The sequence below is a fragment of the Brevibacillus laterosporus genome (assembly GCA_007833815.1).
In the GTDB taxonomy this organism is placed as follows: Bacteria; Bacillota; Bacilli; order Brevibacillales; family Brevibacillaceae; genus Brevibacillus_B; species Brevibacillus_B laterosporus_D.
In genome coordinates this window covers 2,038,186-2,095,856 of record CP033464.1, presented here as the reverse complement: position 1 = coordinate 2,095,856, position 57,671 = coordinate 2,038,186, and the positions used below count along the sequence as shown (strand labels likewise).

General features: G+C 39.1%; 29 protein-coding genes, 1 tRNA gene and 1 pseudogene (1 of these 31 running past the window's edge). 10 read left to right on the top strand and 21 right to left on the bottom strand.

Annotation, left to right across the window (positions count from 1 at the left end; all coding sequences use genetic code 11):
• Window positions 1–32 precede the first annotated feature (32 nt).
• From EEL30_11305 to EEL30_11275, 7 genes are all read right to left on the bottom strand, one after another.
• Window positions 33–629: a hypothetical protein gene (locus tag EEL30_11305; GenBank protein ID QDX92838.1), complete on the bottom strand. Its 597-nt coding sequence runs from the start codon at window positions 627–629 to the stop codon at window positions 33–35.
• Window positions 630–1,098: 469 nt separating this feature from the next.
• Window positions 1,099–1,338, bottom strand: coding sequence for a hypothetical protein (locus tag EEL30_11300; GenBank protein ID QDX92837.1), 240 nt, complete (start codon window positions 1,336–1,338; stop codon window positions 1,099–1,101).
• 552 nt (window positions 1,339–1,890) lie between these two features.
• Window positions 1,891–3,174: an XRE family transcriptional regulator gene (locus tag EEL30_11295; protein QDX92836.1), complete on the bottom strand. Its 1,284-nt coding sequence runs from the start codon at window positions 3,172–3,174 to the stop codon at window positions 1,891–1,893.
• A gap of 306 nt (window positions 3,175–3,480) precedes the next feature.
• Window positions 3,481–4,614 carry a hypothetical protein gene (locus EEL30_11290; protein QDX92835.1) on the bottom strand — a complete coding sequence of 378 codons (1,134 nt, stop codon included), beginning with the start codon at window positions 4,612–4,614 and terminating at the stop codon, window positions 3,481–3,483.
• Window positions 4,615–4,972: 358 nt separating this feature from the next.
• Complete coding sequence (locus EEL30_11285) at window positions 4,973–6,004, bottom strand: acyltransferase (GenBank protein QDX92834.1); 1,032 nt, start codon at window positions 6,002–6,004, stop codon at window positions 4,973–4,975.
• Window positions 6,005–6,170: 166 nt separating this feature from the next.
• On the bottom strand, window positions 6,171–7,400 hold the full coding sequence (locus EEL30_11280) for a cation:proton antiporter (GenBank protein QDX92833.1): 1,230 nt from the start codon (window positions 7,398–7,400) through the stop codon (window positions 6,171–6,173).
• Between the two features lie 7 nt (window positions 7,401–7,407).
• Window positions 7,408–7,905 (bottom strand): potassium:proton antiporter, encoded by a 498-nt coding sequence (locus EEL30_11275; GenBank protein ID QDX92832.1) that lies wholly within the window; start codon window positions 7,903–7,905, stop codon window positions 7,408–7,410.
• 370 nt (window positions 7,906–8,275) lie between these two features.
• Between EEL30_11275 and EEL30_11270 the strand changes: the two genes are divergently transcribed.
• A complete protein-coding gene (locus tag EEL30_11270; protein QDX95745.1) occupies window positions 8,276–10,240 on the top strand; it encodes a methyl-accepting chemotaxis protein in 1,965 nt (654 codons plus the stop codon).
• 210 nt (window positions 10,241–10,450) lie between these two features.
• Window positions 10,451–10,789, top strand: a complete 339-nt coding sequence (locus EEL30_11265) for a TM2 domain-containing protein (GenBank protein ID QDX92831.1) — start codon at window positions 10,451–10,453, stop codon at window positions 10,787–10,789.
• Window positions 10,790–10,966: 177 nt separating this feature from the next.
• Here EEL30_11265 and EEL30_11260 read toward each other — a convergent pair whose 3' ends face one another.
• The gene (locus EEL30_11260) at window positions 10,967–12,316 is read right to left on the bottom strand and encodes a chemotaxis protein (protein ID QDX92830.1); all 1,350 of its coding nucleotides are present in this window, start codon (window positions 12,314–12,316) and stop codon (window positions 10,967–10,969) included.
• Window positions 12,317–12,597: 281 nt separating this feature from the next.
• Between EEL30_11260 and EEL30_11255 the strand changes: the two genes are divergently transcribed.
• From EEL30_11255 to EEL30_11245, 3 genes are all read left to right on the top strand, one after another.
• Window positions 12,598–12,673, top strand: a tRNA-Ala gene (locus EEL30_11255).
• Window positions 12,674–13,150: 477 nt separating this feature from the next.
• Window positions 13,151–15,922 (top strand): DUF2726 domain-containing protein, encoded by a 2,772-nt coding sequence (locus EEL30_11250; GenBank protein ID QDX92829.1) that lies wholly within the window; start codon window positions 13,151–13,153, stop codon window positions 15,920–15,922.
• Between the two features lie 720 nt (window positions 15,923–16,642).
• On the top strand, window positions 16,643–17,359 hold the full coding sequence (locus EEL30_11245) for a copper amine oxidase N-terminal domain-containing protein (protein ID QDX92828.1): 717 nt from the start codon (window positions 16,643–16,645) through the stop codon (window positions 17,357–17,359).
• 180 nt (window positions 17,360–17,539) lie between these two features.
• Here the strand turns inward: EEL30_11245 and EEL30_11240 are convergent, their stop codons facing one another.
• On the bottom strand, window positions 17,540–18,091 hold the full coding sequence (locus EEL30_11240) for an N-acetyltransferase (protein ID QDX92827.1): 552 nt from the start codon (window positions 18,089–18,091) through the stop codon (window positions 17,540–17,542).
• 316 nt (window positions 18,092–18,407) lie between these two features.
• A complete protein-coding gene (locus EEL30_11235; protein QDX95744.1) occupies window positions 18,408–20,429 on the bottom strand; it encodes a hypothetical protein in 2,022 nt (673 codons plus the stop codon).
• A gap of 336 nt (window positions 20,430–20,765) precedes the next feature.
• Between EEL30_11235 and EEL30_11230 the strand changes: the two genes are divergently transcribed.
• Window positions 20,766–21,005, top strand: coding sequence for a hypothetical protein (locus EEL30_11230; GenBank protein QDX92826.1), 240 nt, complete (start codon window positions 20,766–20,768; stop codon window positions 21,003–21,005).
• Window positions 21,006–21,126: 121 nt separating this feature from the next.
• Complete coding sequence (locus EEL30_11225) at window positions 21,127–21,366, top strand: hypothetical protein (protein ID QDX92825.1); 240 nt, start codon at window positions 21,127–21,129, stop codon at window positions 21,364–21,366.
• A 71-nt stretch (window positions 21,367–21,437) separates the two neighbouring features.
• Here EEL30_11225 and EEL30_11220 read toward each other — a convergent pair whose 3' ends face one another.
• The 5 genes and pseudogenes from EEL30_11220 to EEL30_11200 all read right to left on the bottom strand — a co-directional run bounded on the left by EEL30_11220 (window position 21,438) and on the right by EEL30_11200 (window position 26,277).
• Complete coding sequence (locus tag EEL30_11220; protein ID QDX92824.1) at window positions 21,438–22,883, bottom strand: phosphoesterase; 1,446 nt, start codon at window positions 22,881–22,883, stop codon at window positions 21,438–21,440.
• Between the two features lie 184 nt (window positions 22,884–23,067).
• A pseudogene (locus tag EEL30_11215) lies at window positions 23,068–23,409 on the bottom strand (hypothetical protein).
• Between the two features lie 118 nt (window positions 23,410–23,527).
• Entirely contained in the window at window positions 23,528–24,565 is a 1,038-nt protein-coding gene (locus EEL30_11210) for a methyltransferase (protein ID QDX92823.1), read from the bottom strand.
• A 165-nt stretch (window positions 24,566–24,730) separates the two neighbouring features.
• Entirely contained in the window at window positions 24,731–25,306 is a 576-nt protein-coding gene (locus EEL30_11205) for a hypothetical protein (GenBank protein ID QDX92822.1), read from the bottom strand.
• 89 nt (window positions 25,307–25,395) lie between these two features.
• Window positions 25,396–26,277: a DUF4111 domain-containing protein gene (locus EEL30_11200; GenBank protein QDX95743.1), complete on the bottom strand. Its 882-nt coding sequence runs from the start codon at window positions 26,275–26,277 to the stop codon at window positions 25,396–25,398.
• A gap of 60 nt (window positions 26,278–26,337) precedes the next feature.
• On the opposite strand from EEL30_11200, the gene EEL30_11195 reads away from it, so the two are divergent.
• The 3 genes from EEL30_11195 (at window position 26,338) to EEL30_11185 (ending at window position 30,335) form a co-directional block, all read left to right on the top strand.
• A complete protein-coding gene (locus EEL30_11195) occupies window positions 26,338–26,940 on the top strand; it encodes a YdcF family protein (protein ID QDX95742.1) in 603 nt (200 codons plus the stop codon).
• Window positions 26,941–27,557: 617 nt separating this feature from the next.
• Window positions 27,558–29,282, top strand: coding sequence for a methyl-accepting chemotaxis protein (locus EEL30_11190; GenBank protein ID QDX92821.1), 1,725 nt, complete (start codon window positions 27,558–27,560; stop codon window positions 29,280–29,282).
• 333 nt (window positions 29,283–29,615) lie between these two features.
• Entirely contained in the window at window positions 29,616–30,335 is a 720-nt protein-coding gene (locus EEL30_11185) for a thioesterase (protein ID QDX92820.1), read from the top strand.
• A gap of 112 nt (window positions 30,336–30,447) precedes the next feature.
• Here the strand turns inward: EEL30_11185 and EEL30_11180 are convergent, their stop codons facing one another.
• The 6 genes from EEL30_11180 to EEL30_11155 all read right to left on the bottom strand — a co-directional run.
• Complete coding sequence (locus tag EEL30_11180; GenBank protein ID QDX92819.1) at window positions 30,448–35,691, bottom strand: SDR family NAD(P)-dependent oxidoreductase; 5,244 nt, start codon at window positions 35,689–35,691, stop codon at window positions 30,448–30,450.
• An 88-nt stretch (window positions 35,692–35,779) separates the two neighbouring features.
• The gene (locus tag EEL30_11175; protein QDX92818.1) at window positions 35,780–36,793 is read right to left on the bottom strand and encodes an aldo/keto reductase; all 1,014 of its coding nucleotides are present in this window, start codon (window positions 36,791–36,793) and stop codon (window positions 35,780–35,782) included.
• A 136-nt stretch (window positions 36,794–36,929) separates the two neighbouring features.
• A complete protein-coding gene (locus tag EEL30_11170; protein ID QDX92817.1) occupies window positions 36,930–38,411 on the bottom strand; it encodes a hypothetical protein in 1,482 nt (493 codons plus the stop codon).
• 19 nt (window positions 38,412–38,430) lie between these two features.
• Complete coding sequence (locus EEL30_11165; protein QDX92816.1) at window positions 38,431–39,153, bottom strand: ABC transporter ATP-binding protein; 723 nt, start codon at window positions 39,151–39,153, stop codon at window positions 38,431–38,433.
• Between the two features lie 62 nt (window positions 39,154–39,215).
• On the bottom strand, window positions 39,216–46,691 hold the full coding sequence (locus EEL30_11160; protein ID QDX92815.1) for an amino acid adenylation domain-containing protein: 7,476 nt from the start codon (window positions 46,689–46,691) through the stop codon (window positions 39,216–39,218).
• A 27-nt stretch (window positions 46,692–46,718) separates the two neighbouring features.
• Window positions 46,719–57,671 carry the 3' portion of an amino acid adenylation domain-containing protein gene (locus tag EEL30_11155; GenBank protein ID QDX95741.1) on the bottom strand. It continues 2,778 nt past the right edge of the window, so 10,953 of the gene's 13,731 nt are visible here — the last part of the coding sequence; the start codon falls outside the window, past its right edge; the stop codon is at window positions 46,719–46,721.

Below are 57,671 nucleotides of genomic sequence, written 5' to 3'. Positions count from 1 at the left end.
TTCGATGTGTTATTTTTCTTTAATCGGATCTGTTATTTAGACACTAGATCGGTCAATTGTTTTGTTTCAGTTAGAAGAATAGGCTTGTCCGTATAGGTTTTACCATCTTCACTATAGTACATTCTGTTACTATCATTACCAGAGAAGATAAAGACATCGCTCTTGGTAGTGATTTTAACGGTAGTATTTACTTTCTTATCGCCTTGCTTTTCTTTCGCCACAATCTCATGTTCTACCGGCTGATCATATACGTATTCAATCGCTAGACCTAATTTAGTTGCTTTCTCAATGCTCAACTCTGTTTCATTAGTAGGGACTATTTCTCCCACGATACCTAAACGTTTGTTGGTCAGTTCAACAATCTTTTTAAATTCCGCATCCGTGGATTTTAATGTCTTCTTGCTTCCGTATTTATATACGTTAATCTGATTAGGTGCTGGTAAGCCTTTACTATCCTTTACTGGTTCACCTTTGAAATCATTGTTAGCATTCGTTTCAGCTGTGGCTGCTGGTGCTGGTGCTCCTTCTGGGTTCACTTTAGGTTGGGCTTGTTCTCCTGTGTTATTGGAGCAAGCCGTCAACATAGCACAAGCTAGTAGGACAAATAGAGTCCCTTTCATTTTTTTCATCTTCCTCATCACCTTTCTTTGGACTGCAACTTCTACAAGAAAGCTGCTGAATGAAACATGCCTTTTATTTTACCATTATAATCATGCAATGTGTAACCATCCAAAAACTGCCTTCAACATTATATAATAAAAAGTCCTCTCCCTTTCTAACTTGTTTATCGCATTTGTTCTATTTACCACAGCAATAATCCATCTGAATCAAAAAAAGGCTTGTTCTACAAAGTGCCAATGAGGTAGAAGCGATTGATATTACCTAGGTGTCTGACCTATGGATCGCAAAAAGGCCGCTTGTAGGCGGCCCGCTACTCTCTCTATTTAATTGTTTCTGTTCCCGTTGCCGTTTCACAAACCGACCTGTGCCGCTTTTTCCTTCATACTTCCTCTTATTATTCTTGCCTGTATCCATGTTTTGTTATTACCTTTCCATGCTTGTCTATCTATGTTGTTTAGCGATGACAATTTGATCCAGTTAAAAGTATACCCAAGTATTACCTACGGCACTTTTCCCTTTTTTAGGGAAATTTTTATTCCCCTGTTGCTTTTGTGCTTTTCTGTCCCTTACACTAAGATAAGAGATTGTTTTTTGCTTAAAACGAAGAGATGCTCCTTGGCTTTGGACGGCGGAAGGGACGTCTCTTTTTTCTTGTTCTTTTGGTTTCTGGAAGATTTCTTTCCGATCTGTAGGTTCATCTGCCCAAACGAGTGCCATGATAAATTCCTCCATTCGTCTTGTAAGCTTCGTATTCCATAATTTTTCATTTACAGCTAGTCATTACTTCCCTGTGATAAATGAATATGCTTTTACCTTTTTATTCTAATGAGTGTTCCGCTAAGAATATGGCAAATGAAAATGTTGAAACGTATTACAAAATGTGCCATTTTTCGACATTAAGCTATCTAACAAGCGATTAGCACTCTTGTATGAGAGCTTTTTTGCGCATAAGCCAGAATGAAACACAAAAGAGCTTCTTCTCCATTTACTACCAAGTCTACCTTGTACAACTCTCTTTCTAGGTTTCGTTTACGGAAGATGTCTCGTTATGCAATGATTCTTGCAAATAAAAAAAGCGCTACAATGTAATAGCGCTTTCAAAGAAAAAATACCTTAATTAATGGCCTGGATCAACTACAGTTGGATAAATTTTCAGAGCAGTAATGTTAGTGCTTGCTGTTTTGTTTAAAGGAACCAAATTCATAGTTACAAGTAAAGATAAGGATAATAGCGTTGCAGCAGCAGCCTTTTTCACTCCACATTCCACCTTTAATTACATTTTTTTCTCACAGCACCATTATACACCTCATTTAATCTTTTTACATACTCAATATCTACTGACATTAAATTTTTTGAGAAATATTCAAAAATATTTTTCATACACTCTGTTATTTCTTGATAAGCATTAATCCTTCTATAAATACGTAAGCTTTGTAAATAGCTTTCCTTTCCCTGATCAGGGATACCTGTTTCCATCATAAAATTCCCTTTGTGTCGGTAAAACGTTCCAATAGATATATGCTGGTAAGGTGTTTGAGGATTAATAATCATACATTCGTCTTCTAAGGTTAGCAATTCTGCAATTGAGTCCATGTCCATTGTTTGAAAAAATACATCAAGTAATTCATTTGCCACATGTATTTTAAGGTCCTTACTAACCACCTTTAAGCACTCTCTTAACATTGGAATTGCCAAAACGAAATCCTTCTTTTTAGCTTTTACAATGGCACGAGTTATGTTGGTTGCGTCCAAAACAAAACGATATTCGTACTCTTCAAAAATATCTAAATGATGTTCTACTTCATCATATCTTTCTAAAAATAAAAGTGAGTTAATCATTGCTAAGTAAGCTCTAGCCTTTAATTCGGTTTTTGTAGTATCTTCTGTAAGACCCATTTTACATAGCTCAATGCACTCTGAATATTTTTTAATGTTATGAGCGTGTAAGGTCATTCTAAAATAGAAAATGATTTTCTCTTCATCAGATAGAAAATCAATATAGTGCAAAGATTCTTCTCCTACTTTAAACGATTCTTCCAAACGTTTCAAATCTTCTCTCTCGATGAGGTATTTTTGATATAACCCTTTAGCTATATACATTGGTACTCCATGAACTCTGGCGTACGAAATAATGATATTGTAAAATGTTAGCCTGATTTCTTTATTTGTGTTAGTGTTCGCAAGTTTATATAAATGTTCTAATAATGTATATGTATCCTCGTGAGGAGATTCGAGGAGTTTTTTCGCCACTTTAGTAATTAAGGAAAGATTAGAAATTTCGATTGATTCTGATAAAAGAACGTCCAAAATACCAATGCGTTGTTCCATCTCAATATAGCGTTCAATGATATCTTCGTAAGGGATGTCTAAAAAATCTGCCATTGGTTTTAAAGTCCTTAACTCTGGACGCTTGGTCTCGCCACTTTCTATTTTGGAAATAACCCCCTTACTAACCCCAGTCACTCTGGATACTTCTGATAAACTGATGCCTAATTCTGTTCTTTTAGCTCTTATCAGTTCCCCGATTGTTTGGGAAGTTAAACTTTCAATCATATGAATCCCCTTCCTATATTTATAAAACGTAGCATTTTTTATTAATTTTAACCCTGATGTATATTTCTGTAAATAACAATAAAATTTAATGGATTGATTTATAATGTTTTACTCTCTACTTATGACACGGCAAAAGGCTATCGACCCGCTCGACAGCCTTTCATTCATCAATGTTTCCTCTTGTTGCTTTTGAATAAGGGCAAACCTGATGTGCCGCTTCCACAAGGGAAAAACGTTATTGCCCATGGGGGACAGGCTTCTGGTTTTTGGTTTTATTTTATATAGCTTATCTCCAAGCCCTCCCGACTATCGCTTTAACTCTGGCAACAGCTTATACAAATGGAACAATATTTCCGTTCTTGCCTTCACCAGTTCAGAATAAGCATACAGCGACTTCATTTTAGCAAATTTCTGCTGACTCTCTGACGTCGTTTCATTTTGACTAAAATCATATAGCGTAAACATGGTAAACGTCTCGGCCCAGTCTTCTACCACATTGGTTATTGCATATTCGGATACAAACTCTTGGTTATATTTATCGTAAAAAGCTAGTTTTTCCTCTTCATCCGTCTCTACTTTCTTCTGCTCCCACTCTTCCTCATACATTGGCCAGAATTGTTTATGAAACTTATTTAGATACGAATCCTTACTTGTGCATCCTTCATCCAAGAATAGACTTTCGCACTCCTTTTTAAACTCTTGCTGACTCTCTTCATTAATGGGAATCTGATCTTCTCCTAGTGAGATCAGATGGGCAGTTTCATGAATCAATGTTTTGATTAAATCTGGGTCGTCTGTACTAGCATCTAGCACATCCACCTCTAGCTTCCAGTGTTCATCAGTATTCTCTGATTGTACAACATTAGCCAGTATATTTTGTTTACCATCTGTCATGATAGTAAATTCTTTAAGTTGTTTGCGTTGTTCTTTAGGAATTAACGCTCTATAGAAATTCCACACCTCTTGATGTAGCACGGTATCTTTCTGCATTTTTTCAATCTCTTCTCGTTTTATACCTGTTTCTGTATAGAATGTACCCCATTTCTTAGAATCCAGCTTTTGCATTTGTGGCTCCACTAGTTCATCTTTATCGTTAATCTTGTAGCTCATCAGTACATTTGCTTCAATCTCATTTTGCTTCTTTGCTTCGTCGGACAAGCTCTTCTCTTTCGCTTCCGATTGTGCGCTGTCCCCCTCCACATACTCTTCCATTGAAGAAAACTCAGGGATTATTGCATTAATTTCCTGAACCAACCTATTACCTACCTCTACGCAATCTTGCTCATTAGCACATATATTTTGCAAGTCAGTTTTGCTTAAAGATTCTAGCTGTTTTGGCTCTGAGTATGCCTGTTGTACATTTTGTTCGACAGCCTGACAGCCCATTAATAATAGAAGCAAGAACGCGGACAGACAAGCTGCCACATCTTTTTTATTCATGAAAACCTCCATGTATTTGACTATGTTTTTGTCTAAGATGACGACCCTATATTGTAATAGGCAGGAAGTGTTGAGATGAAATTCTGCCAGTACAAGAGAGAAACAAAAATCACTTATCTATTATAAACGTTACTAGTGAAACAAAAAAATGTCAAAGAAAGTATGGAATCATGAGCAACTACCACCAGAATGCATCGGTAACCAGCCGGTCAGCAAATCGCTCATCAGAATCACCTATTATCCTGACGAAGATGTTTACTGTCTACGTAAACGGGGTCTTGTCTTTCAAGGAAAAAAAGCAAAATATTTGCATATAAAAACGGTTGATGCAGTATTATCACATGCATCAACCGTTTTATTACAAAGGGCCCTCTATTTTCCTATTCATCCGCCGCTTACTTGCTTCCATTAGATTCATCATTTTAGACAATAGCATGGAAATTCCAAAAGTAATGCTATAAATAATGACTAAATAAATCAGTGTGTACCACGTACTCTGAAAGATCCAAGCAATGTCACCTAGATAACCAATCAATGTCTTATTTACTAAGATAGTGACAGCCGAGTGTGTAAGGTATATAAAGAAGGTCAATCCTTTGTGGAAAGTCACTGGAATATATTCGGCCCAATCGACCAGAAATAGTAAGCTTGTCAAAAGCGTAACAAGCGTTGCTAATACAAATCGCATATGAACCGCTACATAGGTTGTTTCAGATAAAACAAACAGTATTGCGCTAAACAAGGAAATCGCAGCAAAGCTTACAACAATAAGTTGGTTATTTTTCAAAAACAGAATGATTTTCTCTCGGTACCAATAAATGAGATGCCCCAGGTAAAATGTAAAAATCCATGTAGGCAGAAAATGGCGCGTCGTCAAACCAAGCCATGGATAATGTAAGTAATTAATATACACATATTGGACAGCCATAAACACCCATATCAGCACAAGTAGATTCTTCTTGTTAATAACATTTCGGAACAAGTAAGCAAATACATAATATTGGCACAACATGAAAATAAAGTAGAGCTGCCCACCTGTCTTACCAAGCATAATATTGAGAAAATCAATCCTTTGAGAAGGGAGTTCTTTCGTCAATAAATAGTGGTACAGAACACCAAATAGAAGGAATGGGATAACGATATAAGTAATTTTTCCTGAGAAAAAGCTCCACCCTCTACCTGTTATTCGTTCAAGTGATCTTGCAGTAAAAAAACCAGTGATAATTGCCAACAAGACAGTTCCATAGCGGCTAATTTGATTTAAAGCTACGATCCAAAAAGGATCGTTATAGTTGAGAACTAATGCGGTGTAATGTCCAGCAAACACTAAAAACGACGAGAGCAGTTGTAGGATAAACAACGATTTTACTATTCTCGAATCCATGTACATATATTCGTCTCCAATTTCTTTTCGTCTTAGTCTTTATTATTCTAACAAATAAACGTGGAAATGCTGTGGAAAATGAAAGAAAAAAGAACTTAGTCCAATATTTACTGAACTAAGCCCCACTATTTTTACTTCTATATGTCATAAGCCAAAGCTTACATTCTCTTCATTATGTCTGATCTGTCTTCTTCTCTGCCTTCTTTTCTGCTTTTGTATTCCAGCCAAAGATTTTGTTCATGAACTGGTAGACGTGTTTAGATTCCTTGGTGAGCAAAGGTCCTAGTATAGCAAGAATCAACACGTATAAGGCAGAAAATGGCTTTAAAATAGGCATAAGCCCACCTGCAATACCAAGATTCGCTACGATAATGGTAAACTCACCGCGAGCCATGATTGTTAATCCAATGTTACTGGATGCTTTATGAGACAGTCCAGAACGTCTGCCTGCAATCATACCAGCAACGTAGTTACTCACTACGGTTAAGATAACAACACCTAACGCAAGCCAAACTGCACCGCCTAGCGTTAATGGATCGATACTGAGCCCAAAACTAAAGAAAAACATGGCTCCAAAGAAATCACGGAATGGAATAACAAGCTTTTCAATTCGTTTGTTTTGTTCCGTTTCTGACAAGGCTAATCCGAATAATAAGGCACCAATTGCTTCTGCCACGTGGATCGTTTCAGAAAAACCAGCAACGAAAAACAAAGCTGCAAATACCACAATAATAAAGATTTCATCAGACGCGATATTTAGTAGTTTATTTAATACAGGAGTTCCTTTACGTGCAATTACAAAAAACAGTAACATATATCCGATTGCGATCAGCACAGATAGAATGCTTCCTCCAATCGATGTTGATCCACCTAATAACAGTCCTGACATTATAGAAAGGAATACTGCAAGGAAAATATCGTCAAAGAGAATAATTCCTAGGATAAGTTCCGTCTCTGAATTTCCTGTTCGCCTCAAATCAACCAAGACTTTGGCTACAATGGCACTAGAAGACACTGACACAAACCCAGCAATAATAAGGGTTTCTAACAACGGGAATCCCGTAAGAAAACCGTAGATAAGCCCCAATACAAAGTTAATAGCTACATATACGGTCCCGCTAAAGGCGATAGACCTTCCCGATTTAATGAGTTTACCGACCGAGAATTCCAGTCCCAGATAGAACAGTAAGAACAAAACACCGATCCTACCCATAAAATCAATAATCTCTTGGGATTCAATAAATTTGAAATCAAAAATTCCAATCGTAGGGGCATGTGGGCCTACCATCATACCCAGAACAATTAAAAAAGGAATAATCGAGAATTTCAACCTTCCAGCAAGTAATGCTGCAATCGCAACCAACAAAAGTGCCGTCCCAACCTCAAATACCAAATGATCCATCTATATATTACTCCCCCCCGTTAGATAATAGTTCACGAATCGCCGCCTTTAAATGTGCTCTTTCCCCACTCAACACTAACGTATCTCCCGCTTCAATGACCTCTTCTGGTCCTGGATTTGGAATTTTTTTCAAATTTTTCTTTAAAATCGCAATCACAGTCACACTGTATTTATTGCGAATATCCACCTCTAAGATCGTCCGATTAACAGCCACAGCATTTGGTGATACCTTGAACCACTCAATCACTAAATCATGAAAAGCCATTTCAACTGTCTCAAGTGCTTTTGGCTTATAGACGACTCCCCCTAGAATTTCAGCCACTTTTCTAGCTTCGACATCGTTAAAAATAACACTAGATATGCTCTCATCGTGATCATCTTCATCAAATTGATAGATCTCTCTTCGACCATCATCGTGAATAACGATAACCACCTTTTCATTATTTCTTGTAATCATTTCGAATTTCCGCCCAATCCCTGGTAGTTCAATTTCGCGAATATCCATTGCTGTAACATCCTCCTCACTATATATAACCCAAATTGCATATGTAATCAGTTTACCCGATTTATTTACGGACATCACTACTTTTAGCAAATATACTGATCACTTTTTTTGTTTACGTATCTAGCACGAAAAAGTTTCATAATTCCTATCGGTTTACTTAATTTATAATACATAAAACTTAATGTAATAGGCGTATAATTTTATCTTTCCCTTTTTTGCACATCCGTAACAAATTGTACATAAATTTTTATATGTTAAAGTACGACAATGTAAAGACATGCTTGTTTTAACAAGTGGTAAAAATGGAGGGATTATTTTGAAATTGAAAGAAATCTTTCAGTTTAAATCGATTAAAGGGCAACTACTATTCATGATTTGTGCCTTGCTTACTATCACTTGTTTAGGACTTACAAGCCTTGCTTTTTTTGAAGCACAAAAGCAAATGATTACAAGCGCAGAGGAAATGCTTTCTCCTCTTGCCCAACAAGCAGCTGGGCATTATCAAGCCCAAATGGCAGATGAAATAACATTTGTAGAAAGTTTGGCAGCTCGAGAAGCAGTAAAAAAATATCAAACGGAATCAGAGTTCGTGGAAAAAAATCTTAGTTCCCTGATCAAGGAGCATGGTGCTATAAACTGGGGCATTGCAGATACTACAGGTAAAGCTGTGATTGGTAGTAATGTAGGCGAAGATATCAGTAAGACAGCCTACTTTCAAAAAGCATTGACTGGAACTCCAAATACATCAGATGTATTCATATCCAGTAAGACCAAAGAACCTATTATTGTGTATGCTGCACCTATCCGCACGGAAAATCAGAATATTGGTGTGGTATATATAGTCCAATCTGCCAATGAATTGGTAAAGTTCCTGTCAAACATTAGCTTTAGCCAAACAGGACAAGCATATGTTTTAGATAAAACGGGAACGATTGTCGTCACTGAGGATATCGACAGAATAAAAAAACAAGAAAACTTGATAGTGATGTCACAAACCGACACCGGCTTAAAACAGCTAGCTGACATTTTTTCGAAGTTGATTTCTGGAAATAGTGGTTCTGGTTCCTATCAGTATCAAGGAATAAAAAAATATATTGGATATGCCCCGCTTTCCCTAACAGGTGGTGGTATTGTTATCTATATTAATGCTGATGATCTACTTGGCGGCGTTGATAGCATGCGTAATTATTTAATGATAATCTCTGGTTTCTTCTTGTTAGCATCTATTGGTATTGCTTATTGGTATTCTCATTCGCTAAGCCGTGTTTTGCACACTTTTAAACGTATTTTTGGAATCATGGCAGGTGGAGAACTAGCAACACCAATCGACGACAAATTACTCCAACGCAGGGATGAATTCGGTGAGTTATCCCATATATTACAAAATATGAAAGGCTCATTTAGTAATTTAATCGGCATCGTGCAAACGCAATCTACAGAAATCGATCATGCTTCTCAAAGTCTAAGTAACATTTCTCAGGAGATGAGTAGCGCTACAGAAAGTGTATCTATCTCCATTCAAGATGTAGCATCAGGAGTTACATCTCAAACAGAAGAATTGATTCAGATCAGTGATACACTCACCTCATATGGTACACAATTAGATGACATGGTATGTGCGATTGAAGAGGTAAATGCTAATGGTAAAAACATCCATACATTGGCAAACGAAAGTAACCAAAATTTGAATAAGCTCATCACATCTGTAGATGAAGTAAATCAGGTATTCCAAGATTTCATCGGGAATATTGTCACAGCCAACGATAATTTAAAAAATGTTCATCATATCACTACTGTCATTAATCAGATTGCTGAACAAACGAATCTGTTGGCCTTAAACGCAGCCATTGAAGCAGCACGAGCAGGAGAATCAGGCAGGGGCTTCGCTGTCGTCGCTGATGAGGTACGTAAATTAGCAGAGCAATCCCGACAATCTTCTCAAATGATCGCAGACATGATTACCTCTGTGTCCACAGATTCAGATCAAATGTTAATGAATGCACAATCAATGAAAGAAGCTATCACTGGGCAAAAATCAGAAATGGATATAGCTACTGACTCTTTCCGTAACATCATGCGAGAAATTGAATGCGTTAATCCAAAAGTAGAGCAACTTAGCTTCTCTGCACAGAACATGCAAAAACAAAAAGAAGATATCTTAACCAAAGTGGAATCCAGCTCTAGCATTTCACAAGAAGTAGCTGCTTCCTCAGAAGAAATCGCCGCAACATCTGAGCAAGCCTCCGCTTCGGCTCAGGAGGTACACGGGACCGCAAGCTCGTTAGCTAACATGACGAAGCAGATGCAAGAAGAATTGAAGCGATTTAAAGTGTAGGCTCAAGTAAAGCACTACTTCTCATGTTTTAGTGGGATTCATTTTGAGATTTAGAATATTTTTAGACGTAAGCAACAAACAAGCAAATTTGGTAAGACTCCAACATACAATAAATGCATATGCCCAAAGGACTTGACTGCCACCAGCTGTCAATTCTTTTTCATGTTACAAAAGCTTTGGGTATGTGCTCATTTTGTTGGGAGGAATGTCATGGATAATTTGACCGCAAGACAAAATTTAACTACTGATCAACAACTCATGGTAAATGCAGAATTTGACAAACGAAAAAGATCAAAAGGAATAGCCTATCTTCTGTGGATTTTTTTAGGTACCATAGGAGGTCACCGTTTTTATAGCGGGGACACCGGGATTGCCATTGGTATGATTGCCGTCTGGTTCATCAGTTGGTTCCTCTTGTTTGTTCCCATTGCCATTTGGATCATTATCGACGTATTCTTAATTGGGAAACGCATCGATAAGCTTAATGAACAGTTGGAGATAACTATTATTCAAAAGGTAAAAATGATCAACATGATAACAACTACATAAATAAAAGGTTGTGTAGATAAAATGTGAATTGATAGGTATACGATGCTAGATGAAGGTAGATAAGTTACTAAAATATGAAGTAATAGGTGAAAAACTCTCTGGACGTTATTCGTGTCTAGAGAGTTTTTTATATGATAATAAGAATTTACTATATTGAGCAAAACTTCGCTTTTATTGCTACATCATTTTTTCAATAAATTGCACAACTTCATGGGAAGCACGTTCCAGTTCCTGTTGGTAAGTCTTAGCCCTATTTTTATCCCCTTTTTGAAGAGCGACAGCAATCTCTTTTGCTAAACGATGAACATTCTGATGTGCTTTCTCAAAACCAGGCTTCAATGCTTCTGATACACGATCTTGTTCAATCTTATACCAATGCCCTAATCGACATGCCGTGTGATCTTTGACATCATGGGGATTTAATACCTCAAAACCATAAATGGCATTATACACCTTCCATACCCACCAGAGATGATCTTGAATCATGATCCGTTTTAGCAACTCTGGGCGATCATACCATTCATGTTGCTGGCCATACTCTTCAATGTTATGTAATCTATTCTTGTTTATCTTTTTCGAAAGCGCATTCACTTCTGTTCCCATAATACGTAAGGATTCACTAGATTCTGAAACCTGTTCCACGATAGTATGTATATACTCATCAATTTCCCGAGTAGCGGCAGCTTGTTCCTCTGTAATCGCTGCAATATTGCTGGTCTGTGTCTTTATACTGCGAATTTCATCAATCATATGCCGCAAAGAAACTTCCGCTTCCGTAGCCTGATACGCTCCTACTGCGACCTGCTGTTGCGTTACCTGCACCTGCTCACGCATCGTCAGAGATGTTTTCATTACTCCTTCCATATGAGTAGAAATATCCGCAAGAGCACGTTTGGTATCTTCTGCGAGCTTTCTCACTTCCTGCGCAACGACAGCAAATCCTCTGCCATGCTCGCCTGACCTTGCCGCCTCTATGGAAGCATTCAACGCCAGTAAATGTGTCTGATCTGAGATACTCCGAATGGTGTCCACAATTCTATGCGTTGAGGTAATACCTTGTTGTAAGCTATCAAAGGTCTGATTCATAGAAGAAACTGAATTTTCTACTTCGCGGAAAACAGACAGGGATTCACTTATACTCTTTCCACTCTTGTACGCCTTACCTGTTGTCTCCTCTGTAAACTGCGCCATTTTGCTCGTACTCTCTGCCACGTCCACTACCGAACAAGCTAATTCTTCCGAAGATTTACTCACATGTATGGCCCACTTAGTCGTCTCTTGTAGTTCGTCCAAGAGCTTGCCGCTTTGGCTTAGTTTCATGTTTTGTTCGTAGAGATCAATACTAGTGAGCAGATGGTGATGTGCGTAATTTTGCAGAAGCGATTGAGTGTTGGAATCAGAATCTATGTATGTAAATGCTTTAGCTGGTGAATCGATTGAAGGACTAGGACCTACTGTCTGCTTTTTATCTACTATTAATGCTTTAGGTGCCGGTGATTTGTTTTTTTTATGCCAGATTGTAAACAAGATGACTCCTCCTTAGACTTAGGGATGATCGTTATGCGATTGTAACACGTTTATTTTACCATAGAATGGAAAGTTGGAATTTTAAGGACAGCGGTAACCATCAGGTTCTCATTGAGATGGGTTTCCGTTCCTTTCCAGTTATCATCATTGTTATCGGAATATTTTGGTCTTATATTTATAATATGTCCATGAGATCATGATAAATGGCAAAATTTTAAGTTTTCATAGTTGCATATATGGGAACCGCTATGCTATACTTTTTCCATAACTTCACAAAATATGGGGCATTAGCTCAGCTGGGAGAGCGCTTCGCTGGCAGCGAAGAGGTCATCGGTTCGATCCCGTTATGCTCCACCATAAAAAATACCACATAACATCGGGGTTTCCCGGTGTTTTTTGTTTTTAATTTTGGATTATATTTAGTACGTGTTTCTGACTGAGCGGATATTTAATATAGAAGCGTAACAGAGGCTGCAGTATGGTAATTGTCAATCCTGCAAAGAGATGTGATAAAATACGTTCAAATAGTCCATCATTCTTCTATAGATGATACTTCGGAAGAAGAAAAGATAAAACTACCAGTCTACCTTGTAAATTTTTTAGAATGAATATACAAAAGGCTTTAGATTTCAACATATTAAACAGCTAACATTAACAGTTATAAGTACTTGGATCTCGCATGGTTAGCTTTATAAAGGACGCCGATTTCTGATCAAAACGTCCGTTTTGTTCTTATTTTCACTCACCACCAAGTTATCCGTAAAGTTACAAGGTTTACCAGCTGATGTATAATTGTTGGCTTCAAACTCAATATATACAAAGGAACTGAAATCAATGGATGAACGCAGTATTTTAATCCTAACTGATAAAGGGGATCAGACAACTGACATTGCTGATTATAACTTTATTGAAAATCAGGTACATATTCAATTTAAAAATAATACTAAGATCTATAAGTATTCTTTAAAAAAAGTAACCATTAAACAAAATCCAAAAGTTCTAGATATAAGTAATCAGAATGTGTGTTATCAAAATATGCCCCTTCGCAAAGTCCAAGAAATTCTAGATTTTGAGGGCACTTTCAAAGTTTTCTTCCAGAATGGAAAAACCAATATTTACGATTCTTCTTCAATCCGCATAGAGAGCAAAGAAAGTAGCCAGGGAAGGGTACTGAATGTATTGAATTATTGGGCTGATATTGCACATTATACAAAGATAGAAGATAAGGCTGAAGCTTTCCTGAAAAAAGAGTTTGACAAGATCCATCCTATACACCCTGATAGCGTACTCAAAGCTTACATAAATCAGGCACCTTTAACTCAAGTAGCTTCGAGCACTATTCCTGTTATATTTCCTTTTCGATTTAATCTGAGTCAAAAGCAGGCACTTGAACAGGCTCTCACTAGTCAGATCTCGATTATCGAAGGTCCTCCTGGTACAGGGAAAACACAAACCATTCTAAATATCATTGCAAACTTGGCAATTATGAGGAATAAATCAGTAGCAGTAGTATCAAGCAATAATGCGGCAGTACAAAATGTAAAGGATAAGCTACAAAAGAGTGGTTATGATTTCATTGCTGCTTCCTTAGGCAATATGAAGAACAGGAGATCATTTTTTCAGAAATTGCCTGAATATAATGTAGCTGAATGGAAAAGCGAGATTCAAGAAGAGAAAATTATAGAATCAATCTCGAATATAACCAAGAGACTTAATCATTTGTTGGAGTTGGCTAATAATAAGGCAAAAATCGATCAAGAGCTAGCTGCCTATCATCTGGAACAAAGACATTTTCAGGTTCATTACAATAAACATAATATAGAAGAAATGGAGAGGTTATTTTTATGTCGACAAACACCCGAAAGGATTATTTCCTTTTTGGCAGATGAGTATTTTGTCGGTGAACGGGCTGATCATTTTTTACATAAAGCCAAATTACTATTCAAGTATGGATTCATTGACTTTAAAAAGTTGAAGGATAACCGTTTAGAATTAATCTCTGGTTTGCAAATGAAGTACTACGATTCGAAAATAGCTGAACTAGAGCGGAAGAAGGATGAGATTCAATTAGAATTGGATCAGGAATCGTTTGAGGAACTGTTGGATCAGCACGAAGCGTATTCCTCGGCCTTGTTTAAACACAAGCTTCATTACAAATATCACGATAAGGAGCCCTTTGCTGGACACGAAAAAAATTATAAAGAGATGTTCGACGTATTTATCGATCATTTTCCAGTACTGTTAAGCACAACTCATTCTTTACGCTCTTGTGTTCGTGACAACTATTTATTTGATTATGTGATCGTTGACGAATCTTCCCAGGTCGATTTGCTTACAGGAGTACTGGCTTTATCTTGCTGTAAGCAGGCTATAATTGTAGGCGATACCAAGCAATTACCACAGATAGTTGATAATAACATTAAAAGTAAACTGAATACTGATAATATAGATGATGTGTATAACTATTTTAAACATAGTATACTTTCTTCCTTGCTGTCTGTTTATGGTGATAGCATTCCCAAAGTGATTTTAAAGGAACATTATCGGTGCCATCCGAAGATTATTGGGTTTTGTAACAACCAGTATTATGACGACAAATTAATTCCCTTTACCTTGGAAAAAGATAACGATATCCCCTTACGGCTGCATTATACTGCTCCAGGCAACCATATGAGAAAAGTAACCTTAAAAGGTAAAGAAGGTAGCTATAATCATAGGGAAATTGATGCCTTTAATGAGGAGATATTAAAAGAACTGCAGTTGGGTGAGATATCAAATGAAGAAATTGGGTTTACGACACCTTATCGCTTACAAGTAGAAGAAGCAGGTAGGATGTCGGAGAAGAATATTGAAATCGATACGGTTCATAAGTACCAAGGCCGTGAGAAACCAGTAATGATTCTATCAACCGTTCTAGATCAGACTAAGAATGGTAAAATCGGAAGGAAATTTGTTGAAAATTCATGTTTAGTCAATGTAGCGGTCTCTAGAGCACAGAAGCAGTTTATCCTCGTAACGGATTATGCTTTATTCCGAAATTCGCGTAAAGATATCGGCAATTTGATCCGTTACATAGAGTACAACACGCTCCACGAGCATATTACAAATAGCGAACTTGTCTCTGTATTTGACTTGCTTTATACCGAGTATTCAACCAAATTAAATTACTTGCAAAATCGATTGATTTCTAAGTTTAGGTATAAATCCGAAAATATTATGTGGCGTGTTTTGACCGACTTGTTAAAAAAAGAACAGTATAAAAGCGTCACATTTGGTACTCAAATTTTCCTGAAGGACTTATTAAATGATACGAAGCGTCTCAATGAAGCGGAAAAAAGATTTGTGAAGAATAATGCATCGGTAGATTTTGTTATCTATGATGTGCTCAACAAGCAACCACTTTTAATAATTGAGGTGGATGGTTTTTTTCATAGAAATAAAGAAGATCAGATTGGACGAGATAAGAAAAAAGATACGATTCTAAAAAAATATGAATTACCCTTACTAAGGCTACCAACTACAGGTTCAGATGAAGAAAAGAAAATTAGCCTACAATTGGATCAAATTTTGTATAACAATATAGATAATCCTTCCTCACTTTCATAAAAAAATAATTTTGGTTACACTTTTTCCTGTGTGAGACCTACTAAATCCTCTAACGTAGAAACACAAAACTCAAAAGGAGGCTGTCCCAATAGACATAAAAATGGCCGAGGGATAGCCCTTTTTCTATATACATCTTTCAAGCAACTCCCTACTCTAAGACTCATTAATAGGGTTATAATCCCTTACAGAGCTCTAGGAGATCCACTTTTTAGATATTCGCTCTCTGCTTCGAGTTTTATGACCCGTTCTTCGAGAGGAAAAGGGTTCTTCTTGAGATTCCAAGTTTTTTAGCGATCGGGTAAAACTCGTTCTCTCTCCTATAATACATTCATACTGCTTGAATCTTTATGTTCTTTGTAAAAGTCGTTCTTATTATCCCTCTCCCCAAAAAATCTCCTCCCAGTATACAGTAAAGACCTCCTTTCTTATTTCCATTCAATAAGTGACTACGAAGAGAAATTCATGATTTTTTGAGATCAAATTTGGTACCGCAAAAAATAATTTGCAGGTTTAGTGGCATAAATTCCCTGAAAAAAATATTCATTTTGACATCATCCTGACTTTTTTCTTTTGTAAACTAGCAGAGATTAGCGAAGGAGTTAATGAAATTCTAGATTTGAGAGAATTTCAGCATATTTCTGTTTTCGTAACAGTTAGCCTTGTCGCTTCGTTTATAAAACAAAGATTTCATCACTAGAAGGACCACATGGAGGGATTAAGATGTTTAAGAAAAAGGCAATATTAGTATTATCGTCTGCTCTATTGATTGGAGCACTACCTGCGACAACTGATGCAGCAGTTGTAAAGAAAAATTTGCAAGCTACATACAATAATGTGAAGGTAAAGCATAACGGTAATGAAGTTCCAACCACTATCGAACCATTTATTGTGGATGGCACAACTTACATTCCGATTCGTATGATGGCTGATGTGTTCAAAAAAGATATTGATTGGGATCAAGCAACCTACACAATAGCTGTAACAGACCGTAATGAACCAACCTTCAACACATACAAATCTCAATTAGATGCCAAAGACGCTGAAATTGCTGATCTAGAAAGAGAATTGCGGGATGCAAAAGATAAGTTGGATAAGAAAAAAAGCAAAAACGACGATTTAGCTGATCTTGAGAAAAAAATCCAGAAAAAATATGAGGATTGGGAAGATATTGACTGGGATATTACCTTAGATGGCGATGAAGATGATGTCGAGATCACAATCGAGTTCGATTATTACGATGACAAAAAGTTGTTCGACAAATTAGATGAGGATGACTTAAAGGATTTTGTAACAAAGATCTGCAAGATGGTGTGGAATGACAGTGACTTTGAAGATGCAGACATTACAGGTACCATTACTGATACCGACGAAGATGAAGATTTGTATGATTTCAAAGGAAAAGCATCTTCTGGTAAAATTACGCTTACCGAGAACTAATAAAGCTAGAGCATTCTCTATGGTTGTAGAGTAGAAAATTGGCGACTTTCCGGTCGCCTTCTTCATTTTCCAAATAAAAATTCCCCTTTAAGTAGACAGTAAAGTGTTTCTTATTACTGTCTACTTAAAGGGGATAATATCAATTGTTCAGGGCTTACTCTTTATACAACTGAAAACTCTTTATTGCTTATCAAGATACTCTTTTTTAAGTAACGAAAGTATGTGTAAATCGACATACTTCCCTTCCGATTTTTGGTATTCTCTTAGCAACCCTTCGTTAACAAAGGATAGCTTGCTTAGAACCATCATTGAATTAACATTCTCGGGCTCAACTTTTGCCTCAATTCGATTTAGTTCATGTACATCAAATCCATAACGAACGAGTGCTTCTAAGCCTTCTTTAGCAAAGCCCTTCCTCCAAAATGGTCTCCCCAAATCAAATCCAACCTCAGCGCGATTATTCTCACGATCTATATAATTGAACCCGCAAGTTCCAATTACTTCGTTTGTCTCCTGCAATACAATGGAATAACGATATGCTTTGTCTTCCTTACCTAAATCAAGTAGGAGTTGTATCATTTCCTTAGCTTGATCAACGCTACTAAAGGATGAGACATTCATATACTTCGTTACTTCATCATCTGACCAATAGCTGTATAGAACTTCTGCATCTTCAATGGTCATTTCTCTTAATAATAATCTCTCTGTTACAATACTTGTTTCTGTTTTCATGGTCTTACCTCCAATGTTTTATACGGTTAGTAAGAAAAGACCATCTCCCACCTGGCATAACTCAATCCCTTCGTAATGAAAAATGTAAAGATAAAGAAATTATTACGTATTTCTGTCTCTATAACAAGCTATTTTTCCAAATAATATTAATTTTCTTTCCCGACTTTTCCGGAACAAAAACACTATCTAATAAAACTCCACAAAGAGTCCGCTTTCTCTCTGTGGAGTAGTGTATTCTATGAAATAGTAGCTCCTTAACGTACAGTCTTTCTAGCGATAAAACATCGCAAAAACGGGTGAAAGCGAATTTTCTTGTTTAGTGTTCGTTCGAAATCATTCGTTGTGAAAATAAACTTAACAGTGCAGCCGCCTCCTGACGAAGCATTGGCTGTTTTGAGTTATAATCGACCTCACCTCGACTATTCGGTTTAACTTCTGGGCCGTACATGCCTTTTGAGACCACATATTTGACACCATCAATAGCCCAGGGGTCTGTTTCGCCAATCAAAACCACTTTCGAGGAGGCAGGCCCCTGTTTCTTATCTACTAATCGCCATACGAGCATTGCCGCCTCTTCTCGGGTAATTGCTTTATTCGGCTCTATTCGATGATTATTGGATTTTTGCACAATGCCGAGATCGGCAGCACTTTGAATTTGTCCAGCGTATTTGTTACCAGTTAGATCAGTAAATGTGGTCGATTTTTTAGAAGGTGGAACTCCTGTAACTCGTAGCAATTGAGTAATAAATTCTCCACGGGTAATTGGCTCTTCGGGACGAAACTTATTGTCGGGAGATTCATTTAGATACCCAAGCTGTTTTATATCGTAAATATATTTGGCATACTTCTGATCTTTATCGACATCGCTATATCGTTTTGGCTCCGGTCTTTTTTGTGCCCAACTATCCATCTGATTGTAGTACAAATAGGCGATTGAACCATCCAGATTTTCTTTAAAAGCGGCCTTCATTCCTCGCTCATCTTCGAACAAAAGCGGTTCCATTTGCCGAAGCTTATGTTTGCCTAAAGGGTCTTCAATCATTAGTTGTCCGTCGTCCGATACGGTCGTTCGAAACACCCAAAAAGGAGCTCGTAAGTCTTGATAAACACCCGCAAATCGGTTCAACTGCTTTTTGGTGGTCTTCAAATATGCTTTAGCTTCCACTGGTTTTGGATAGTAATGATCCATGAACGCTTTGAACAGCTCTTCACGAAAATTTGCTCCATCTCCATTAAAAACGACAAATCCTCCTACCTTCTTTTCTGGTAAAAGCCACATCCAAGAATGGAATCCAGGCAAATCCCCACCCTTTCCAATCACAAATTGGTTATTGTAATTGTTTTGGTAAAATGTTTCGAAACCATATGCTCCATTTTGGATTTTTGGGTGGAGATCATGGCGAATCTGATGCATAGTTTTCGCGGTCTTTTCTTGCAAAATCCGTTTTCCTTCAAACTTTCCATCATTAAGATGAGCAATCAGGAACTTGGCCATGTCACTTGCAGTCGATAACATGCTCCCATCTGGCGCATCCGTCGGAATCGATCCATATTCAGGAATAGGCTTCCTCAAGCTGTCATACGGAGTAGCGAGATTAGCTTGTATATCTGGTCTCATTACGAAACTACTTCTACTCATACCCAAGGGTTTAAAAATATGGTTTTCCACATACTGATGAAACGGTACACCGGAAATGCCCTGCACAATGTAACCCTGCAAGTTGAAAGCATAGTTATCGTACCGATACACTTCTCCGGGATTGCGCACAATGCTAGGTGCGGTCTCTTTAACAAATTCGTCCAGCGGATAATATTTTTCTGGGGATCTGTCATCAGAAAAAGAGGAATCTGGATAGTCAAACCCAGTCATATGTGTCATTAAATGTTCCATGGTGAGCTTTTTTCCCGTCTTATTACTGATGTTGAAATCCCTCAAGTACGCTTGAACGTCCTTATTTAGATCTATTTTGTTTTGTTCCACGAGTTGCATGACTGCTGTGGACGTGAATACTTTGGAAACAGAAGCCATACGAAATACCGTAGAGTCTGGATCTACAGGTCGTTTCTTCTCCACATCAGCATAGCCGTAGCCTTTCTTGAACAATACTTGATCATCTTTTACCACAACAAATGCAGCCCCTGCAAGCTTGTCTTTTATTTGTGGACGATTGAAAAATTGATCAGCAAACTTCTCCACTTCTTTTGAATTCGTTGGTCCAAGTGATTTCATTTTCGTCTCTGCTGCATAAGTCATAGGTGTTGCAATAGGAGAAAAAATCAGTATGGCCAAACAAAGTACTTTAAACATTTTTATTGGAAGTAATACATGGAGTTTTATCATACATGATCTCCTTTAGGTTACGTCTTATTGTAAAGAGAACTGAGCTATTTTAGGCAATGAATAGCTCAGTTCATATTATGCTGATCGGAGTCGTAAAAATGCGTTTTTTCTTAAATCGATGGGCTTGGTAAGATTGCTCCGTATTTGCAATTCGTATCATTTGGGTTGTTTCTGTCATCATTTTGATGTATCAGGACTCTCTTTACGATAGGCTTCTATAGCTGAGGGAAAGCACATTGGTTTTCACTCTCCATCTCTGTAATTTTAATCTGTTTGAGTGCGAGTGAATCAGTTTCCTCATCACTAGCACAACATTTCATTTGGCAAAGTCTAATGGATTCTCTCATCTTTTATGGAATTAGCTTTGCACTGCAAAAAGGAGTAGCATCTATCAAGGTCATTAAAGAAAAGCTAGCATTGATTAAAGAACAATATACGATTTTGGAGCAATATTCTTCACAGATTGAGAGATTGACGTTGCTGGAAGAAAGATACCGTATGGCGCGTGAGCTGCATGACACGATCGGACATACCATATCCAGCGATAAAGCAAGCAAAGCTGGACCTTTATAGATTCACTGGCTGTCAAACCAACTACAGGCTTATTCTATTAATCAAAAGTAGGTATACATCCAAACCCGTTTATTAGGTTCAGCATATCTTTAAAGGATAAGACATAAAGGAGGTATGTGAAATGAGGCGTCGCAAGCGGGAATGTTGTGAATGTTGTGAATGTTGCTGTCCCCCTAAGCATAGGAAATATGAACAACCTATGGAATACAAAGACTGGGATGACGATCCAGATCCACCTAGAGGCTTCGGTGGCAGAGGGTTTGGTGGCAGAGGATTTGGCGGCAGAGGATTTGGCGGCAGAGGCTTCCGCGAATCACCTTTCTTCCGTCGTGAATTTTTTGGATCACCGTTTTTCTTTTAAAACCTTTAGGAATCTACCATATAGAGTCCTCGTTCTTCTCAAAAGAGGACTCTATATAGTCATTTATTTTTCTATAAGTCCATATTTTTGGCAAGTTTCTCTAGGAAAGGCAGTGCTTCTGACACATTACTCAATTTAGGCACAGGCACCTTATAATATGAAGCAAGGCCTTTGATCATTCCATGTTGTAAATCGTTTAAAGGAAGCTCAGAAGTAAAGGTCTCAACGGCATGAGTTGGCTCCAATACAGGACAATCATTTCTTGGTTCTTCTCTGGTTAATACTTGGCTAATATCAAAAGCGGCTTTATCTCTCTCTGTTAAGTTTCCCAATCCCCAACGGTTTGTAATCGTCTTAATAATAGAGGTATGGTCCAGAGGTACATCATTCTCCACGCCGTCTAGTACTTGCCTCGCTCGAAAAACAGTTCCCTTTTCAATATAGGGAGAAATAAGTAATGTACAAACCCGCACTCCCAAGCGGTCAAAGGTAAATCCCTCTTCTCCTATCTCATGGTTAATCGTGGGAGGAACAGCATTTGGAGGAGCAACATGATCATAACACCCCCCGTGTTCATCATACGTTACAATCAAGAGCGTCCGTTCCCAATTCTTACCTTCTCTTACTGCCTGATAAACGTCCGATATAAGATTTTCCCCAAGCAATACGTTATGAGGGGGATGCTGATCATTAGCATCTATAAAATACCTAGGTTCTATAAAGGAATACGAAGGAAGATTCCCTTTTATCGCATCTTTTTTAAACTGCTCCATAAAAGAAAAATGAGTTTTCCGATAACCTGAAAGCCTTGGAAAATGAATTAACATCGTTAAGGACACCATATCGAGCTTATCGTAATACACTCTCCATGTGATATCTTCCCTATTCTGTGCAAGTATACGATCAAAAATCGTCTCGGCATGGTTTCCCAAGAGCCATTTTTTATAAGGAGCATTATTTACCCAACCACTAGAGGAAGCAGCATGTAGAAACGAGCGATTCGTCCACGTTTGGCTAGGAACAGAACAAAACCATTGGTCACAAATCGCAAATTCATTAGCAAGCCTGCTTAACACGGGTAGCATCTTAGGAGTGTATCCTGCCATCACCTGTTGGTATTGTCTATAATCTACTAGCTTGTTTTGTTCTCGTAGTACATGTATATAATCCGTAACAAAACCGTCCATTGTCGCCGATTGTGGTAAAGATTCGGCCTCAGAAGATAATGGTTTACCATAAAGCTGGAAGAAAACATGTTCAAAGGTTTCTCCTGGATCTATCTCTGGAGTAGTAAATGAACCAGCTTCTCCCACAGGTACCTTTTTGTGCCCCGCCTCTGTTTCTCCGACTGGAAACGAATTCGATAAGTTTTTCCCAGCCACTCCCTCAAAAGGTTGATTTCGAGGTACTTGATCAAAAGGAGCTGGATTTTGAGGATCATATAGCCTTCCAGCTATGGAATCAAAAGAACGATTTTCCAACATCAGTACCACAATATGATCAATTTTACTCAACATTTTTTATCATCCTCCAGCATTTAAAAGAATGGCAATAAAGTCGTACATTCCTGCTTATTAGTAAAAGCATTTCCTTTTCCTGGTAAACCTAATACAAAATAACTTAATTATTCCTTGATGCTACACTCATGTAAAAACTGAAAAGTACATTACTTAATATATGTGGTGTCATATTAATCTTTACCTAACGAAATCTTCTAGAAACGATAAATTCTACTGCGGGTAAAATAACTGTTGATACGCAAAGTACAAGGAACAATGGCATATTTTTTATAGGCTGATTAGCGTAATGCGGTAGTTCTTCGATTACAAATACAATAAAAATGAAAATCATCAGAACAAAATAACTAACCTTTGCACTTTTGAATGTGATTAGCTGACCTAGTTCATCCTCTCGCTCTTCTTCTGAGTTCCAAGAAATCGTAGAAAAACATCAGAATAATCAGAATATTAGACAAGTCACTAAAAACCCAAGCTGGTGACCTTGTGCATACCTGTATAGGTTATAACACACAATAGCAAGCACTTAGTTATTTTACTTTTTATTAACATTAGACAAAATAAAAACTGCCTGACAACGAATTTAATTCGCATCAGGCAGTGCAGCACCTTATGTTCTATAGCAGAGGAACCATTCTAGAACCCTATACCCGATAAATCTCCATTAAAGCCATCCCCATCGATGTCTCAATAACCCTATGCATAAACAACCCACTTGCCTCGCACAATTGGGAGTATTCTTCCTTCGTACGTTCCTTCCCTCCTAGTAAAAGTAGCATTTGTAGATCAAGGAATTTAATCATATCTCTAGCGTTACTTTCCGCAACTACAGATTCAATAACTAGGAGCTTTCCGTTCTCTCCCATCGCTTCTCTACACTGTTTGAGAATCTCAATAGCCTTATCATCATCCCAGTTGTGTAAGATATGCTTTAGGATATATAGATCTCCACCTTTTGGAATCTCTTTGAAAAAATCACCTACAATGAATTCACATCGATCGGATACTTCTTCCTTATCTAGGTTAGCAAGAGCCATCTCACGCGCATAAGGTCGGTCAAATAAGACTCCCTCACTATCTGGGGTTTGCTTTAATATCGCAGTGAGCAGTTGTCCATGATTACCTGCCACATCGACTATTTTGTGATAAGCAGAGAAATCATAATTAGTTAGGATTTGCTCAATTTGTCGCTGTGTATTATGATACATCGCTAGATTAAAGGTTTCCCCAGCTTTTTTGTTTTCTGTCTGATTTAAATACTCATAAAAAGGCAGTTTCAACGTTTTATCGAAGGATGATTCTCCTGTTTTTACACTCGTAGATAATCCCGGCAATGTCTGCCAAATCCAATGTTCTCCCAGCATGAGAGCCATTGAATGTAGTGAACCCTCTACATCACTTTTCAAATATTCGGCCATTGGTGTGAGCTGGAAGACTCCCTTCTCACTTTCCTTGAAAATTTCCATGCTAGATAATGCACGTAGGACGCGATAAAGAGCTGCTTCATCTGTCTGTGTTACACGAGCCAGTTCACCAACACTTTTTGACCCATCTTCTAAATGATCGGCAAGTTGTAAATCTGCTGCAACATAGATCGCTTGAAACATGAAGGGCATAAATAGTTTCTCAAGAAGAGCCATATCCGCCGACATTTCGACCGTATCCTTTTCTCTTAAAAACATTGAAAAGCACCTCCCATTATTTGGATGAAGCATATTATAAGTATAGCTCTTTTGGAAGGTAATGTATATTTTTCAAATAATTATTATGCACTTTTCTCCTCAAAACAGCTACTCCGTTCATTTCTCGTTTCGATTTCATCACTTACAAGTCCCTCATATGATGCACTACCATACGTATGCCAATAAGCCTGCCATACTTCTCATAACTGCCCATACTACAATCATCACTTTTAATTCAAGAGTATTGCTTTCCGGTAATTCTTTTGACAAATCCACCTGTTCCGTGGCTTCTATCCCTTGCCCAAGAGCCGTACTATCTTCACTTGCTTGCGAAATTTCTTTTGTCCTCGTACAAAGGTTGGTAGACAATATCCCATCTTGAGACGGGTCTTCATACGCATAGACAAGATACATTTTACCTGGCATAAAATCTATGCCACAACTCGTCTCACCTCCTGGATCATAAACAATCTGTTGAGTCTGTGAGCCTCCTTTCCAAACTCTCTTCACTTCAAAAAGGGTGGCTTGCCTATTCATGATAGGGCCACTTAGCGTAATCAAGTGATTTTGAACCTTTACCCCCAATGCCCTTCCCATAAAAACAGCAGTAGAATCATTCTTTGCTTCCCCTACACTTGGGGGCATCGCGCAAGAACATGCTTGACTTTCTGAAGGCGTCCCCATAACAAAACAAAACGAAAAAAAGAAGACGAGCATACATGTGAATAGTACCTTCTTCATGCAAACCCCCAATAATTGGTTTTTTACATATAGACGTTACGTTTATCATCTATGTTTCGTCTTACTATTTGTAAGATGGTTGGTGTTTTTTAGTCCAATGCAAGCTTTTTCATGGTCGAAACAAATTCTAGTAATTTGTCTTTTGGAGCGAGATTCGTGCCGGATTTTACTATTTTTAGACTATCCACCCGCTTTTCCCATACACGTAGCGCTCGCTTCGTTATTACTTTTCCGAGCGCTGGAAGCTTAGGCAACACTGATTCTGCGGCTACTTTTTTGCTAACAATTTCACCTGTTTGCATCGTGTGTAGAATCCGGCACAGCGTTAGCACTGCAAAAACCTGATCATTTAAACCTTTGTCAAAATAGTGTTCCATATTTAATTCAAAGTAAAGCAGATTCCCAATCAGATTATTAGTTAAATCCTGAGAGGAGACTTCCGGTATCATTTCGGATGCATCTGGTCCCAGTAAGGTAATTCCATGACTGCGTAGCAATTTTAACGTAATGGCATTCCAGTCTCGTGGCGATTTTAATAAATAAGCCTCCTCAAAGCATTGGGGGCATTCGCAACGATTGTGTAATTGTAACCGATGAAACGGCAGGAAATTCCCTTCTAACTTAGCAAGAATTGGATACATAGCCATCTGTTCGAAAAATAGCTTTTCGATGAGCCACATATCCACCTCTTGTAAATCGCCATCTGTAACACAAAGAAAATCAATATCACTCTCACCAGAAATATACGCATCCAAGGCAATGGAACCATATAAATAAAACCCGACAAGCTGTGAGCCAATCAGATTTTGCAGTCCTTCTAGAAAGCTTTGCAACGGACGTTCAATTTCAATAGGAAGCTTTTTTACTCTTTCGGCAGGAGGGTTAGATGTAACAAGCTGATCGGACAAGTCCCCGAGTACGTTTGTGGTCACATATGCAGTTTTATCAGGTTTTGACCAAGTCATATCCATCATCCTACAATCTTTTTGAATAGTGAGGCGAGCAAATTGTTCCAGTTCCTTAAAAAGGGGATGCTCCGCGTAGGAATCCCCGTTATTGTACTTATTATCTTATGGTTTAGCTTTATTTTTTACCGAATGGCCCAAGTAGAACGCTCCGCTGTGCCACAACATGCCGATGTCGCTATCGTCCTTGGAGCTGCCGTGCGTGGCGATCAACCCAGTCCAGCCTTGGCAGAACGTTTAGAAAAGGCATACGAGCTTTACCAACAGAAGTATATAGCATCCATTATTGTTAGTGGTGGTATTGGAAACGGCAAAGAACATAGTGAAGCTCATGTCATGAAAACCTATCTTATTAAAAAAGGAGTGCCCGCATCCAGCATCTATTTAGAAAACAAGGCGGTAAATACGCTAGAAAATCTCAGCTTTAGCCAGCAAATCATGCAGGAGCACGGTTATCATACAGCATTGATCGTAAGCCATCACTATCACTTGATGCGTGCTATGGAGATAGCCAATGTTTTATCAATGAATGCGTCCCCAGTTGGAACCGACTCAGCGAACATGTATATCCCCTATTATCGTGTGAAAGAAGCTCTTGCTTATACAAAATGGACATATCATAAGCTTTTTGTACTACCTACTCAAGAAAAAGCGAAGGGAGATGAATAATTTCCCTTCTTTTCATTTTCGGTCAGATTTCCTTTTGGCAACAGAGACTGAATTCCCATGAAGAAATGCATAGACGCTTATATATAAACCTCCAACCTTTTCCTATCATTTTAGAATAACGTACTTTTTTTAATTTATCCGCTATTTTTTCACTAAAAGTGTATTTCTACTAGTTCTTTACTCACAATAAACGTCTGAACAACCAAAAATCACTGTAGTTCCTTTAGCTTATTTTCTAACGAGTACCTATTTTTCAATGAATGATCCAACTAAAAAGGAGATTTATATAAGCGTTAACGTTCAAAGATTCCACATAAGTTTGTGAAAAATAGACATTTATAACAAAAATAAACTATCATATAGTACTATTTACTTATTTTAAAAAATAGTCTAATATATAAACTAAGGATAATTTTTTATAAAAATCCATTAAAAATAGGCATTTTATCGTATTGTCTCTAAGGAGGAGATTATGAAATTAGCAGTTTTAATAGTTATAATATTCTGGAATTTTATGTATTATGGAGCACGTACTACTTTTAACACTATTCTTTACAAAAAATCAACCTTTGCACTATTTACAGAGAAATAGGGGCTTAAATAAGGAGTTATAGATTATGAACACTGTAAAAAACTGGAGAGTTAGCAAAAAAATATTTTCTTTGATTGTGTTAGCAGCTTTCTTTCTTATCGCTGTTGGTAGCGTAGGGTATTATTCTATTCAAAAGATGAATCAAAATGTCGATGAAATATATTTCAATCGTCTTATACCCGCACAATGGATTGGGCAAATTCGTACGAATTTGAGAGCTGTTGACTCGTATATTCTTGAAACAATGTTGACCACTGATCCACAAAAGGACCAAGAACTTCTACACTTAATAGACCAACGTGCTAAGAATACAGAAGAATTGTTACATAATATAAGTCAAAAAGTAGCTGATGCAGAAGAAAATAGAATATTTTCGGATTTCAAACAAGCATTACGCGTATATCAAAATACAAGAACAGAAGTTTTGAATTTAGCGGAAAACAATCTCAATTCAGAAGCATATCAAGTATATGTCTCAAAAATAACTCCACTTAGTGAAAAAACGAAAGATCTTTTAGAGGAACTTACCATAAACAATCAAGACATGGCCCAAAAAGCAGATGAAGCAAGTGATAAAACTGTTATTCAAAGTACGTGGATTATAATAGTATTGACCTTGGTATCATTAATTTTATGTTCGGGTCTTGGTGTATTTCTTTCTCGCATGATTACTCGTCCATTACAAGATATTGAGAAGCTAATGCATAAGGCTAAAGAAGGAGATCTAACTGCTTATGGAACGTATCAATCAAAAGATGAAATTGGAAGATTAACGACGTACTTTAATGAAATGATAGAGCAACTACATACTATAATCAAAGAGGTAGATAGTAATGCTGTACGTTTATCAGCAAATGCCCAGGAACTTCTAGTCAGCAGTGAACAAACCTCAAAGGCAACACAACATATTGCCACTGCTATTCAGGAAGTGGCTAATGAAGCAGAAACACAAGTAAAAGGAATGGAAGAGAGCGCAAGAGCAATGGAAGAAATGGCTATTGGAATAAATAAGATTGCCGAGTCTTCTTCAATAGTTTCTGAAGCCTCAAATGAAGCAACGAAAGAAGCCAATAATGGAAATCAAATTGTACAACGAGCAATGGAGCAAATGCGTGATATCCAAGCTTCTGTAGGTGAATCAGCAGTAGTAATTAAACAATTAGGATTGCGTTCAAATGAAATTGGTGAAATCGTTGAGGTAATTAGCAATATCGCCTCTCAAACCAACCTGCTGTCTTTAAACGCAGCTATTGAGGCAGTCCGAGCAGGTGAGCATGGCCGTGGTTTCTCTGTTGTTGCAGATGAAGTACGTAAGTTAGCTGAACAGTCAAAAGAATCCGCCGAAAATATTTCTTCAATTATAAAACAAATCCAAAAGGAAACGGCTATTGCTGTATCTACCATGGAAAAAGGAACTTATGAGGTAGAAAATGGAGCAGCCACTGTACAGGGAGCCGAAGAAGCATTTAAACAGATTGTAGAAGTCATTGGAAGTATTGCATCTGAGATTGAAGACGTATCGGCAGCTTCACAACAAATGGCAGCTGGTTCGGAGCAGGTGAGTGCTTCTGTAACAGAGGTAGAGATTAGCGCAAAAATGTCGCATAATAATGCACAGCAAGTGGCAGCAGCTTCACAAGAACAATTAGTCTCAGTAGAAAAAGTTTCATCAGCTATGCAGGAACTAGAGAAAATGGCACAAGAGTTACAGGAAATGACTAGCCGATTTACTTTAGATAAAAAAGGATGATATATTGAACAAATTGTAAATAGGATTGTCATACTATTTTGTGTCCATAGAGGATCTATTCATCATAGATGTATCCCTCACTTGAATGGTGAGGGATATTACAAATACACCTCCTCGACTAACATTTTATCCACAATTTCTTCTCCTTTACATTGAATTTCAAACATTCATTTTCACTACATTCTCTCCTACGATTTTGAATAATATTTCAAAAACAAAAAAAGAGTAAAAAAAGTAAGAATTACCCTTATTTTATTGTATAATGTAATAATACTGATTTATCAAAACATACATTCATCAATTATAACTGATAGGAAAACAAGGAGGTTACACGTGTCAACCAAAATGAAATTATTTTGTATCCCTTACGCCGGGGGATCTGCTAGCGTATACTCCAGTTGGAAAAAAGCTTTTCTCCCGAATATAGAGCTGATTCCTATTGAACTTAGTGGGAAAGGAAGTCGGTTTAACCAACCCCTGTACGAAAATATAGAACAAGCTGTGACAGATATTCTCTCTATCATAGATAGTAAGCTAGATTCTAGCCCGTATGCTTTGTTTGGTCATAGCATGGGGGCCTTACTCGTTTTTGAGCTGCTCCATGCCCTAAAAGAAAAAAAGGCTCCCATGCCAATCACCTCATTTTTATCTGGAAAGAATCCTCCTCATATCACTCCCACTACTAAGCGTCACGTGCTTGAAGGTCTTACGTTTTGGGAAGAGGTTAAAACAATGGGTGGGACTCCATCGGAACTGATGCAGAGTCCAGAATTAATGGAATTGTTTACTCCTATCCTTAGAAGAGATTTTAAATTAGTAGAAACGTATGTACCTAATCCGAATAGAGAAGTCATCACCTCACCTGTTACCGTTCTGTTTGGCACAAAAGATCAAACAGCATCTATTGATAGAATCAAAGAATGGGATAGATATACAAGTAAAGATATCAGTTTTTGCGAATTTGATGGTGGACACTTCTTCATCCAAGAGCATGAACAGGCTGTTATAAAACTCGTAAATCAAACCTTACTCTCTACTACCGTACGTGCGTAAAAATCGCTTTCCTTTTTATTGTTCAATACCATATACCATACCTGTAAAAAAGGCATCTCCTGGTCTACTCAGGAAATGCCTTTTACGTATTTATGATGAAGTTCGATCTGGATTATCCCGTGTGAACCTTATCATTGGTTATCACCTGAAGAAAATTCAGATAATGGCCTAAAAATGTTTTCATTTGCTCTTCTTCAAATAAGTCTGTATTGAATTCCAGCTTTAATCGTAATTGGTGCTCCTCTTCATACACATGTAAACTTAAATCGTACTTAGAGGTCAGATTAGAGACAATATGCAAGTAGGTCTTCATTTGATCAGTCTGGTATAGATGTTGTACTGCATTTTGCATGGTAAAAACGATCTGGAACAAAGGTGACATATCCGCAGTATGTCTTACATTCATCTCACGGAGTAGCGTTTCTAAGGGAACATTTTGATTGTCATGGGCCTCTAACGCTGTTCCCCTTACCTTGTCTAGTAATTGATCAAAAGTAAGCTCTTCTGTGAAATCAAAGGATAGAATAACCGTATTTGCCAGATAGCCGATTATTTTCTCTGTTTGCGGCACATTTCTATTTGCTAGAACAGTTCCGAGACGGAAAGTATCCTGTCCAGAATAACGAAACAGCAAAGCTGCAAATGTAGACAGTAAAAACATATACGGTGTAGATTTCATGTTCTTACTTGCTTCCATGATTTTATCGGTTAAGTCCTCGGTCACAAGCTGCTCAATGGTCTTTCCATGGTAACGTTGAATAGCTGGACGTGAGAGTTGTATAGGTAATGATAACGGTGCTGTTTCATTTGCAAGAGTTTCTTTCCAATAATACAGTTGTTCTGCATATTCAGAGTTCTCATTTCTCAGCCACTCTTTTTGATCTAACAGATAGTTTGTGTAAGAGTAATCCAGCTCTCCAATATCGACGACGCCCTGTTCTTGTATTTCCTGATAATAACGTAACAGTTCTTTTGTAAAAACATGAATCGACCAACCATCCGAGATAATATGATGCATACTTCCCAATAAAATGTGTACATCGTCGCCAACATGGATAAGAGTAAATCTCGACAGGGACTCGTTCATTATCTGGAAAGGGGTGTTCGCTTCAGCATCTATCAAGGCTGCCAGTTTCTGTTCCCTTTGTTCCAAAGGATACGAAGACAGGTCAATAATCGGTATACCCACTACATAGGTATCATGGATGAACAGCTTCGGTTCATCCTCAATCATTCTAATTTCGGCCCGTAAGGCTTCTTGCGATTGTATAACTGCCTGTATACTTTTTAACAAAGACTGCCTATTTACATTGTCCTCGAACGTAAGAGTAAACGTGATGTTGTAAAAAGGACTTTTTGGGAGGGTCTGATATAAATACCATTGGCCTCTTTGTGATGAAGATAAGTCGATTACCTTTTCCTTCTTTTTAGATGGTTCATGGAGACGTATAATGCCACTCTTACTCTCAGCTAGACTTCCCATACGATGAATTAATCCCTTAATTGTAGGATTTTCAAAGAATACTTTTAGTGAGATCGTCACACCAAAACGTGACTGCACAGATGATAGTAACTGGGTGGCTTTAAGCGAACTTCCTCCTAAATCAAAGAAACTATCAAAAACTTGGATTTGGTCTACTTGTAAAATATCGGACCACAAGTGCCTGATTTCCTCTTCTATTCGTCGGGTATCGCTTACGATGTGTTCCTCAGACTGATCTGAGATAAGTTGATCGACTTGCCTAAAAATAACCTTGGTGTAATTTTCTTTTTCATCAACGATGTGCGGTCTTATCATACTGTACATTTCAGATAAAGAGAAATGATTATGGGTGGCAGAAAAATAAACAGTTGTTACTGTCTCCTTTTCAATCTCCTCAGAACATAGCGCTGCAATCTCAGAAACTCCTTTATTCAACCCGATATACAGCATACTATGTTCCAGCATCAAACCTAACTCGAATGAGAAAAGTCCTTTTTGTGGAGAAATCGGTTGATGCCCTCTTTTCATCAGTAAATCTTTCATATCTGTAAATTGTTGGCCCAAGCCAACCTCATTCCATAAACTCCATGCAAAACAATGTACTCCTCCACGTTTGTGTGCCAAGTAATCCGTATATGTCTCCACAAACATATTGGCAGAGGTATAAGCTCCTACCCCATAACCTGACAACAAACCACTGGAGGAAGAAGAGGTTACCAGAATAGCTTCTGGATATTTCTCTGCTAATTTTCCCAATAGATAGGTGCCAGCTACTTTGGATTCAAACATTTTTTCCATTGATTCGATAGATTCTTCTACTAGGGGTTTCTCATAATAAATGCCTGCTAAATGAATGATACCATCCACTTTTTCAACATTCATGGACAACATTGTTTCATTTACTGCCTCTTCCATTACCGTCAAATCGGATAAATCAGTGCTTCTATAAATAACCTGATCTTTTCGAGTAGTCAGCTTCTCTAATTCATGTAGTACTTGAGAACGTTCCCCCCGTATACCATCCTCCTTGTCATTTTTTCTAGAAAGAGAGGTTTTTCCAAGCAGCAAAACATTTGCATCAAACTGTTGAATGAGATAGTGAGCAACTTGTTTGCCTACTCCACCAAGTCCTCCTGTAATAACATAGAACCCTTTTTGTACCAATGGTAATGGTGTTTTTTTAGCTTCTTGAAGATTTATCTGTTGTAGTTTGGGTATATATCGCTGCCCCTTAGAATAAATAACCACACTTTCCTCGTCTGGAAGTCCCAACTCCGCTTGCAATGCGAGCAGCGCATTATAAGGATGATGATTGGTATCTATGTCGACAAATTTAGCGATAGTATGAGGAAATTCATGCTTCATGGTCTTAATGATACCCGGAATTGTTGCTTTTTCATAAGCTGAATCTTCCATATTTTCCAACGAGTATACGTTAGAAGAGACGAACGTCAAGGTTTTTGGCATGACCGATTGTTTATGTAATGCCTGTAACAGAAAAATAAGGCTAAAGCTACCTATAAATTGACTCTCCTTCAAATAGGCAAGCCCTTTTTCTGCCTCATCCAAGTCTTTTTGATACGTCCATAAATGCAGAACATGATGAATCGTCAATGATTCCTTTTTTAATTCCTCACATAGTAAATGATAATCACTTTGCTCATACTGGTTTATTTCATAGTGGAAACGCCCCAGTTTTTTGAACCTTTCTCCTTGATTAACTACAATCATCGTGCTACTTCCATTTTGGGACAAGGAAGACCATTGTTCACCCAACCCAAGTTGGTCTCGGAATATCAAATACGTTTCCTGAGGGAGTGGAGAAGCAAGCACTGAAATGGAGCTTTTTTCCCATTTTCTGATATACATCCATTCTGGAAAGGTATGATGTACATCCTCATTTTGCGTTTCTATCTTCTTTATAACCTCATTAAATTCACCAGCATATAATCTCTCTATGAACTTATTTCGTTGAATTTTACCAGATTCGGTTTTTGAAAAGGTTTCCTTCTGAATAGGGATGATATATTTAGGTGTTATACCTAAGTTTCTACTAACTGTTCTTCTCATTTCCGTAATAATAAATCCTTCATATCTTTCATCAATATCATTCATAGGAGTAAAGAAAATCGCCAGCTCTTCTACACCTTTGGATGCGTCAATGAACGCTGCGGCGGCCACGAACGTAGATTGAACTCCGTAGACGCTTTCTACTAATGACTCTATTTCGTAATTATAATAATTCTTACCATTCATAATAATAATATCTTTTTGGCGACCAGTAATCGTTAATCTTCCTTCATTTAGGAAGCCCAAATCTCCTGTAAAGAACCAGCCATCCCCAATAAAAGCTTCTTGATTGGCTTCTTGATTTTGATAATAACCTGCCATGATAGTAGGACCCGTGACTTGAACTCTGCCAATATAATTTTCTTGTAACAATTGATTATTATCATCAACGATTCGAACACTTACGCCTGGTATCGGTCCTCCTACTTCTGTAAAGCATATATGTTCTTTTTCAGTATCATCTACAAAGCGAAGTAAGTCTTCAAATGAAATTTTATCGACATAATGAACTCCAGATTGAGGCTCGCTGCGGAACGTTTTGGAAAATACGATACCTGAAGATGTTTCAGACATTCCAAAAGAGGGGTACATGCAATCGTCACGAAGCTGGTGTTTACGTAGTAAAGATAAAAATCGCTTGGCTGTTTTAGCAACAATCGCTTCTCCACCATTTAATATGTGCCTTACACTTGATAAATCCCAGTTACCTTCTTCAATAGCTTTTTCTTGGTCATTTATTAGAGAAAAAGCGAAATTAGGAGCCCATGTTAACGTAGCTCTATACTTGTCCATCCAGTGTAACCAATTCAACGGATGAGTGATAAACGAATCTACTCGTGGCAAAATTTGTTGGCAGGATAAATAAACGCCTAGGATATGGTACATGACCAGTCCACCAACATGCTCTAATGGCATCCAACACAAGAGAACCTCATTACTGTCAAATTGATTAAATTGTGCTGTCGCCATTGTGCGCGCCACAATACTAGCATTTTTATGTTGCACGCATTTAGGTAAGCCCGTACTACCCGATGTTAACAAAAATAAAACAAAATCCTCCTCTTTGTAAGCATAAAACTCTTGTTCCTCTTCATTATCCAATAATTGCTCCGCTGTGCTAATTACAAGCTCATCTGTTTCCCAAACTTCCGATAACTTCTTAACTTCCCCGATTAATTCTTCATCAGTTATGATAACTGGCTTATCTAGCATGTTCCAAATATTATATAGCTTGGTGGTATCGGCATTCTTTTCTGCATACGAGGTGGACGTAGCAATGGGTACAGTGATATATCCGCCTAGAACGCACGCCCAAAACATGGGGACGTAATTTTGATTTTTTTGAAACTGAAAAATTACGGGATCTTGAGGCTTGATTCCCATTTTTCGTAGTCCCTTTACTATACGCTTAGCTTGGACAAACAATTGTCGATAGCTACATTTGATTTCATCTCCGTTATCCAAAATATAGCTAATTCCCTTATCTTCCAAAGTAGAGACATTTATCAATACGTCAATGAGAGTAATAGGGCTACTATTCGTTCTCTCCAATTCGACTCCATGACTAATCGCTAAAGGAAGAGAGTTTTCTATCCGTTCCGTTTGTCGAAGCAACTCCGTTTTTTGTGTATCCATTTTTACTGTGTTGTTTTTCATCATCGTTGGAATCAAATCTTTTGCATGCAAAATTTTATTTCCTATATTTTTTTCTTCCTGTACTACACGAACTTCTTTGATGTATTCTAAACCTTTGAGACCCTGTTCCATATCCAAAATGATCTGAGATTGTTTTTGTATACTCATTGTCTCCTCCTGCTCTATGCTCGTATCATGAAAATTCTATACAGAAATACCTTAGTCCACAGAAGAAGAACTAAGGTATTTTCTTTTTTTACAGAACTCCCATTTCCTGCCACTCTTCTTTAGTAGGCGGACCCAATGTTGGATCGTAGAATGGATCATGAATGGATTCTTTTATGATTTGATCAATTTGGTCTAGATCTTGTGCAGAAAGAGACCATCCCAGTACTCCAGATACTTCGTCTAACTGGGCTGGTTTCCTAGCTCCCCAAAGAGATAAGCTAACTCCAGGTTGATCTAACGTCCAGCGTACAGCTAGTTGCGCTACCGTTTTCCCTTTTTCTTGAGCGATCAATTTTAAGCGTTCCACTGCTTGTAGATACTGATCAAAATATTCAACTGCAAACAATGGATATCCATGTCGCAAATCATCTTCAGCAAAGGTAGAGTCTTTTGAGAATTTCCCTGTCAATAAGCCTTGTGCCAATGTTCCCCACGTAATTGTGTTAATGTTATTCTCATAGCAATAACGGAAAGTATCCTTATGTTCTAATTGAAGTAGATTAAGTCTTGTTTGGCTACTGTGAAGTGGAGCAACTTTTTGCCACTGCTCTAATTGTTCAATAGAAAAGTTACTTACACCAATCGCTCTAATTTTGCCCTCTTTAAAGAGCTGCGCAAAAATTTCTGCCGTTTCTTCAAGCGGAATTCCCGGATCAGGCCAATGAAGCTGGAAGAGATCAATGTAATCTACTTGTAAGCGCCGTAAGCTATCTTCAAATTCTTGTATAATTCGCTGTTTGGTCGCGTTGCACCAGTATACGCCTTCCTCTCCAACCCACTCTACACCAGCCTTGGTAGCAATATGAATTTTATCTCTCTGGCCATATTGTTTAATCGCCTTGCCACAAATCTCTTCCGATACACCAAAACCATACACGGGAGCGGTATCTAGCGTATTAATCCCTATATCAAAAGCACGATGGATCGCTTTTATGGAATCTTCTTCGTTTGTACCTCCCCAAGCCCAACCACCAATAGCCCATGTTCCTAATCCAATACGAGAGCACTTTAACTCAGATGAACCTAATTGTACATAATCCATAAAATGACCTCCGCTAACATATTTTTTCATAATCAAATGATAATTATGTAAATAGAGTAAAAAAACAACTTATTTTAATATTTACATTTCCATCATCAAAAGTCAATTTATACCACGAAAATGCATCAGTCTCATTTTATTTCGCGCTATAACGAACTCCAATCAAGCTCAACAGCAGGGTAAGTAACACGATTGTTACAAGAATGAACATTCCAATATTTATCCAATATAACCAAATACACAGTCCTAGATAAATCAATCCCAAAATGGAAGACAGAATAGCTATTGGCTTTTTAGGGGACTGTTTTAGCATTTCTTCTTCATCTGAGCCCTCTTTGAGATTGACTCCATCTCTACCCTTTTTATCAAGTGAAGCAATACTTAATTGAACAATCACAGAACCAAATGTAAAGCCGAGAACAAGTAACGCTCCTACTAACCACTCCATAAGAGAGAATTGCAGGACAATCGCTAACACGAGGTGACCGATGACCGCAGGGCCCACCACCAAGAGAGAGGCTGTCATCGTTTTTGCCCAGAAGATCGTGCTCCCTTTTACAGCAGCTACATAATAAAGAATGTAATTTTGTTCCTCTAATTGATAAAGGGCTGATACAATTTCACCAAAAATCAATGCGGTCAGCAGGGAAACGAACATCAACACATAGAAGGATTGATTCGCTTCAGTCAAAAAGGAACTTGCCATTCCTGACCTACCTATTACTGCTCCACAGATAATCGCAATCAACCAAAACCAAAATCTAATTTTCGTGATAGGGTTTCTTATAAGCATCGTTACATCTTTAAAAACGATAGCATCATAAGCACTCTTTACTAAATTAGATAGATTTTCTTGGGTTTCTGGTCTCGTTCTATCTAGTGATTCCGCATGGTTCAGCCAGCTTTCATAGTAATATTTCCCGATTTGTTTGGAAAATAGAAATAACGCACCAAGACCCACCAAGAAAAAGCACAAAACATATATCATGCCACGCTCTAAATCTTGCCACGCCTCTGCTGAAATTGTTTCAATACGGATCAACGCCCAAACCAATAAACTAATCAGAGCAACATAGGCAAGTGAGGAAATACCCACAAATGTTTTTACAATAATAGGAACGAATCTCATGGTAAGAACCATTAAAAACCGACTCATGATGTCTGTTAACCAAATCATAAATAGTGAAACGATTAGGAATAACACACCATACAGAATTCTTTCCAGAGCTGAATAGCCGATCGTTAATGGAATGGCAATCATGATTGATGACCACGTATACAGCGGTAGACTTGAAGTAGATTGGCCAATAATCATACGAAACGGCGAAACTCCTGATACGTGAAACAAAGTCAGTAAGCGATCAGAATACATCTGTTGCGTTAATGTATTCATACCTCGAAGAAGACCGACAAAAATGCATTCCCCTATGAGAAGCATCAGTCTCGCACCAAGACCGGCATGAAAAAGGAGCTGTCCAAAATTCTCCGAAAAGTACATGGCGATAGCGATGGTTGCCAAACCTACATAAATGATCCATTTGGAAGGACTATGGATGAAAAAGCGATTAAAGAAAGGTCTTGTGTAAAAGAAACTAATCCATTTCGTTTGTCTCCACATACGATTCTGTCACCTCCTGTTACTCAATAGCGGATAAAAAGATGTCTTCCAATCGGCCTTCTTCATTCCCTGCTATTTGACGCAATTCTTCCATGCTTCCCGTTACTTTGACTTTTCCTTTATGAAGAATGGATATAGTGTCAGCTAGCTCTTCAACAATATCCAAAATATGGGTGGTTATAAATACAGTCCCCCCCTCTTCTTTCGCAAAGTGTCGAATATAATTTTTCACTTCGCGGGTCGCCTTTGGATCTAATCCATTGGTTACCTCGTCTAATAACAATATCTTTGGGCGATGAATCAATGCGCAAGCAATCGAGACCTTTCGTTTCATTCCCAATGAATATTCTTTGATAAGTTGGTCTGCCTTGTCAGCTAACTCGAAATGTTCTAACAATGTGTCTACACGTTTATTTATATCTTCCTCACTGTCGTAAAGAGCCCCCACAAAACGGACCATCTCTCTGGCTGTCAATCCCTCATGAAGAAGTGGAACATCTGGAGCATATCCCGCTATTCTTCTTGCCTCACGATCCTGCCAGATATTGCGCCCTTTAAATAGAACCTCGCCTTCAGACGGGTTCAATTGGCCTGTCATCATTTTAATTGTGGTTGTCTTCCCAGCTCCATTGCTACCTAGAAACGCATAAATATGTCCTTCGGGTACTTCTATATTTAGATGATCAACAGCATAGACATCATTATACTTTTTGGTAAGGTTTTTAAGCTCAATGACTGCCATGGTTTCCCTCTCCTTCCTTTAGCTATTCATATTTAGGGTGGGAACCAGTCGTTAGCATAGCGCTAACGATTAGTTCCTATCTTTTCATCAACAGTATGATTAGCAGTAACAAACCCAACTTTGATCATATGCATAGCCAGCTTGCGCATATACTCACCATCAGGAACAGGATAGGTAAATGAAGAATCCTCTAATAGCTGCAATGTCCTACTAAAATCGACTGTAACATTAAATTGTTCGGCTCGCTTAGCATCCTTCAGCATTATGGTCATAAGTCCAGCCAAAAACTGCTTTTCATTACCCTGAGACATCATTACACCTAGTTCACGTGTAACATCCTCACGACTCTGTATTCGTCTTGAAAAACCAAGCTCTTCAAATACACGATACATATCATCGTATGTTACGAAATGTGGATTTTGTAAATGGAACACTCTTTCCTGAATTCCTTTACTGGTGATCACGTGTATAATGGCTTCTGCACATATATCAATAGGGGTTAAATCAACCATACCCTGCATAATCTCCTGATCAAAACCTCCAAGCTCAAGAAAAGCTTTTGATAGGAGATAAAACATATTTTCGTTAATGTTTTCTTGGAACCATCCGTCTTGAAAACGTCCTGTTAAGTTGCCAACCCGATAGATACGTGCATCTAGGCCGTTTTCCAATCCATTGACAATCACGGCTTCTGCTTCAAATTTACTTCTCAGATATACATTTGACTCATAGTTTTGACCAACATAAAAATCTCTTTCGGTAAATTCCACAAGCTCCGTTGCACCTTCAACGCTGGTTCCCGAAACGCTTAGGGTAGAAACATAATGCAGTGGTAATTTATTATTCAAGCAAAAGGTAACTACATGCTGAGTTCCATGTACATTCGCTCTTTCAAACTCTTCATAGTATCCGTAGTGCTTCACCAATGCAGCTGTGTGGATTACAGTGTCAACAATAGTTCCTAACGACTCGTAATATTTTGCCTCTAACCCAAATTTGGCTTGCGTAATATCACCGTGAATAATCTGGATGCGGTTAAACCATTCATCAATTTGTGAGCTACTGTATTGGGAAGTAAAGTAAAAATCTATTTTTTTGCGTAGACGCTGCATAGCAGTCTCATCATCTTTTGCACGAATCACGCAATGAATTGTTGCTTCTGTTTTTTGTAGTAGTTCATGTAGCAAATGAATACCCAAGAAGCCTGTAGAACCTAGCAATAAAACATGCTCCATCTCTTTTTGTCTATCGTGGACTGGCACTACCGGGATCGGTTTCTTCTCACCCTGTTTAAAGATCGAGCCATTACTAGACAGTTCTTGATTGTCCTGCATATCAGATACTTTGCTTGCTACTTCTTCGAAATTTTTACAATTATAGAAGTCTTTCATTTCAAGCTTCCAATTCAATGTATGAACCTTAGCTAGAATTCGTAAAATAGTCAGTGAGTGTCCACCTAGTTCAAAAAGATTATCGGTAATACTTATTTCACTGGCTTCTAATCCCAACACTTCAGCAACTATACTAACTAACTGCCTTTCAGATTCATTCTTTGGAGCAACAATTTCTCTAGTCAGGTGCAGATTGCCTTCTGGTTCTGGCAATGCTCGTTTGTCGACTTTACTATTTGAAGTAAGTGGCAATTTGTCTAAGCCAATAAAATAAGAAGGTACCATGTGTTCTGGCAAAGCATCTCTTACATGTTTACGTAATTCCCCCACATTCCATTGGTCATGTGCAACAATATAAGCGCACAGGTAAGAGCTTCCCTGCTCATTTTGCTTAGCTATAAGGACCGTTTCACTGATAGCAGGATGCTCCAATATTCTTGTTTCAATTTCACTAAGCTCAATTCGATGTCCTCGGATCTTCACTTGTTCATCCTTGCGCCCTACATATTCAAGGACTCCATCTGGTAACCAACGAGCCAAATCCCCTGTGCGGTACATTCTTTCTCCTGGTACAAATGGGTTTTCAACAAAGCGTTCCATCGTTAGCTCTGGGAGATTAAGATAACCGCGTGCCAATCCTTCACCGCTGACACATAGCTCTCCAATGACTCCAATTGGTTGCAACTTGTCTTCAGAACTTAAAATATGGACCGTTGTATTATGTAGCGGTCGGCCAATTGGTATAATCCCCCACTCCTTAATGCGTTCATCCACTGTGTAGGTTGTAGCAAAGACCGTCGTTTCTGTCGGACCATATCCATTCACTAATCGTCCATTTCCTAGGAAATCCAACGCTTTTTCCACATGCTTAAACGAGGCTTTCTCTCCTCCAAATGCTATTTTGCGCATGTTTTTGAGACTACTTAAATCCAGTTCCACTAAAGCATTAAACAATGAGGTAGTCATAAAAGATACGGTAATATGCTTTTCACGTATCAATGTAACCAGGTCTACTGGATTCAAGATCACTTCTTTTGGTACTAGTACCAGCGTAGCCCCATGTAATAACGAACTAAATATATCAAAGGTAGAGCCGTCAAATGCGTAGTTAGATAACTGCAAAAAGCGATCCTCAGCGTTTATCTCGATATATCCGTTATTGCATACGGTTTTGACAATGTTTCGATGAGTAGTCAGGTTCCCCTTAGGTTTACCTGTAGAGCCAGATGTGTACATGACATAGGCCAAGTCTTGCGGCTGATTAATTAATTCTATGTTAGGTACGGGTTCATCTCGCCATATATCATCCTCTACTATCAAAACCTCTCCCTGATAGCCCGCTGGAACCATGTCTTTTTGTTGTACCAACAAGAGGTGGGTTTGACTGTCTTCGAGCATGTATTGAATTCTTTCCTCAGGATAAGTCGGATCGATTGGCAGATAACTGCCACCTGCTTTTATAGTTCCAAAAATACCCACAATCATCGCCAAAGATCGATCCGTAATTAGCCCAATTACCTGATTTGGTTGAACGCCTTCTCTTCTTAATACGTGAGCTAACTGGTTAAATTTCACATTTAATTGTGTGTAGGTAAACTGTTCCTCTCCACATATAAGAGCGATTTGATCAGGATTTTTAACCACTTGTTCTTCAAACAGTTCTTGAATTGTTTTTTCTCTAGGATAGTCGACATTTGTCAGATTAAATTCTTCAAGTAAGATATTCTTTTCAGCATCTGTCACTAATTCTAGATGACCAATGTTCTCTTCTGGATGCGCAACAATTTGTGCTAGTAATTGTTCAAAATGACTTGCCATGCGTTGAATGGTTTCTTGTTTAAAGCATTTTGTGCTGTACTCAATGGTTATATAAAGGGATTCTCCTTCTGATATTAACCAACTTAGGGAGAATTTTGCATTCCTTTGCCCAGTTTCATAAGGGTAAATTTCTAAATCACTCATTTGGAACTCAGACATTTCTATATTTTGCAAAGAGAACAAGGTATCAAATAGCGGATGGCGACTCATGTCTCGTTCTAAATTGAGTTTTTCAATCAGCTCTTCAAATGGATATTCTGCGTTTGCATATGCTTGAAAAACAGTCTCTTTTACCTCATTTAAATAGGAAATGAATGATTGGTCTGCTTTTGGTTGACCGCGTAAAGCTAATGTATTTACAAACATTCCTATAATGTTTTCCAAATCGGCATGAGAGCGTCCAGCAATTGGAGAACCCACAATGATATCTTCCTGTCCAGTATATCTAGCTAAGAAAACCTGATAGGCAGCAAGAAGAGTCATATATAACGTGGTACCTTGACTCGAGCATATTTGTTTCACCTTTGCTAGAAGATCAGCATTAATTTCAATCGTCCATTCATCTCCATCAAACTGCTGAATAGCCGGACGTGGATAATCTGTTGGTAATTCTAAGGTAGGAAGCTCGTCAGAAAAACGATGTAACCAGTAATTTTCCTGCTCCTTTAATCTAGATCGCTGCTCGTCTGATTGTTGCCATAACGCGTAGTCTTTGTATTGGATAGCGAGCGCTGGCAATGCTTCTCCCTGATATAGTGTCATGAATTCCTGTAAGAACAGGTTCATAGATACCCCATCTGAAATAATATGATGCATATCCAGACTCAGCAGATAATGATGTGGATTCAAGCAAAATAAACGAGCTCTGAAAAGCGGTGCCTCGCTTAAATTGAACGGTCTGATAAATTCCTCTAGCTTTGACTGAAGCTCTGACTCCCGAGCTTCTATTACTTCTAATTCCCATGAAATATCTTTATTTATTTTTTGAACTAGATTTTCATCAATCATATGAAACGATGTACGGAGACTTTCATGTCGTAGAACAAGAATCTGCAACGTTTCTCTTAGCTTGTCCAGATGTAGTTTTCCTTTTAGTTCAAACGAAAAAGGCATGTTATAGCTTGTCGTTTCACTATCTCTCATTTGTTGCACAACATACATTCTTCTTTGTGCAAAAGAAACAGGATAGTAGGGCTGTTCTTCCGCTGGTTGAATCGCTGTGTAAGCTGAACCATTCATCTGATCTATGTATGCAGCTAGATCTTTAACCGTTGGACGAGCAAACATCTCATTTAACTGCACATCCACACCTAGCTCTTTGTGCATACGAGACACAAGCATCATCGCCTTCAACGAATGTCCACCTAATTCAAAGAAATGATCCTTAGTACCAACACGCTCAAGTCCTAAAATTTCTTGGAAGAGTTGAACTAGCTTTTCTTCCGTCTCTGTCGAAGGTGGCTCATACTCGTTCATTCTTTGTCGATCAGGTACCGGTAGCGCTCGCTTATCTACTTTTCCATTTGCAGTAAGCGGCATTTTTTCCACTTCCATCATGTAAGCTGGAACCATGTATTCGGGCAGTGTTTCTATCAAATGCTCGCGTAATGAAGATACACTCCAAGTACCCGTTGCTACCACATAAGCACATAGATACGTATACCCTTGCTCATCATTTCGAGCCACGACGAGTGCCTCACTAATAGAAGGATGGTCAAGTAGCTTTGCCTCGATCTCACCTAACTCAATTCTGTATCCTCGGATCTTGACTTGTTCGTCTATCCTCCCCAGATATTCGATGCTACCATCAGATTTCCAACGAACTAAGTCGCCTGTGCGATACATTCTTTCTCCAGGTACAAACGGATTATCGACAAATCGTTCTACTGTAAGTTCAGGCTGGTTGAGATATCCTCGTGCAAGCCCTGTACCACTGACACATAACTCACCAGGTACTCCTATCGGCTGAAGGTGTCCCTTCTGATCCAAAATATAGACACTGTGATTTGCAATCGGCTTTCCAATAGGGAAGACATCTTGCTCCATATGGAGTTGTCCACTCGTTGTTACTACTGCATTTTCGGTTGGCCCATAGTTGTTTATGATCTGATAAGCTGTCTTTTTTATTTTTTGAGCTCGGTCACCGCCAATGAGTAACACACGCAATGTACTACTTGTAAGCTCCATAAATTGTTCAGCTAATTGAGTAGGTAAGAAGCTAATCGTAATTGCATTTTTTTCGAAGTATTCATGTAGAGCATAAATATCGCCACGTCTCGATTCATCTAACACATGTAGAGTAGCTCCCTGTATGAGGGTAGGAAATATTTCCCATACCGATGCATCAAATCCAAAACCCGCCAATTTCGTGCATTGATCATTCTGCGTTACACTAAATGCATCGTTATGCCACATGACTAAATTAACCAAAGAATGATGTTCAACCATAACTCCTTTAGGTAGTCCTGTTGAACCTGAGGTATAGATAATGTAGGCTAAATCATTAGCGCCCGTAACAAGCGGTAAATCGCTCGTACTTTCCTTTGCCCAACTCTCTTCTGCTAGCCATAAAGTACTTCCCTTATATTCCTGTGGCATATTCAAATGCGGCTGGATAAGTAATTGCTCTGCTTTGCTATCCTGTAACATATGGGCGATTCTTTTTTCTGGATAGGATGGATCAATAGGAAGATAGGCCGCACCCGCCTTTAAAATCCCCATTACTCCCGCCACCATCTCAAGTGAGTGCTCTGCCATGATCGCAACGATATCATTCGGCTTTACTTCCCGTTTTCTTAGCATCCATGCCAATTGATTGGCCTTCTCATTCAACTGACGATAGGTTAATGACTGCCCTTTAAAAACGATAGCAGTCTGCTCTGGATTACGTAATACCTGCTCCTCAAATAACTGATGGATGGTTTTATCCATTGGAAACTCTGACTTGGCTGGATTGGAATAGCTTACGAGCTGATCCTTTTCTTCCTTAAAAACAATGGCTATCTCATCCACCTGGATATCTAGGTTATGGATGATAGACTGAGCAATCTGTTGTAGGTGATTAAAAATATTATCAATAAAGCTTTTATTATAAAGATTTTGATTATAGGAGATTTTTACTAGTAATTCTGTATCCATCTGTACCTGAACATTAAAATCAAAGTTGGTTTTCTCATGATCATCAATGACATTCACAACTTTCAATTCTTGTGAATCGGACTCGCGAGAATCAACGAAGCTATCCGAGGCAACAGGAAAATTTTCGAACGCCACAATATGATGGATAAGTGCATGATTTGATCCTGTAACAGCTTGTATATCAGCCAGTGTTTGATAGTTATACTTTTCAGAGTTTACAGATGCCTCCTGAACCTGCATCAGCAATTCTTTGAAGGTTTGCTTGTCCAGCGTCCGAATTCGAACAGGAATGGTATTGATAAAGATTCCCACTATTTTCTCCACATCTGGAATCTCTGGTGATCTTCCTGAAATGACAGATCCAAATATGGCTTCCTGGGAGTTATTATACTTTTGTAGCAAGATACCCCACATTGTTTGAAACAAGGTACTTATCGTCACTTGGGAAGTTTTTGCTACTTGAACCAATTCCTCCGACAGCTTTTTATCGAAGGGAAAAGTTACCTTATCAATGATGCATACTTCCTTTTCTCCCTTAGAATTTTCCTTAGGGATTACAGATGCACCCTCGAAATCTTGAAGATAATTACTCCAATAAGTTTTTGCTTCCTCTTCATCCTGCTCTTCTAACCAGCGAATATATCTGCTGTACGGAATCGCTTTTTCAGTTGGGATAGGTTCATTTGCTACAAAGCATTGATAGAAATAAAACAGATCCTGATACAGAATGCCCGTGCACCATCCATCAATGATAATATGGTGGCTACTGATCACTAGTTCATATTGTTTAGGAGCTACTTTTAGTAAAGACAACCGCATGAGGATGTCCCGGGAGAGGTCAAAGCCCTCGTCCCGGTCCCTCTGTTTAGCTACACGAAGAGACTTTGTTTTATCTAACTCGCTCTTCTTAGAGAAATCCTCATAATAAATACTTGCTGTACGTTCTTTTAGCACAACCTGCATCGGTTCTTTTAATTTCTGATACAAGAAGATCGTACGTAGGACATCATACTTGCGAATCAGCTCGTTAAAACTTTTCTCAAGGGATTCGACACATATTTCACCTTCAATTTGAAAAGTTGTTTGATCAAAATAAGCAAGGTTTTCTTTATCTTTTAATGTATGGAACAACATGCCTCGTTGCATGGGCGATAAGCTATAAATGTCTTTGACGTCTGAGGTATTAATCAAGTTAATCTTCTCCTCCTCAGGATACCTTTATAGATTTTTAAGTGTTGCAAACACGTCGTCTAAATCCTCTAATGAAAGTTTCTTTGTACTAAAATCACTTGGTGTTCGCTCTGTCTGCTCACGTTGAACACAATGATCGATCACTGCTTTTAAATTGCTCTTATAACGATCTGCCAGACGCTCCATTGTCTCTTGTTCATAACGTTGCGGATTATAATCAAAAGTAACATGTAACGTATTATTCATTACAAGGCAAGTCATATTAAGCGAACTCGGATTTGCGTTCATTGGGCTTATCTGGTCTCCTGTATTGATAAGGACTCCATTATCCGTCTCAGACTGACTAGCGGAATCTTCTCCCATCTGACCTAGGTAGTTGAAGGTTATGTGATGAGAACTTAATTGGCTCTGGCTTACATCAGAATGAGACATGTGTTGTAAGATCCCAAAACCAATACCATTATTCGGTACATTGCGCAGCGTTTCTTTTACATGTTTAATCACGCTGGAAAGTTGATGGTTCTCTACTTCAAACAGAACTGGATAAATTGTAGTAAACCAGCCAATTGTACGGCTCAAATCAATGCCTTCGACGATCGTCTCACGGCCATGACCTTCCAAATTCACTATGATATCGCTTTGCTTCGTCCACTCATTTATGCTAAGAACCAACGCTGCCAGCAATAAATCATCCGCTTTTGTCTTATAAGCATGGTGGGCATTCGCAAGTAGGTCTTGGGTTTCATTTATATCAAAGGTAAGCTGTACTTCTTTTGTATCTCCAAAAAGGAATGTATCGCTTGATTCCTTATCCGCAGGCAGCTCTCTTACCGATTTATTCAACAAACCTTTCCAGTAGCTTGCCTCGTCTTGTAGCTTTTTGCTGCGAGCATACCCCTCCAGTTGTACGGCCCACGTCTTAAAGGAAGTGGTTTTCGCCGGCAGCTCACCCTTTTGCTCATAAAGCGTCTGGAAATCCTCCAGCAGGATGCGCCATGAGACACCATCAATTAAGAGATGATGTACGACAATCAGAAGATAATCGCCATATGCCGTATGGTATAAGCCAAGCTTTACAAAAGGCCCTGTTGTCAAATCAAAGCTTGCTTGGAGTTGATTCGCTTCTTGTTCGATGCGGCTTTGCCAGTCTCTTTCCTTGGTTACATCCACCTCATGCAGGGTAAAAAACTCTCCCTCGATACCCTGATTTTCTTGAATGATCTTCTCTCTAAACTGGTACTTCATTCTTAAGGCATCGTGGTGTTTAACAATGGTTGTAAATGCTTGTTCTATTCGTTGACGATCCCAGCCTTGTTCATTCGGCAGAAGCATAGATTGATTAAAGTGGTGTGGATGCACAAAAGGTTGTTCAAAGAACCAGGATTGAATCGGTGTAAGCGGCACTTCGCCTTCAATTGAATCTTGTTCAATCAAAGCACCTCTTTGTTCAAGGTAAGGAGCCAGCATGGAAATCGTTGGATTTTTAAAAATATGTCTACTATCCAATTTCCGATTATATTTGCTAAGTCTAGCTACGATTTGCAATGCCTTAATGGAGTCTCCGCCTCGTTCAAAGAAGTTGTCCTCTACCCCAATCGGTTTGAACTGCAGGACTTCTTCCCATACCTGAACCAGTATTTCCTCGTCCTGAGAAGAAGGGGCAACGATTTCATGGCCTGTTTGTGCTGAAATGAATTCGGAAGGGTCAGGTAATGCTTGTTTATTTACCTTTCCGTTTCCTGTCAATGGAATATGATCTACTTTAATAAAGTAAGCAGGAATCATAAACTCAGGCAGAGCTTTAGCCAAATGATGGCGCAAATCGTTGACTTTCACTTCTTTATCCTCGATGAAATAGGCGCATAGTGTCGTTGCTCCATGTGTATCGACTATTGGTACAACAACAGCTTCTGTAATCGAAGGATGCGTAAGTAATTGGCTGGTAACCTCCCCAAGCTCGACCCGATTTCCGCGTACTTTAACCTGATCATCCATACGACCGACATATTCGATATTGCCATCAGGCAACCAGCGAGCTACGTCTCCTGTTTTATACATACGCTCACCAGGTGCAAAGGGGTTGTTTACAAATTTTTCTTGTGTCAGCTCTGGACGATTCAAGTACCCACGGCTTAATCCAGCCCCTGCTATGCAAAGCTCACCTGGAACCCCGATTGGTTGTATCTGTTGATTTTCATTGATGATATAGGCCTTTTGATTAGGGAACGGCTTACCAATCGTGATACGCTTGTCCTCTGCTGTAACCACACCAAAGGCACTGCAAACAGTTGATTCTGTAGGGCCGTATCCGTTTATAAAGGTGCGGTTTTGCCCCCAAGTTTGCACAATGTCAAATGTGCAAGCTTCTCCGACACTAACTATGCACTCTAAAGCTGGCAGTTCCCTATAAGGAACGGATCTTAATAAAGATGGCGGCAATGCTACTGTTGTTATTTGATTCTCAAGTAAGTAGGGAACTAAATTGGTTAATAGCTCCTCTTTCTCTTCTATATATAAAGTTGATCCAGTTAAAAGAGCTGGAAAGATCTCTGCTACCGAGGCATCAAAGCTGCTAGAGGCAAATTGAAGGACTCTGCTTCCTGCTCCCATTTTATAGGGGTGAGAAATATGAATCAGATTATGTAATGAACGATGCTCGATCATTACTCCCTTGGACTTTCCAGTAGAGCCTGATGTGTAAATAATATAGGCCAAATCTGCAGGCTGATTCATACTAGATAAATCCGTAGCATCCTCATGATAAATATCAGCTTGATCAACGAAGAGAACTTCCCCCGAATATCCTGTAGGTATTTGGATTTCTTTTTGAGTTAACAGCATTGCAGTCTGGCTATCCTCTAGCATGTGTTCAATACGATCAAGCGGGTACGTTGGATCAATTGGCAGGTATGCTCCTCCTGCCTTTAATACGGCTAGGATACTAATGATCAGCTCATGTGAACGATTAATCATGACCGCAATTATTTGATCACGCCCGACCCCATGCTCTCTTAATGTACGAGCCATCTGATTTGATCTTTGGTTAAGCTCACGATAGGTTAACTCCTGACCTTTATATACAAGTGCCACTGCATCAGGTGTCTTCATAGCCTGTTCTTCAAATCTGTTTTGGATTGCCTGATCGTAGGTTATTTTGGTTGGTTGATGATTGAATTCCTCTAAGATTTGGACCTTCTCATCTTCTGTTGCCAACTGAATATCAGCTAAACGAATTTGAGGATTTTCCATAATCTGCTCGATGATATGTTCAAAGTGTCCGATCATTCGCTGAATCGTGTTGCGCTCAAATAGATTTGTACTATACTCCACGCCAATTTCTAGACCGTCTGCTTCAAATACCATCCAGCTCATATCAAACTTGGAGTTAGTCCAGTTGATATCCAATGCTTCTATACCCCAATCGGGTAGCTCCGCGTGAGATGTCTCCAGATTTTGTACACCAAACATTGTGTCAAATAGCGGATGTCTGCTTGTATCCCTTTGAACCTTTACTTTTTCAATTACATCTTCAAATGGATACTCCTGATGACCATAGACCTCTAGCATTTTATTTTTCACATTTGCTAAAAACTCTTCGAAGGTTTGCTCAGACTCCAACTGATTTCGGACTGCCAGCGTATTTACAAACATACCGACAGTGGACATGACATCTGGATGCGGTCGGTCTGAAACAGGCGTACCAACAATAATGTCGCGCTGATTCGTGTATTTGTGCAGAAGAACGTTGTATGTCGCAAGCAGTACCATATATAGCGTTACTTCGCGATTTTTCATGAAGGCTTTTACGCTTGCATGGAGATCACCACGTAGGCTTTGGCTTACATAATCTCCTTCCAATCGGCGAATTGGTGGACGAGAATAATCAGTAGGTAGCTCCAACACCGGCAACTCTCCAGAAAATTGCTGCATCCAGAAATTTTCACTTTCTTTTAAACGATCCTGCTGGGACAATTGCCACACGGCGTAATCTTTATAGTGTATCTTCACTTCAGGTAACGCTTGCCCTTGATACAACTGGATAAGCTCCTGGAACAAGATCATAGTCGATACGCCGTCTCCTACAATATGGTGTACATCCATCATAAGAATGTGCTCATCTTTATTAATCGTAAGAAGACCCACTCGGAACAAAGGAGCTGTACTGATGTCAAACGGTTGGATAAACGAATCCTTTAATCTTGAAACATCATTGGCGCTGACGGTTTTCATGTCCATTTTCCATGAAACCTGTTCGTGAACCTTTTGAACTAGCTGCTCCTCGATCATATGAAAGGAGGTTCGTAATGATTCGTGCCGATCAATTAATGTTTGGAAGACCTTCTCTAATTTCTTAGCATCTACAGAGCCTTTCATTTTATAGAAAGACGGCATATTGTAGCTCGTACCCTGAGCCTTATCTTCCAATGATTGAATGACATACATCCTTTTTTGTGCAGAAGAGACAGGGTAGTATTCCTGTTTTGCTGCGGGCTGAATTCCGACGTACTCTTCTTCATCCCGACCATCGATAAATCGCGCCATTTCTTTTACTGTCGTATGCTTAAAAATCTCACGCAAAGGCAGATCAATCTTTAATTCCTTATAAATGTTGGAAGCAAGTATCATCGCCTTGATAGAGTGACCACCTAGCTCAAAGAAGTTATCCACTATCCCTACTCGCTCCATGCCCAGCACCTTTTGCCAAATCTGTACAAGAATCTCCTCAGTTGGGTTCGTTGGAGCAACATATTCGGTTTGCAGCTGTACTTCTTTTTCTGGTTTTGGCAAGGCTTTCTTGTCTATCTTGCCGTTTACTGAGACTGGAATCTTATCGACTTTTATAAAAAACGATGGAATCATATAGTCTGGTAACGTTTGACTTAATTCCTTACGTAAGGCTGAAACCTGCAAATCGTTGTCCGTCACCAAATATGCGCATAGGTATCCCTGCTTTTGTTCTCCTGAACGAGCTAGAACCACAGCTTGCTTTACAGATGGGACTTGGTTTAGCCGAGCTTCAATTTCTCCAAGCTCAATCCTAAATCCACGAATTTTTACTTGGCCATCCATACGGCCTAAAAATTCGATTGTCCCATCCGGCAACCATCTAGCTAAGTCTCCCGTCTTATACATTCTTTCGCCTGGGGCAAATGGATTATCCACAAATTTCTCTCTAGTTAATTCAGGGCGGTTCCAATATCCAGGAGCAATCCCTACTCCACCGATGCATAACTCACCCGGTACCCCAATTGGCTGTAATTGATAATTTGGATTAATAATGTAGGCTTTTTTATTCAACACAGGCTTACCAATATGCGGCTTATCCTCTGGCGTACATAAGCCAATCGTTGCATCTACTGTTGTTTCAGTCGGACCATATGCATTTAAGAAGATTCGATCAGTTCCCCATAATCTGACTAAATCTACAGGTAATGCTTCCCCACCTGTACTGATATATTCCAATGCTGGTAAATCCTCGTACGGCAATGCACTCAATGCAGAAGGCGAGATAAACGGAATGGAAGTTATCTCGTTTACTCGTAACCATTCAACAAATTCAACGCCAGCCATAAGCAGGTTGCGATCCATCAGGTAAAGAGTGGCTCCATTTGTAAGGGTATGGAAAACCTCTCCTACAGAAGCGTCAAAGCTAAAGGAGGCAAACTGCAGAACGCGACTATTCGCAAAGATTCCATAGGTTTGGGCCATTAAGCATAGGTTACATACTGCTTGATGATCAATTATTACCCCTTTTGGTTGACCTGTAGAACCTGAGGTATAGATCATATACGCCAAATCTTGAGCTGTATTGACGATCCCCACATTCGTATCAGCCGCTTGGTACCACTGCATCTGCTCAATTAATATCCGATCACCTGTGAATTCTGATGGGACCTTATGCTTTTGCTGGAACAATAATAGTGATGCATGACTGTCTTCAAGAATATACAGCTTTCGATCTAAGGGGTAATCAGGATCAATTGGAACATAAGCTCCTCCGGCTTTGAGAATTCCCATCATTCCAATAACGGTTTCTATAGAACGATCCACCATGATTGCAACAAATTGATTTCTCTGTATTCCTTTGTCGATCAAGCAACGTGCCAATCTATTTGCACGTTCATTAAGCTCGCGATACGTGATGGATTGATCCTGATAGACAACAGCTATCTGTTCTGGCGTACGCTCCACTTGTTGCTCGAATAGGCTATGAATGGTTTGGTTATCAGGGTAATTGGCCCTAGTATCATTAAATTGCGTTAAAATCTGTTCGATCTCTGGCAAAGTAACAATTTTAATTTCAGCCAAACGAATGGGTGGATGCTCAATAATTTGTTGTAAAACATAGGTGAAATGTTGAGCCATTCTGCTAATGGTTTCTTTTGTATACAGGCTTGTACTGTATTCAATAGCTACCTTGAGTGTTTCTTCCTCAAACATTGTCCAATCCATGTCAAACTTGGCATTTTTCCATTCAAAATCAAATGGCTTGAAGGTCAAGCCTGCCAAATCAATATCAGACATCTCCATGTTTTGCAAAGTAAACATCGTATCGAAGAGTGGATGGCGACTCATATCTCTTTGTAGATCGAGCTTCTCAACCAATTTCTCAAATGGATACTCTGCATTGGCATAAGCTTGTAAAACCTGTTCCTTAACTTGTGCCAGATAGGAAATAAAAGTCTGCTCTCCTGCAGGCTGTCCACGTAAAGCTAGCGTGTTGACGAACATACCGACGATGCTTTCTACATCCGCATGAGCTCGTCCAGCAATTGGTGAACCGACAACAACATCATCTTGACCGGTATACTTAGCCAGCAACACCTGATAAGCCGCCAATAGAGTCATGTATAAAGTAGAACCCTGACTCACTGATAATTTTTTCAACTGGCTAAGAATGTCAGCATCAATCTCAAAGGTCCATACATCTCCTTCGAACTGCTGGACTGCAGGACGCGGGAAATCTGTCGGCATTTCTAAGACAGGAGCTTCCCCGGCAAATTGATGTAACCAGTAGCTTTCCTGATCTTGTAAGCGAGTCACTTGAGCATCAGCTTGTTGCCACACAGCGTAGTCTTTGTACTGTATCGTAAGAGGAGGCAGATCCTTTCCTTGATAGAGCTGCGTTATATCCTGGAACAATACATTGGTAGAAACTCCGTCTGAGATGATATGGTGCATATCTAGCATGAAAAGGAATCTCCCAGGGCTAATCCGCACTATGCCTGCACGGAACAATGGAGCTTGGCTGAGATCAAACGGACGTATAAATCCTGCTGTAATGCCTGCAAGGTCTCCTTCCGTTCCATCCATTATCTCTAAATCCCAGTCCACCTCTTCATGCACCTGCTGCATCAGCTCTTCGTCAACCATATGAAATGAGGTTCGTAGCGACTCGTGTCTTTCGACCAATTTCTCAAGTGCTAGATGAAGCTTATCAATTTCTAAAGCTCCCTCCACTTCAAGGAAAAGCGGCATATTGTAGCTGGTTGTTTGGACATTTCCTAAATGCTGCACCACGTACATCCGTCTCTGCACGGAGGATACAGGATAGAACTCCTGCCTTGGAGCAGGCTCAATCTCTGAGTGGCCTGATCGATCAAGAAGGTCGATCGTTGCTGCCAATTCCTTGACAGTAGGATGTGCGAATACCTCTTTCAAAGGCACCTCGATGCCCAGTTCTTTATTCATTCGTAAAACTAGCATCATCGCTTTTAGCGAATGACCACCCAGTTCAAAGAACATGTCCTGTGTACCAACTCTCTCGACACCCAAAATCTCTTGGAATAACGCTGCTACTTTTGCTTCTGTCTCCGTTTCTGGGGCCACATATACACTGGTAATTTGTCCTTCTGGCTCTGGTAAAGCACGTTTGTTCACCTTCCCATTAGAAGTGAACGGTATCTGCTCTAGTTCTACAAAATAAGTAGGCACCATGTATTCTGGCAAAGCCTCACTTAGATGCTTACGTAGTTCAGTAACCGTCCATATCCCATTTGCAACGATGTAAGCACATAGGTACGAATGACCTTGCTCATCTTGCTTTGCCAGTAAAACCGCTGCGCTTATAGAAGGGTGCTCCAATAATCTTGTCTCTATTTCACCCAGCTCAATTCGGTAACCGCGTACTTTAACCTGCTCATCCATCCGTCCTAAATACTCAATGCTTCCATCCGGCAACCAACGTGCTAAATCACCGGTACGATACATTCTATCTCCTGACACGAAAGGATTTTCCACAAAGCGCTCTGCTGTCAGCTCTGGTCGGTTTAAATATCCACGTGCAATTGCTGCTCCGCCAACGCACAATTCCCCTGGTACTCCAACCGGCTGAAGCTGATTATTCTCATTTAAGACATAGACACTCGTATTGTTTAACGGACGTCCAATCGGTACGATTCCCGTTTCCTTGATGCTAGAATCCACGGTGTATGTGGTAGCAAAAACGGTTGTTTCTGTAGGGCCGTATCCATTTACTAAACGGCCTTCTCCGAGATAATCCAGAGCCTTTTCTACATGCTTGTATGAAGCCTTTTCCCCGCCAAATACAACCTTGCGCATGGATTTCATACTAGTCACGTCAAGCTCCACTAGCGTATGGAATAGGGACGTGGTCATAAACGAAACCGTAATATCCTGCTCGCGGACGATCTTCGCCAGCTCCATTGGATTTAGCATGACCTCTTTTGGCACCAGTACAAGAGTGGCTCCATTTAATAGCGCACTGTAGATATCGAAGGTAGAGCCATCAAAAGCATAGTTAGATAGCTGTAATAGACGGTCTGTTGGCGCGATCTCGATATAGCCATTGTTGATGATGGTGGTCAAAATGTTTTGGTGAGTCGTCAGGTTGCCCTTTGGTTTACCGGTAGAACCTGAGGTATACATGACATATGCCAAATCCTGTGTTTTATTGATCAGCTCCAAATTCGATGAATCTTCATGCATCCAGCACTCTTCCGCTAGGAGTAATACCTCCCCCTGATAGCTAGCAGGGATCATTTCTGTTTTTTGCACTAATAACAACTTAGTTCGGCTGTCCTCTAGCATGTGCTCGATCCGATCGATTGGATAGGAAGGATCAATTGGCATATAAGCTCCGCCTGCTTTTAGGATGGCGAAAATCCCTATCATCATCTCAATGGAACGATCAGTGATTAATCCAACCGCTTGATCCGGCAGCACACCTTTCTTTCTGAGTACCCGAGCTAATTGATTTACTTTTGCATGGAACTCACTGTATGTGAGCTGCTTTTCTTTAAACACAAGTGCCGGCCGATCTGAAAAACGCTGTACTTGTTGTTCGAATAGATGGCAGATGGATAAATCCTGTAAATCATCAGTAGCAGTGTCGTTAAATACCGTCAGTATTTGCTGTTTTTCTTCGTCTGTTGCGAGTTCTAAATCGCTGAGTAAGCAATCCGGATGCTTAGCCACTTGTTCTACTAAATAAGTGAAATGCTTTTCTAGCCTTTGAATGGTTTCATGTTTAAACAGGCTGGTGCTGTACTCAACCGAAATCAATAGATTATTTTGTTCGGCAATCATCCAGGTCATATCAAATTTTGCATTTTTCCAGTTTAAATCACGCGAATGAAGCTTTAGACCAGAAATATTTATCTCGGACATATCCATGTTTTGTAAAACAAACATCGTATCAAACAAGGGATGACGACTCATATCTCTTTGTAAATGTAGCTTCTCTACCAACTCTTCAAATGGATGATCAGCGTTGTCATAGGCTTGTAGTACGTTTTCTTTCACTTCTGATAAGTAGGAGATGAAAGATTGCTCTTCTTTTGGTTGACCACGTAAAGCTAGTGTATTAACAAACATCCCCACAATACTCTCTGTGTCTGCATGCGGTCTTCCTGCAATCGGAGTTCCGACAATGATATCGTTTTGACGGGTATACTTAGCCAACAGGATTTGATAAATCGCCAACAGAGTCATATACAACGTAGTTCCTTGCTTAGCTGACAATTGCTTTATGCTGTCCAATATTTTGGCATCAATTTCAAATGACCAGGAATCTCCGTCAAACTGCTGTATGGCTGGTCGTGGATAATCAGTTACCATTTCCAAAATTGGTAGGTCACCAGAGAATTGGTTTAACCAATACCTTTCCTGCTCCTGAAAACGGACAACCTGAGCCATGCCTTGTTGCCACACCGCAAAATCCTTGTATTGTATCTTGAGAGGACTCAGCTCTATACCTTGATACAACTGCGTTATATCCTGAAACAATACATTCATCGATACCCCATCTGAGATGATATGATGCATATCCAGCATCAATAAATGTCGCTTCGGATTGATTTGAATGAGTCCCGCTCGGAATAATGGCGCCTTAGCAAGATCGAAAGGACGCATAAAGGAATCGGTAAGTTGTTGAACTTCTTCCTCTACGGCATGAATCATTTCCATCTCCCATGCAACTTCTGCATGTACCTTTTGCATCAGTTCATCCTCAACCATATGGAAGGAGGTTCGTAATGACTCATGACGCTCAATTAGTTGTTTCAAAGCTAGAGATAGCTTTTCTACCTCAAGAGCACCCTCCATTTCTAAATAGAACGGCATATTGTAGCCTGTTGTTTCTACATCTCTCATTTGTTGAACCACATACATCCGTCGCTGTGCATTAGATACCGGGTAGTATTCTTGCTCCATGGCCGGTTGGATTTCGCTGTAATCCGAATGTTCAGCCTGTCTGATATAGGATGCTAATTCTTTAACGGTTTGTCTGGCGAATACTTCTTTTAACGGAACTTCTATTTCTAATTCCTTGTGTATTCTTGAAACCAGCATCATTGCTTTTAGGGAATGACCACCCAATTCAAAAAATGTATCCTGCGTTCCCACTCGTTCTACAGCTAAGATTTCTTGGAAAAACTGAACTAGCTTCTCCTCTGTCTCATTGACTGCCGCCACATACTCATTGGTAATCACTCGGTCTGGTTCAGGCAATGCACGCTT

What these genes read in the sequence shown, in the direction of transcription:
- EEL30_11305 (QDX92838.1), bottom strand. Translation starts at nt 629, where the DNA reads ATGAAAAAAATGAAAGGGACTCTATTTGTCCTACTAGCTTGTGCTATG.
- EEL30_11300 (QDX92837.1), bottom strand. Translation starts at nt 1,338, where the DNA reads ATGGCACTCGTTTGGGCAGATGAACCTACAGATCGGAAAGAAATCTTC.
- EEL30_11295 (QDX92836.1), bottom strand. Translation starts at nt 3,174, where the DNA reads ATGATTGAAAGTTTAACTTCCCAAACAATCGGGGAACTGATAAGAGCT.
- EEL30_11290 (QDX92835.1), bottom strand. Translation starts at nt 4,614, where the DNA reads ATGAATAAAAAAGATGTGGCAGCTTGTCTGTCCGCGTTCTTGCTTCTA.
- EEL30_11285 (QDX92834.1), bottom strand. Translation starts at nt 6,004, where the DNA reads ATGTACATGGATTCGAGAATAGTAAAATCGTTGTTTATCCTACAACTG.
- EEL30_11280 (QDX92833.1), bottom strand. Translation starts at nt 7,400, where the DNA reads ATGGATCATTTGGTATTTGAGGTTGGGACGGCACTTTTGTTGGTTGCG.
- EEL30_11275 (QDX92832.1), bottom strand. Translation starts at nt 7,905, where the DNA reads ATGGATATTCGCGAAATTGAACTACCAGGGATTGGGCGGAAATTCGAA.
- EEL30_11270 (QDX95745.1), top strand. Translation starts at nt 8,276, where the DNA reads ATGATTTGTGCCTTGCTTACTATCACTTGTTTAGGACTTACAAGCCTT.
- EEL30_11265 (QDX92831.1), top strand. Translation starts at nt 10,451, where the DNA reads ATGGATAATTTGACCGCAAGACAAAATTTAACTACTGATCAACAACTC.
- EEL30_11250 (QDX92829.1), top strand. Translation starts at nt 13,151, where the DNA reads ATGGATGAACGCAGTATTTTAATCCTAACTGATAAAGGGGATCAGACA.
- EEL30_11245 (QDX92828.1), top strand. Translation starts at nt 16,643, where the DNA reads ATGTTTAAGAAAAAGGCAATATTAGTATTATCGTCTGCTCTATTGATT.
- EEL30_11240 (QDX92827.1), bottom strand. Translation starts at nt 18,091, where the DNA reads ATGAAAACAGAAACAAGTATTGTAACAGAGAGATTATTATTAAGAGAA.
- EEL30_11230 (QDX92826.1), top strand. Translation starts at nt 20,766, where the DNA reads ATGGATTCTCTCATCTTTTATGGAATTAGCTTTGCACTGCAAAAAGGA.
- EEL30_11225 (QDX92825.1), top strand. Translation starts at nt 21,127, where the DNA reads ATGAGGCGTCGCAAGCGGGAATGTTGTGAATGTTGTGAATGTTGCTGT.
- EEL30_11220 (QDX92824.1), bottom strand. Translation starts at nt 22,883, where the DNA reads ATGTTGAGTAAAATTGATCATATTGTGGTACTGATGTTGGAAAATCGT.
- EEL30_11210 (QDX92823.1), bottom strand. Translation starts at nt 24,565, where the DNA reads ATGTTTTTAAGAGAAAAGGATACGGTCGAAATGTCGGCGGATATGGCT.
- EEL30_11205 (QDX92822.1), bottom strand. Translation starts at nt 25,306, where the DNA reads ATGAAGAAGGTACTATTCACATGTATGCTCGTCTTCTTTTTTTCGTTT.
- EEL30_11200 (QDX95743.1), bottom strand. Translation starts at nt 26,277, where the DNA reads ATGGATATGACTTGGTCAAAACCTGATAAAACTGCATATGTGACCACA.
- EEL30_11195 (QDX95742.1), top strand. Translation starts at nt 26,338, where the DNA reads ATGCTCCGCGTAGGAATCCCCGTTATTGTACTTATTATCTTATGGTTT.
- EEL30_11190 (QDX92821.1), top strand. Translation starts at nt 27,558, where the DNA reads ATGAACACTGTAAAAAACTGGAGAGTTAGCAAAAAAATATTTTCTTTG.
- EEL30_11180 (QDX92819.1), bottom strand. Translation starts at nt 35,691, where the DNA reads ATGAGTATACAAAAACAATCTCAGATCATTTTGGATATGGAACAGGGT.
- EEL30_11175 (QDX92818.1), bottom strand. Translation starts at nt 36,793, where the DNA reads ATGGATTATGTACAATTAGGTTCATCTGAGTTAAAGTGCTCTCGTATT.
- EEL30_11170 (QDX92817.1), bottom strand. Translation starts at nt 38,411, where the DNA reads ATGTGGAGACAAACGAAATGGATTAGTTTCTTTTACACAAGACCTTTC.
- EEL30_11165 (QDX92816.1), bottom strand. Translation starts at nt 39,153, where the DNA reads ATGGCAGTCATTGAGCTTAAAAACCTTACCAAAAAGTATAATGATGTC.